We start from the raw sequence: 55,001 nt of genomic DNA on the forward strand, positions 1-55,001 counted from the left end.
CATGGACATGGTCGGCGACCTCTTCGGCCGCCTTCCGGTCCGCGAAACAGGCCAGCGCCGCGAACTCGTCCGCGCCGACGCGGCACAGGATCGACCCCTTGGGCAGGATCTCGCCGAACCGGCCGACGATCGCCTTCAGGACGCCGTCGCCGATATGGTAGCCCAGGCCCTCGTTGATCTCCCGGAACTGGTCCACGTCGAAGCTGAAAATCACGTGGGTCAGGCCGGCCTGGGAGAGCCGCCCGGCCATCTGGCGGTCGCATTCCTCCAGGAAGGCCCGACGCGACAGCAGGCCGGTCAGCGGGTCGTGGTTGGTCAGGAAACGCGCCCGCTCCTCGGCAGCGTGGCGATCGGAGACGTCCCGGGCGATGCCGATGAAGGTGACCTCGTCGTTGAAGCGCATCTCGCCGACGCTGAGATGGACCGGGAAGACGGAGCCGTCCTTGCGCTTGGCCAGGACCTCGCGGCCGGTCCCGATGATCTTGGCGCGGCCCGACGCGAGATAGCTGTCGATGTACCCGGCATGGCGGTGCTCGTGCGGGGTCGGCATCAGCAGGGCGACGGGCGCGCCGACCAGCTCGGCCTCGTCGTAGCCGAACATGCGGCAGCAGGCATGGTTGACCGACTGGATGATCCCGCGGGCGTCGATCGTCATGATGCCGTCGACGGCCGCGTCGAGCAGCGACGTCGCGAACTGCTCCCGGCGGAGCAGGTTCTCGAGGGTGCGCTGCCGCTCGGTCACATTCTCCAGCAGCGCCAGGAAGCCCACGACGGTCCCGGCCCGGTCGCGGTGCGGGACGAGGCAGCCGCGCAGGTCGATGCGCCGGTCCGGCGCGGCGACCGCGACGAAGCCGAACAGCACCGTCTCGCCGGCCGACGCGCGGCGCGCCAGGTCGTCGGGGACGAATTCCGCGCCGTCCCGGGCAGCGGCCTCCAGGATGTCGGAGAACCGGGCGGAGGCCAGGACCTTTGCGTCGATGCCGAGCGTCGCGCGAAACAGGGCATTGACGAAGCGGCAGCATCCGTCCGCATCGAAGTAGCCGACGCACAACGGGACATCGTCCAGGACGCTGGATGCCAGGGAGGCCAGGAAGCCGTCTCCCGCTGCGGCGACGAAGGTTCCGAAGAGATCCACTGATTGACCTTCGGCCATCACTCCACTCCGCAGGCGGCTTCGATCCGGGATTTTCGTTTACCGCGCTGCATGCGAAAATCCCGGGACATTTGGCATAGAATATTTAAGCATTTGTTACTAATGGGATAACGGCATCTGCGGTGCGTCCTATGACGCGAAGCGGATGCCTCGGCCCGTGGCGAGGCCATCGTTCCAAAGTACAACCGATGGCGCGTACCGCCGCGCGGGGAATGCCGCTATCCTCCGACAGCCGCCCCGCCAGGCGGCTCACGGCCGAACCCGGAAAATCGGCCGGCATCGAAAAAATCGGGAGGAACCGGTCCATGCGACACCTCGTCACCAGCCTCGTCGCGGTGGTGTGCCTGCTTTTCGGCGCCCAGTTCCAGGGACCGGGCCAAGCCGCGGCAGCCGAGACCCCGCCGGTCCGCGTGGGCGTGCTGAAATTCGGCACGGTGAGTTGGGAACTCGACACCATCAAGCATCACGGACTGGACGCGGCCGAAGGCATCGATCTCCAGGTCGTCGAACTGGCCAGCAACCAGGCGACGCAGGTGGCGCTCCAGGGCGGCGCGGTCGACGTGATCGTGTCGGACTGGCTGTGGGTTTCCCGGCAGCGGGCAGAAGGCGCCGACTTCACCTTCGCCCCCTACTCCACGGCGGCCGGTTCGGTCATGGTCCCGGCCGACTCGCCGATCCGGTCGCTGGCCGACCTGAAGGGCCGGCGGGTCGGGGTGGCCGGCGGGCCGCTGGACAAGGGATGGCTGATGCTGCGCGCGTTGACCCTGCAGCAGCACGGCTTCGATCCGGACAAGGACAGCGAGAAGGTGTTCGGAGCGCCGCCGCTGCTCAACGAGCAGGTCCGCGGCGGCGGGGTCGAGGCCGTCCTCAACTATTGGAACTTCACGGCCCGGCTGAAGGCCGCGGGCCTGCGCCGGGTCGTCACGGTCGAGGAGATCGCCCGCGACCTGGGGATCCGGACCGACGTGCCGATCATCGGCTACGTCTTCCACGACGCCTGGGCCGAGGCCGATCCCGAAGCGGTCCGGGGCTTCCTCCGCGCCTCCCTGAAGGCCAAGGCGATCATGCGCGAGAGCGATGCGGAGTGGCGCCGCCTGGCCCCCCTGACCAGGGCGGAGGACGACGCGACGCTGCTGGCGCTCCGCGACGGCTACCGCGACGGCATCCCGACCGCCTGGAGCGATGCCGAGCGGGAGGACGCGGCCCGCGTCTACGAGATCCTCGCGAAGCTCGGCGGCCGCGAACTGGTCGGCGATTCCCCGCGCCTCGCCCCCGGCACGTTCTGGACCGGATTCGATTTCTGATGACCTTGTCGAAGGTGGGCCGCCTGCCGGCCCACATCCTGTCGCTCCTGGTCCTGGTGGCGCTGTGGCAGGCGGCATCGATCGCGGCGGCCAGCCGCTTGCTGCCCGGGCCGGCCGCCGTCGCCGCGCGCCTGGTGGACGAGGTCCTGCGGGGCGGGCTGCTTTTCGACCTCGCCGTGACGCTCGGGCGGGTCTGCGCGAGCTTCGTCATCGCGATGGCGATCGGGACGGCGTTGGGGATCGCAATGGGCCGGCTCCGCCTGCTCGACCGGTTGCTGGACGGCTGGCTGGTGCTTTTCCTGAATATCCCGGCGCTGGTGACGATCATCCTGGCCTATGTCTGGTTCGGCCTGACCGAGGCGGCGGCGATCTCGGCGGTCGCCGTCAACAAGATCCCCAACGTGGTCGTGACCCTGCGCGAGGGCGCCCGCGCCTTGGACCGCGACTACCTGGAAATGGCCGAGGCCTATCGGCTCGGTCCGGCCAAGACCCTGCGTCACATCGTCCTGCCGCAGCTCTATCCGTTCCTGCTGGCGGCGGCGCGTTCGGGCCTCGCCCTGATCTGGAAGATCGTCCTGGTCGTGGAGCTGCTGGGCCGCAGCAACGGCATGGGCTTCCAGCTGCAGGTGCTTTTCCAGCTGTTCGACGTCACCGGCATCCTCGCCTATACCGCGGCGTTCATCATCGTCGTGCAGTTCATCGAGTTCGCCGTGCTACAGCCCCTGGAAATCAGGGCGTCGCGCTGGCGGCGCTGACGCATTTATGTTGCCGACTCCCGCGGTTTTCTGGTTAAACGAATTTAACCACAAAATATTTTTTGGAACCAGAACGCGGGGTCAGACGTTACATGCCTTATGTCCTCCTGGTCGTCGCCTGTCTGACGGGCAATCCGGCGGAGTGCCGCCGACAAGAGCTTCCCCTGCCCCAGATCACCAACGCTACCGCCTGCCATCTGGGCGGCGCCGTCCGGCTGCGCGACTGGATCGCCGAGAACAGCGGATGGAGGCTGACCGATGTCCGGTGCCTGCCCCCACCCCATACCAATGCGCGGATCGCTTCGGCAGGAAATTAACAGTTTGGTTACAGAGGATAGTTAACGTCAGGCCTTGAACAGTATTACTCCCCAGAGGGTCAGCCCCATGGTGCAGCAAGACGACGTGATCGAACGGACTTCGATCGTGACCTATGCCCTGCTCGAGGAATTGCACACGGTTCTCGCCGATTCCGCCAAGCCTGACGAAACCAGCCTTGGCGTCATCATGGGACTGGCGATGTTCCTGGACGAGAAGATCGGCCCGATGCGGTCCCAGAAGCTGATGTCGCAGGCGCCCGGCATCATCCTGAAGACCGACGCCCACGTGACGGACGAGTTGATGCAGCGCTTCGCTCCCGTCCTGCGCGCCTTCGGCACCCATCTGGCGGACTTCGCCACCGCGGCGGCACCGGCCCGGCCGCTCACGAAGGTCATCTGACGGCGGATCGCCGACCACCGCGGGCCGGCCCGCGGTGGTCGGCCGAAAGCGTCGCGGGACCTTCGCGGCCCACGACGCGCCGGACCGAAGCTGATATACTCCCGCGCGAAGCGCAACCGGGCGGGAGGCAGCTCATGGACTGGCTCGTCACTCTCGGCATCGCCGTCGCCGCGGCGGGGACGGTCTTCGTCCTCGTGATCGGTATCGCCGTGCACGATCTGCGCGGCCACCTGAGACGCGGCATCTCGGACGCATCGACCCGCCAGGCCAAGTCCCTACGCAAGGTGACCGAGAACATGGCCACCGTCCAGAAGGAACTGCGGGAAGCCCAGGCGCAAATCCAGTCACTGGTCCGCGCGAACCGCAGGCTGAGCAACCGGCTCGCCGAACTGTCGGCCCGCGTCGACGCCGAGGACGACGGCGTGATGATGGACGACGACGACCGGGTGCTGCATTGAGCCGTTCCCAAGCGTTACCCTGCCGACCGTCTTCCCCCTCCCAACCGTCGGTATGAACGTGACCACACAGCACCAAGTCCTGCCGGACGCAGCCCTTGAACGCGCGCGCTGGACCGCCAGCGGACCGGCCTGGGACCGCTGGTCGGACCCGATGGCGGACATGGCCGACCGGTTGAACCTGCCGCTCCTCGACGCGTGCGGCGTGATGCCGGGCGAGGCCGTGCTCGACCTCGCGTCCGGCGCCGGGGAGCCGGCCCTGAGTGCCGCCAAGCGCGTGGGTCCCGGCGGGAGCGTGCACGGCGTGGACCTGGTCGAGGCGATGCTGGCCGGCGCCGTCCGGCGCGCGTCGGCCTTCGACGGGCCGCCGCCGCGGTTCACCGTCGGCGACATGACGGCCCTGCCGTTCGCGGACGGGCAGTTCGACCGGGTGACCTGCCGGTTCGGCATCATGTTCGTACCCGACACCCGGGCGTGCCTGGCCGAGACGGTGCGGGTCCTTCGCCCCCACGGCAAGGCGGCCTTCATGGTCTGGGGACCGCTGGCGGACAACACCCTGTTCCGCGAACTGGATCAGGCGGTGACGGAGATCCTGGGCCCGGACCCGACCAACGCCCTGGCTCCCCTGTTCCGCTTCGACCAGCCGGGAACCCTTGCCCGGCTGATGGAGGAGAGCGGACTGCGCAACGTTTCGGAGCAGTCGCTCCGCCCGACCGCCCGGGTGCCGCTGGAAAAGCCGTTCTGGCGCGCCTCGCTGGACATGGCCTTCGCGCCCCGGATCTCGGCGGCACCGGCGGACATCCGGGAACGTCTGGACGCGGCGGTCACCGCGCATTTCGCCGCCCTGTCGGTCGAAGGCATCTGCGCGCTCCACCTGCACGCGATGATCGTTTCCGGGGAGAGGGGCTGACGACCCGGCCCGGCCGGCCGCCCCAGCCACTTCAGCACTCCCGGCCGTGGGGGTCGAGCACCATCAGGATGCCGAGGATCATGGCCGTGGAGCCATCCGGCCCGGCCAAGGGCAGCAGAAGCTCCTCGAAATTCAGGTAGTCCCGGCCGCACCAGCCCAGGTCGCCCGAGCGGTACCGTGGCTCCTGGGTCAGCACGACCTCCCTCGCCCGGGCGACGGCGGAAAGCCGCTGGGCCTCGGGAAGGCCGGCCCCCAAGGGCTGCCCGGTCATGGGGCGGCGCAGCAGCCAGGACAGCTTCGCGCCGGCCACGCGGTGGGTGAACCAGGGCTCACCGTCATGCACGTTGAGCAGAAGGATGTTCTGCAGCGGCGCCGGAAAGTCGGCGGGATCGATGTCGCGCCGCCGGGGCAGCGCCATGCCGGGCGGGCATCGGGACAGCCAATACCCGTGGAGACGCTTCAGGCTGACGTTGGCCTGCCGGGGAAATCGCCACCCGGAAAGGAAGACACCGTCCTGGCGGCTCTGCTCGATGGCTGTAAAAGGGCTCATGGACACCACCCTATCGGCCACTGCATTTAATGTCCAGATAATCGTTAATTGTATCTAAATCCAAACGTTCCCTATGGCGGGCGTGCCACAAAAATTCGATTTCGAAGTACTGCGATCGCCGATCAGCGAAGGAAAAGGAACGACAAAGCGGTTGGGGAGTTTAACGAACACCGCTCACCGTTCCGGCCAAAAACAAGACCAGAGTCCAGCCATGTCAGTTACGAGACCGATTCTTGTTCCAGGCCGAACCTGTTGGCGCACCGAAAAGGCCAACCGTCTCGCCCTGATCATCGATGCCTGCGATTATTTCGCGGCGGCGAAATCGGCGATCGCCCGCGCCCGTCACTCGATCTACATGATCGGCTGGGATTTCGACCTGCGGCTCAAGCTCGACCAGGGCAACCCCGACGTGGAGGAACCGGACGAGCTCGGCGCCTTCCTGAAGCACACGGTGAACAGCCGGCCGGGGCTGCAGGCCTATATCCTGAAATGGGACATGGCGCTGCTGTTCACGCTCAGCCGCCAGATCCTGCCGATCCTGGCGCTCGACCTGATGACGCAGCGGCGCATCCATTTCCGGCTGGACGCCCAGCATCCGGCCGGGGCCGCCCACCACCAGAAGATCATCGTGATCGACGACGCGCTGGCCTTCTGCGGCGGCATCGACATGACCGACTCGCGCTGGGACACCCGCGACCACGCGCCGGACGACGAGCACCGCCGGCTGCCCGACGGGTCGCCCTACGGCCCGTTCCACGACGTCACCACCGCGGTGGACGGGGACGCGGCCCGCGCCCTCGGCGAACTGGCCCGGGAACGCTGGTTCCGCGCCACCGGAGCCCGGCTTCCACCGCCCCCGCCCGGCGAGCTCGACCCCTGGCCGGACCGGCTGAAGGTGACCCTGCGGGATATCCCCATCTCGATCGCGCGTACCTCGCCGCGCCACGGCAAGTTCGAAGAAGTCCGCGAGATCGAGCGGCTCTACCTCGCAGCCCTGATGGCCGCGAAGCATACGGTCTACATGGAAAGCCAGTACATGGCGTCGCACGCGATCCGCGATGCCATCATCAAGCGGCTGCGCGAGCCGGACGGCCCGGAGATCGTCATCGTCAACCCGATGACGGCCGACGGCTGGCTGGAGCAGTCCGCCATGGACACCGCACGGTCCATGATGGTGCGGCAGATCCGCGACGAGGATCGCCATGGCCGGTTCCGCATCTACTACCCCGTCAACGCGGCCGGGACGGACATCTATGTACACGCCAAGGTGGTCGCGGTCGACGACTGGTTCCTGCGGGTCGGTTCGTCCAACCTCAACAACCGGTCCATGGGCTTCGACACCGAATGCGACCTCGCGATCGAGGCGATCGAGGGCGACGATGCCGCCGACCGGATCCGGGAAGCCGTGACCAACTTCCGCAACGACCTGATCGCGGAACACCTGGGCGTGTCCATCGCGACGGTGGAGGAGCGGTTCGCCGCCGGCCAGTCCCTGGTCGAGGTCATCGACGGGTTGCGGTCCGAGGAGGGGCGGACGCTTGTCCCGTTGAAGATCGAGGAACTGAACGAGGTCCAGGAGCAGGTGGTCGAGGCCCGGCTCCTCGACCCCGAGCGCCCGAAGCAGATCGAACGCACCCTGACCCACGTGGTCAAGAGATATGCCACCCGGCCGAACCTTGCGGCGCTGGGCGCCGTGGCCGGACTGGGCATCGCTGCCATTGCCGGCAGCCGCCTCTATGCCAGGCGTTTCACGGCCCGGCGCGGCAAGGATCGCTGAACGGCGGTCCCGCGGCACGCCCGGCATCGAACGGAATGATTGGGAAGGATCGAAGGATATGCAAGGCAGACGGTATCAGGACAGCTATGGGACCTGGGGCGGATCGGCCGCCCCCGTCGCCGGAACGGAAATAATCGAGTATCGCCGCATCGCCTGGTCGGCGGTTTTCGCCGGCGTGGTGGTGGCGCTGGCGCTCAATCTCGTGCTGGCCATCCTTGGCATCGGCATCGGGCTGACCACCATCGATCCTGCCCAAGCGGATTCGCCGCAGGCCTCCACCCTGGGTATCGCGGCGACCCTGTGGTGGATCGTCAGCGCCCTGATCTCCATTGCGGCGGGCGGTTGGGTGGCGGGCCGGATGGCCGGCATGCCGACGCGGGTCGACGGCGCGCTGCACGGCCTGATCACCTGGGGCATCGCCACGCTGCTGCTGTTCTGGCTGCTGACCAGCGCGGTCGGAAGCCTGATCGGGGGCACCTTCTCGGTCGTCGGCAACGCGCTCTCGACCGCCACGCAGGAAGCGACCCAGGCGGCGGGACAGACCGATCCGGGCACGGCCCAGGGCATCCAGGAACAGGCCCGCGCCCTGCTCGCCCCCGAGGGCGGATCGCTGCCGCAGGGTGCGCTCGACACCCTGAGCCGGATCGCCCGCGGCGACGTCTCCCAGGAGGAGTTGCAGTCCGCCGCGACCCGCCTTGCCGAACAGGCCGGAATTCCCCAGGAACAGGCCCGGCAGACCATCGACAACCTGCGCCAGCAATATGCCCAGACGGCCGAGCAGGCCACCCAGGCGGCGCAAGCCACCGCCGACACGGTGTCGTCGGCGGCCCTGTGGTCGTTCCTGGCATTGGTGCTCGGCGCCCTCGCCGGGTCGCTCGGCGGCATGGCGGGCGCCCCGGCCGGCTGGGACCGCTACTGACGAGCCGGGAGCGGCGTTTACCCCGCCTTCATCGGTTTCTGGCAGCCATGTCGTCACACTTCAGCGGCGGCATGGCTCCAGACGACGATGTTTTCCCGGTTGCGCTTCCTGGCGGTCGCCGCCCTCCTGGTTCCGTGCGGTAGCCTGCCCGGAGCCGTGGCGCAGGACGGGCCGCCGCCGGCCATCGTCCTGGCCGAGCCGCCCGGCCCGGTGGCCGGCCTGACGATCGCGGGACACATCGACCGAATCGCGATCGGCCCGGAGATCGTGATCGAGGGCTGGGGCCTGCTGTCGCCGGCTCCCGCCGGGCCGCCGGAAACCTGGCTTCCCGGGTCCGTCCGGATCCACAGCGACCTGGACGTCCGCGGGGTCGCGGCCCGCCGGGTGGAACGGCCGGACGTGGTTTCCGTCGTGGGCGATCCGGACTTGCGCTTCTCCGGCTTCGTCATCACGCTCGTGCCGGGACGAGGCTTGAAGCCCGGCGGCTTCACGTTGTGCGTGACGACGGACGACCCGGTCTATGGCCGGTTCCGCATGCACGACAATCCGCGGGTGCCCTGCCCCGTCGCGCCGTAGCCGGTTTCAGGAAGGGGAGACCGTCATGCAGGCCGAGCCCTGGCTGGTCAGCCGCGCGCAGGCCCGGTCGGCGCTCGCCGAGGTGACGCCGAGGAGCCGGGCGCGGTAGAGGCGTCCGGCCGGCGTATTGACTTCCATGACATAGACCCGCGCCGGGGTCAGGAGGTCGGGAACGGCGCGGCGCGCATCCTCCACCGCCTTGTTGCTCTCCGTCGGCGAGCGGAAGGCGCCAACCTGGATGCCCCAATCCCCGGCCGGGCCGCCGGCCGGAACCATGGCGACCTGCTGGATGGGTGCCGCCGGGATCGGGGCGATCGGAACCGGGGCGGCGCTGGCGGTAACGACCGGGCGCGCGCGCGGCGGCGGAGCGGCCACCGCGACCACGGTCCTGGACGGGATGGTCCGGGGCTGGATGGCCGGAGGAGTCGCCGCGGCATACATCGTGTCGGTGACGCGCCGCGAGGGGTGGATGCCGTCGATCTGCGGCGAGATCATCGCGACGTAGTTCCGGGTCTCCGACGGCAGCCCGCGGTCGCCGGTCAGATATTCCCCGTACCGGCCGGGGCCGGCATTGTAGGCGGCGAGGAAGCCGGGCGAGCCGAACTTCTCGTACATCTCCCGCAGGTAGGCGGTGCCGGCCAGTATGTTGTCGCGCGGCTCGAACGGGTCGGAGCCCAGCCCGTGCTTGATGCGCAGCTCCTCGTAGGTGGAAGGCATGACCTGCATCAGCCCCATGGCGCCGGCCCGGCTGACGATCGGGCGCCCGTTCATGTGGGTCCGGCCGCCGCTCTCGACCTTCATCACCGCCCTGATCCAGGGTTCCGGCACGTCGAACCGCTGCGACGCCTCCGCGATGTGTGAGGCCCAGGGATCGCCCGCGAGGCCGCCGGCGTAGCCGCCCTGCGCCGCCGGACCCGTGCGGTCCGAAGGCGAGCTGGAGCAGCCGCTCAGCAGCGCCGCGGCGATACCGATGGCGATCCCGACGACCATGCCGCGAGGAACTGGGCCGCGAAGAAGTCGGGCCGGATCTTCAGGGGGCGGCGTCGGTATCGGCATGGTTCAACGGGCTTATAAAGACGAGGATATAAGTTCATAATATCGTTTGGGGTTTCCGGTCAATAAAATCCTCCCGCATGGCCCCTGCCCCACCCCCGCCGGAATCGGGGGATAAACCAATGCGCGAGTCCCCCGGCGGCCGCGTGGGGCGGCCGCCGGGCGCCGTCCGGGACGGGCGGTCAGTACCCGTAGGAATGCTGCTGGGGCTGATGCTCCCCGCCACCCTCGTGGTGGTGATGGCCGTCGTGATGGTGGCCCTCGTGGTGATGGCCGTGATGCTCCCCGTCCTGCTGGCCGCCTTCGGTCACGGAGAGGGCGAGGTCGGGGAAGCTGCGCTCGACGATGCCGATCAGGACCTCGATGCGGTCGGCGGCATGGTCGGCCTTGGCCTGGAGCTCGTCGTACCGGCGGCGCAGCTCGTCCAGTTCGGTCCGCGCGGCGTCGCGCTCCTCCACCACGGTGCGGTGCTCGTAACGCTGTTCGTCCAGCTTCTTCGACACGCTGTCGATCACCTGATCGATGCGCGCGAGGGCACTGTCCAGCTTCGATGCCTGGCTGTCGGAAGAATGCTGAAAGTCGCTCATGCTGATCTGCTTTGCCTGTCTGAAGGTGCCCCTTGGCGCGGCCATTGATCGCGCGCGCCCGATACCGGGTCAACCTTATAATCGTCGCGGGTTTCGCTGGCCTGAACAAAGTTCCGACCAGACGGCGCAGGCGTTCTGGGGAGCGGCGCCCAGCGCGGTGTTGTCGAACACGCACCAGGCGGGCGCCGATGCGGAATCCCTTCGCAGGGCCGCTTCCACGGCGCCCAGCCGCTCCGGCCCGTAGTCGGTGTGATAAATCTCGGGCGAGCCGTGGAGCCGGCGGTAGATCAGGCCGCCCCAGCCGCCCGGCGCCTCGCCGCCGGGAACCGCGACCGGATCGGCGGCCACGCGGGCCACGCGGAACCGCTCCAGCAGGGCCTCCGGACCGTCGTTGAACCAGCTCGGGTGCCGCGGCTCGCAGGCGATGCCGCCGTCGAAACGATCGCGCAGGAGAGCGAAGAAACCCTCGGCCGCGTCGCGCCGGAAGGCGAGGCTCGGCGGCAGCTGGACCAGCAGCGGCCCGAGGCGGTCGCCCAGCTCCCGGACCTCTCCCAGGAACCGGTCGAGCGGCTCGGCGGGATCGGCCAGCCGGCGCTCGTGGGTGATCTGCTTGGGCACCTTGACCGCGAATCGGAACCCGTCCGGGACCGAGGCCGCCCAGCGGGCATAGGTCTCGGGCTTGTGCGGCCGGTAGAAGGAGCTGTTGATCTCCACCGCCGGCAGGCTGCGCGCGTAACGTTCCAGATGGCTTCCCTCCGCCGGGAAGAGGCTGGCGTGCCGGCTGGGGATCGACCAGCCGGCACACCCGACATAGACCGGATGCTGACCCATGCCGCCTCAACGGCGGTTCAGTACAGCAGGTTCCGGAACACCAGCGAGACGTCGGGCACGAAGGTGACGATCATCAGGCAGCCCAGGATCACCAGCACGAAGGGGAGCAGCGGCCTGACGATCCGGTCGAGCGGGATGTTCGCGACCTGGCAGGCGGCGAACAGGTTGACCCCGAACGGCGGCGTGATCATGCCCATGGCGAGGTTGACCACCATCACGAGCCCGAAATGGATCGGGTCGATCCCGAAATGGGCCGCGACGGGAGCCAGGATCGGGGCCAGCACGATGATCGCGGCCGAGGTCTCCACGAACATGCCGAGCACGAACAGGAAGGCGTTGACCGCCAGCAGGAACATCACGGCGCCGTCGATCGACTGCACCAGCCACTCGCCCACCGCGACCGGGATGCCGGCCCGGTTGATCAGGAAGCTGAACAGGCCGGCCGTCGCGATGATGAACATGATGATCGCCGAGGAGATGACGCTTTTCCGAAGGATCGGCCCCAGATCGGAAACCCTGATCTCGCGGTAGATCACCAGCCCCACCACCAGGGCATAGAAGACCGCGACCACCGACGCCTCGGTCGGGGTGAAGACGCCGCCATAGATGCCGCCGATGATGACGACCGGCATCAGCAGCGCCAAGCCGGAGCGCCGGACGGCGGCGGTGAAGCTCAGGCGGCCGTCCTGGTCGTCGCGGCCGTAGCCCTTGATGCGGCACCAGACATAGACGAAGGCGGTCAGCGCCCCGGCGATCAGGATGCCCGGACCGATGCCGGCGATGAACAGCTCGCCGATCGAGACTTCCGCCGAGACCGCGTAGAGGATCATCGGTATCGACGGCGGAATGATCACGCCCAGTTCGGCCGAGGTCGCCTGGAGGGCCGCCGCGAAGGGGGCGGGATAGCCGTGCTTCACCATGGCGGGAATCAGGATCGCGCCGATCGCGAAGGTGGTGGCGACGCTCGATCCGGACACCGCGGCGAAGATCATGCAGGTCAGCACGCAGGTGCAGGCGAGCCCGCCCTGGACGCCGCCGACGATCGACTTGGCGAAATCGACCAGCCGGGTCGAGATGCCGCCGACCTCCATCAGGTTGCCGGCCAGGATGAAGAAGGGGATCGCCGCCAGGGGATAGCGGTCGAGCGACACGAAAAGCTGCTGGGCGACCAGCAGCAGCGGCAGGTTGGTGAACCCCGCGATGCCGACGACGCTGGCGATGCCGATCGAGATGGCGATCGGGACGCTGAGCGCGAACAGCACCAGCATGGTGACGAGGATGGTCGTGCTCATCCGGCGGCCCCTTCCAATACGACGTCGCGCCGGTCGAGGTAATGGGCGACCACCGCCAGCAGCGAGAAGAAGGCGCCGACCGGCAGCGCGGCGTAGGCCCAGGCGATGGAGATCTCCAGCCCGGCCAGGGTCTGGAAGCGGACCCGCCACGCCATCTGGACGCCGAACCACAGGATGACGCCCAGCAGGACGAGGCTGTTGAGCGTGATGAAGCCGCGGAGCGCCGTCCGCCAGGGTCCGGAGGCCGCCCTGTAGGCGAGGTCGACCGCCACCAGCGCGCCGTGCCGGAAGGCGATCGTGATGCCCAGGAAGACCATCCAGATCAGGCAGGTACGGGTAAGAGCCTCCGACCAGGTCGAAGGCTGCTCGAAGACGAAGCGGGTGACGACCTGGTAGAAGGCGGACACCGCCGCCACCACCAGGCAGGCGGCGGCGGCGTGCCCGATCACCCGGTTCAGCGCCCCCTCGATCGCCAGGAAGATCCGGATCATGGAGCCCGACGATCAGGGCGCATAGTTGCGGATGCGGTCGATGGTCTCCTTGCCGAACCGCTTCGAATATTCCGCGTACGCCGGCTCCAGCGCCTGCTGGAACTTGGCGCGGTCGACGTCGGTGATGACCTCCATCCCAGCCTTGCGCAGCTCCTCCACGCCGGTGGCCTCGACCGCGGCGACCTTCTCCCGCATCGCCTTGGCGGCGACGGCGGCCGAGTCGAGGAACATCTGCTGCTCCTCGGCGGTCAGCCCGTCGAAGGTCGAGCGCGCCATCAGGATCATGGCCGGCGAATAGACGTGGCCGGTCAGCGTCAGGTACTTCTGGACCTGGGCGAACTTGGACGCGGTGATGACCGGGATCGGGTTCTCCTGCCCGTCCACGGTGCCCTGCTGGAGGGCGGTGAACACCTCCGTGAAGGCCATCGGGGTGGGCAGCACGCCGAGCTGGCGGAAGGCGGTCATGTGCACCTGGTTCTCCATGGTGCGGACCTTCAGCCCCTTGGCGTCGGCCGGGTCGTTGATCGGGCGCTTGCTGTTGGTGATGTGGCGGAAGCCGTTCTCGCCCCAGGCCAGCGCCACGATCCCCTTGTCCGGGAACAGCTTCAGCATGTCCTGGCCGATCGGCCCGTCGAGCACGGCGCGGGCGTGGGTGTAGTCCTTGAACAGGAACGGGATGTCCACCACGGCCACTTCCGGCACGAAGTTGCCGACCGGGCCGGTCGAGGTGACCACCAGGTCGAGCGTGCCGATCTGCGCGCTCTCGATCATCTCGCGCTCGGCGCCGTTGGGGGTCGAGACGACCTTGAACTTGCCGTTGCTGCGCCGGGCCAGCTCGTCGGCCAGGGTGGACGCCGCCACGCCGTAGTGCGAGGTCGCGGCCGTGGGGTGGCCGAGCTGGAGCGTCGTCTCCGCCCGGGCGGCCCCCGTCAGGGCCGACCCCGCCGTGAGCGCGAGGGCCAGGGCACCGGCCATCCAATATGTTACCTTCATGAGCGTGGAACCTCCCAGTCCATTTCCTTGACCGCAACCTTGATCGTCGCGCGGCGGTCCGAATCTTGCGGACAAGGTTTAGCAGCCGGGCGGAAAACTTCAATTCCCATCGCTCGGGCGACGGGCAAGTATTTGCATTTGCGACGAGTTGAATAGACCATTTTGTCCAGCTTTTCTGGTACGATCCGCGAAAGACCGAGTTCCCAGAGCATGCATCCCGTGGACAAGCACCCAATTCCCGCAGCCGACGACGACAAGCTGCGCGCCCTGATCGACACCGCCCCCGACGGCATCGTGATCATCGACCGGTTCGGCAGCATCCAGACCTGCAATTCGGCGTGCCTGCGACTGTTCGGCTATGCGCCGGAGGAGGTGCTGGGCCGGAACGTCAAGATGCTGATGCCCGATCCCTACCGGGAGGAGCACGACGGCTACCTGCGGAATTACCGGGAGACGGGCCACCGCAAGATCATCGGCATCGGCCGCGAGGTCCACGGCCGGCGCAAGGACGGCTCCGTCTTCCCGATGGAACTGTCGGTCGGCGAGGCCGGGGCGGACGAGGACCGCATCTTCATCGGCATCATCCGCGACATCACCGAGCGCAAGCAGCAGGAGGCCGTCCTGCTCGAACGGAAGGCCCGCCTCACCTCCATCCTGGAGACGGTGCCCGACGCGATCATCGTGATCGACCAGCACGGCATCATCGAATCGTTCAGTCCGGCCGCGGAACGGCTGTTCGGCTACGCCGCCGACGACGCCGTGGGGCGCAATGTCAGCATGCTGATGCCGGCCCCCTACCGCGCCGCCCACGACGGCTACATGGACCATTACCTGACGACCGGGGAGAAGCGGATCATCGGGATCGGCCGGGTGGTCGTCGGCCAGCGGGCGGACGGGACCACCTTCCCGATGGACTTGGCGGTGGGCGAGGTCACCCTGGCGGGGCGCCGGCTGTTCACCGGGTTCGTCCGCGACCTGACGGAGCACCAGCATGCGGAGAAGCGGCTGCAGGACCTTCAGTCGGAGCTGCTGCACGTCTCCCGCTTCAGCGCCATGGGCCAGATGTCCTCGACCCTGGCGCACGAGCTGAACCAGCCGCTGACCGCCATCACCAACTATGTCAAGGCGTGCCGCCGCATGATGGACGCGGCGGAGCACAAGCCGGGCGTGAAGGTGCTGGAGACCATGGACAAGGCGGTCGCCCAGGCGACCCGCGCCGGGCAGATCATCCGCCGCATGCGGGACTTCATCGAGAAGGGCCAGACCGACCGCACCGCCGAACCGATCAACAAGGTGATCGAGGAGGCGAGCGCCCTTGCGCTGGTCGGCGCCAAGCAGGACAATATCCGGGTCCATTTCGACCTGACGCCGGACGCCCCGGCGGTGTGGATCGACAAGATCCAGATCCAGCAGGTGGTCCTGAACCTGGTGCGGAACGCCATGGAGTCGCTTGCCCTGAGCCCCGTCCGGAACCTCGTCATCGCCACCGCGGTCACGCACGACGACCTGGTCGAGGTCAGCGTGAGCGATACCGGGCCGGGTCTGGCCCCGGTGGTGGCGGCCAACCTGTTCCAGCCCTTCGTGACCACCAAGGAGAAGGGGATGGGCCTGGGCCTGTCGATCTGCCGCTCGATCATAGATGCCCATGGCGGGCGCCTGTGGGTCACGCCCAACCCCGGAGGGGGCGTGACGTTCCATTTCACGGTGGAGGTTGCCCGCCCGGAGGACACGGATGATGCCTGAACACGGTCGGCCGGGAACCGTCGTCGTGGTCGACGACGACGACGCGGTCCGCGACTCCCTTCAGATCCTGCTCGAATCCGCCGGATTCACGGTGGAAGCCTTCGCCTCCCCGGTGGAGTTCCTGGCCTCGCCGGCCCCGGCCGAGGCCGGCTGCCTGCTGGTCGATGTCCGGATGCCGGAGATGGACGGCATCCAGGTGCAGGAGACGCTGAACGCCGGCAACAGCCAGCTTCCCGTCATCGTCATGACCGGTCATGCCGACGTTCCCCTGGCGGTCCGGGCGATGAAGGCCGGGGCGGTCGATTTCGTCGAGAAGCCGTTCGACGACGAGGCGATCATCGAGACCGTGCGCCGCGCCCTCCAGCTCCGCCCCGCCGCGAACCCGGAGGTCGCCCAGCGGATCGCGCAGCTTACCCCGCGCGAGCGCGAGGTGCTGGAAGGGCTGGTGGCCGGCCATGCCAACAAGGTGATCGCGTACGAGCTGGACATCAGCCCGCGCACGGTGGAGATCCACCGCGCGCGGGTGATGGAGAAGATGCAGGCCCGGAGCCTGTCCCAGCTTGTCCGGATGGCGCTGGAAGCCGGCATCGCGCCGCCGGGGGCGTGAGGGGGCGGCGGCGCGGTGCGTTAAGCGTCGAACCGGCCGGCGGTCAGCAGGTCCAGGATGGCGCGCTCGACTCCGTGCTTGAGAAAGGCGATCTCGTTGACCTGTTGGCGCAGGTGGTCGATGCCCAGGCGCCGGCCCCATGTCCGCTGGCGGTGCCGCTTGGCGATCCAGGCATTGACGCGGGCGCGGTGGCGCTCCTCCAGGGCGGCGAAGTCGGCGGGAGCCTCCCGCAGGCTTTGCCGGTGGAACTCCTCCAGGTCGCCCAGGGACATCCGCAGCGGCATGGTCCCGGGCAGGCCGTGGGCGGCCAGCTCCGACCGGTGCCATTCGGGCCAGCGGCACGGCTCGCCCGAGGGACGGACACCGGGGCGGGCCCAGGCCGGCATTCGGGCGAGACCGGCGACGATCTCCGCCGCCAGCGCCTGGAGGCGGAGGTCGGCGTCGCGGTGGCGCGCCAGGAGCGCCGCCAGTTCTCCGGTCGGGGCCGGGGCGGTGGCGGTGGCGGCGGCTGGGGCGGTGGTTGCGGCGGTGGGCAGGGCCGCGAGGGGGAGGCTTGCCGCCGACGTCAACATGAACCGGCGCGAAACGGCCGTGGGTGTGCTATTGGCTCGATCAGCCATGAGTCGACTCCCTTAAGTCGATGAGTGGTCAGGCCGGGTCGGGGAGGTACCAGCTTCCCTGCTCGGCCGCCTCGCAGGCGCGAGGAAGCGCGACACTGGACCGGTTTCGCGGGTGTGTCAACCGTGGGGACCGGGTTCCGGGACGTGCGCGCGGGCGGGATGCGCGTCGGGAGGGTGATGATGACGCCCCCTCCCCCGGTTATGTCATCATGTGTCATCATTTTCCGGGGCGGTTGCCCGTCGGGTCGGGGGTTGAGCGACGGCTTCTCGATCGCTGCTCCCCCGTCCTGATGTCAGCAGATGTCATCATTCGCCCTGTCTCAGTCTAGGGGTTCACTCCAACGCCAACTCCAGCCGTCCGGAACGGTGATTGCCGTGGGGCGGAAGATGCCCGGGACGGGCCGAAGCTCTCCCCCTTCATCATGACCGGACTTGATCCGGTCATCCACGCGCGAGCTCTATTGCGTTGGTTTGCGTGTGGATACGCGGGCCATGCCCGCGCGTGAAGAAAATCCGCGCCACATATCGCCCGTGGGTCGGGTAGAGCGAAGCGGCACCCGACGTAAGCCGGCGCGCTGGTGTCGGGTGCCGCTTCGCTCTACTCGACCTACATTTTCCGGCGAACCAGCAGTTGCCGTTCACGCGGTCACGGGCGACCAAGGGCGGTAATGGACTGCGCGCCTCCCGGGGTGATGTAAACAAATGTCATGATCCGTGGGTACCGGCGCAGGCCATCCGCGAGGGAACGGAACCGCCCCGGCCTGTTTCTTATTCATGCTTCAAAGATCCCGGTCGCGACGGCAATCGCGGCACCGACGCAGTGTATAGGAATTTATGCTGAATTGCCAGCGAACAGCCGGGCAGAGCTGTTTCGGATCGGGCGGGCGCGGACCATCCCGGAGCGGTGCTGCCGACCCGCCCGGGTCTCATCCGCCACTTCCGCGGATCTTCTCCTGAAGCTGCCGAATCTCCGCCACCCGGTCCTGCCAACGGAGTTTTTCGGCGGCTGCAACAGCCTCATCAAGCACAGTCAGCGCGGCTTCGCGGTTGCCGGAAGCGGAAAGGAACTGCCCGAAATGGAATCCAATTTCAGCCAGGAAGTCAGCCTGCCCAAGATGGCGGGAAATGGCAAAGCTTTCCGCAAACTCGTCGGCAATGATCTTCCAATCCTCTTGATCGGATACTCCGCGCTCAATCCGAAGAATGGCGCACTGGTGCAGAATGTATGCAACGCTGTGGATGTCTCCCATCTGCCGAAAAATCGGCAAAACTTCCTCGCGGCGGATGCGCAGCGCCTCGTCGAGCTCGCCCCGAGCCTGGAGGATGTCGGCGATCTTCCCCATGGTCACGGCGCGCGAGCGCACGGCGCCCAGGCGGCCATAGACCGGCAGTTCCTCCTCGCGGCGGATGCGCAGCACCTCGTCGAGCTCGCCCCGAGCCTGGAGGATGTCGGCGATCTTCCCCATGGTCACGGCGCGCGAGCGCACGTCGCCCAGGCGGTCATAGACCGGCAGTTGCTCCTCGCGGCGGATGCGCAGCGCCTCGTCGAGCTCGCCCCGAGCCTGGAGGATGTCGGCGATCTTCCCCATGGTCACGGCGCGCTCACGCACGGCGCCCAGGCGGTCATAGACCGGCAGTTGCTCCTCGCGGCGGATGCGCAGCGCCTCGTCGAGCTCGCCCCGAGCCTGGAGGATGTCGGCGATCCCGCCCATGGTCACGGCGCGCGAGCGCACGTCGCCCAGGCGGTCATAGACCGGCAGTGCCTCCTCGCGCCGGATGCGCAGCGCCTCCTCGTGCTCGCCCCGAGCCTGGAGGATGTCGGCGATCTTGCCCATGGTCACGGCGCGCTCGCGCACGTCGCCCAGGCGGTCATAGACCGGCAGTGCCTCCTCGCGCCGGATGCGCAGCGCCTCCTCGTGCTCGCCGCGACCCTGGAGGATGTCGGCGATCCGGCCCATCGTCACCGCGCGCGAGCGCACGTCGCCCAGCCGCTCATAGACCGGCAACTGCTCCTCGCGCCGGATGCGCAGCGCCTCCTCGTGCTCGCCGCGCCCCTGGAGGATGTCGGCGATCTTGCCCATCGTCACCGCGCGCGAGTAAACGTCGCCCAGCCGCTCATAGACCGGCAACTCCTCCTCGCGCCGGATGCGCAGCGCCTCCTCGTGCTCGCCGCGCCCCTGGAGGATGTCGGCGATCTGGCCCATCGTCACCGCGCGCGAGCGCACGTCGCCCAGCCGCTCATAGACCGGCAACTCCTCCTCGCGCCGGATGCGCAGCGCCTCCTCGTGCTCGCCGCGCCCCTGGAGGATGTCGGCGATCCGGCCCATCGTCACCGCGCGCGAGCGCACGTCGCCCAGCCGCTCATAGACCGGCAACTGCTCCTCGCGCCGGATGCGCAGCGCCTCCTCGTGCTCGCCGCGACCCTGGAGGATGTCGGCGATCCGGCCCATCGTCACCGCGCGCGAGTAAACGTCGCCCAGCCGCTCATAGACCGGCAACTCCTCCTCGCGCCGGATGCGCAGCGCCTCCTCGTGCTCACCGCACGCCTGGAAGATGTCGGCGATCTTGCCCATGGTCACGGCACGCGAGCGCACGTCGCCCAGTTTCTCGAAATGCGCCTTTGCCTCGCCGAGGAGGCGTTCGGCCTCGGCCGGGTTTCCGGCTTGGCGGCGGCGCTCGGCAGCCTGCGCCAGCAGCATGGCGTGGGTGGACAAATCGTCCGTGGGCGTGGCCAGGGCGCGGTCCAGCAGCGCGTCCAGCAGCGTCGCTTCGCCGAGCCGGTCCGCGCATTGGGTGCCGAGCAGGAGCAGGTGGAGGCTGGGGGCGGCTTTCCGGTCGTCCGACGCGGCCAGGGCGGATCGGACCAGACCGAGCGCCGATCGGGCATCGTGGGCGGCGTGGAACAGGAAACGCCCGCCGGCGTGGGCCGCCCTGGTGAGGATGTCGCTCGGTGCCTTCCCCAAAAGGGCAAGGCGGGCGGTTTCCAGGCCGCGGTAGTCCCAAGGCAGGTCGCCGTCCTTGCGTGTCCAGGCGGCGGCCAGCGGCCCGATCGCGGCGGCGGCCAGGGTGGCGGCGTCCGCTTCCGTCAGCGCCGGGACCAGCGGGCGGACCAGGGGGTTGCAGGCGGCTTCGGCGGCAGCCCCCGGCGCCTCGACGCGGTCGAGCAGGCCCAGGCCCTGGAGGCGGGCCAGGGCGGCGGCGGGATCGGCGATGCCGGCGGCGGTACCGGCGGCTTCCAGGACCGGCAGGGGAACAGGAAGGGTGAACAGAGTCGCGGCGCGGAGCTGGGTGGTCTCGGCCCCGGTCAGCATGGCGCGGAACTCTTCGGGGCGGACACGCCGGAAGAATTCGGCGGCGGTGGCGGTGTCGGCGGGGATTTCGCCGGTCCGGAGATAGCGTTCGACGGTGGCGACCTCCCGCTCGGCGGCGGCGAGGTCGCCGGCGAGGAGCGGGGCGGCGAGGTCGCGCTGGAGGCCGGGGTTGCCGCCGGCGGCCTGGAGGATGCGGCTTTCCAGCTCGTCGCCGGAGGCCGGGGGCGCGTCGCGGCCGACGAGGCGGGCGGCGGCGCGCATCTGCTTGCGGCGCTGGACCTCGTCCAGGGGCGGCACCGGGACCGTGGCGAGGCAGGCGGCCAAGTCCCGGCCGCGCCGGTCGGTCAGGGCGAAGGTGTAGCGGCTGGTGACCAGCAGGCGCGAGGCGGTGGTGCGGGCGTCGCGGAAGGCGGCGATGATGGCGCCGAACACCGTCTTGTCCAGGGCCGTCCGGAAGGGGGTCGCGGCCTCGCCGGGTTCGGGATGCTTCAGGCGCTGCTCCAGGTCGTCGATCACCAGCAGGATCTTCTGTGTCCCGGGACGGCCGCTGAAGGGTCCCTTCAGCAGGCTTTCCAGGGCGTCCTTCAGCAGGTCGGGGTCCTGCGCGACCCGGGCGGCCCAGCCGGCGCGGAACTGCGCGCGCTGGTCGGGGGCAAGCGCCTGTTCAAGCTCGTACAGGACGGCGTCGGGGTCGTATCTATCGACCAGGACGACGGTCCGGTGGTCGCGCATCCGGTTGGCGACGCGGGCGGCAAGGCTTGACTTGCCGGCGCCGCCCAGGCCGTGGACCAGCACGCCGGCCGGCGCCGCATGGGTGCGGGCGGAGCCGAGGGCGCGCAGGGTCCGCTGGATCTGCCGGCGGCGGCCGACGAACTGGGCCGCCGTGGCGACGGGGACGCGTTCGCCCTTGCGGTCGAGGAATTCGGCGATGCCGGCGTCGTTGTCGAACTCCCTCCGGTCGGCTTGCGGGTCGCACAGGGGGGCGCCGCCGTCCGGGCCGAGATATACGCGCGCCAGATGCCAGTGGCTGCCGGTGTTCGGGTCGGCGGCGTGGGCCTGGAGCAGGGAGCGGCGGGCCAGGGCGGCGGCCCCGGCGACGGTGTGGCCGGCCGACAGTTCGCCGTAGAAGGCGGCGGCGAAGCGGGTGGCGTCGGTGTCGTAAACCGATCCGTCCCAGCCGAGCGCGTTGGGAATGCCGCCGACGACCATGCGCCGGATGAGGGAACCGGCGGCGCCGGCGTCCTCCGCCGTGCGGCAGGCGGACAGGACAAGAAGCCGGGGGCAGCGTTCCTCCGCCCCGAGTGCGGCGCGCAGCTTGCCGACGCCGACCGGGTCGAGGGTGCCGTCGGGGGCTTCCAGCGCCAGGAAGGGCTCGCCGTCGCGGATGTCGCCGTGGGCGGTGATGTGGAGCGCCTCCACCGCGCCGGCCTGCGCCAGGCGGTCATGGAGGCCGGCGACGCCGCCGCTCTCCTCCACCAGCAGGTTCAAGCGGTCGAGGCCGGCGGTCGCGTCGAGGATCGCGGCTTCCTCCCGCTCGTAGTCGAGGGAGTCTTGGCCTTCGACCTCGGCGGCCATGAACAGGAGGGTCAGGTCGCCGGGGGCGGCGGGCGCTGGCCGGGGGGTGTCGGGGGGCGGAGGGCCGATGCGGCGGGCGACTCGGAACAGGCGGGCGTCGTCGAGCGCCAGGAAATCGAGCAGGAGCGCGGGGCCGGTCCTGCCGGGGGATGTCAGCAGCTCCCACGGCACGTCGAGCAGGGCGGCGGCCAGGGCTTGCTCGTCCGGGTCGGCTGGGTCGGCGGGGACGCGGATTTCCAGCGCGATGTCGCCGGTGCTCTCGCGGAGGCAGGATTCCAGCCAGCCGTCGCCGTCGTCCAGCAGGGCCGCGATGTCGCGCCCGATGGCGGGGAGGCTGGCCGGCTGGTCGGCGCGGACGGCGCGGTCATAGTCGGCGGCCCAGCGGCGCAAGCGCTCCAGCCGGTCGGGCGGCAGGGGCTTGAGCGACGATTTGGCGCCGGGGCGGTCGAGGTCGGAGCATCTGAGGGCGGTGCCGGCAAGTTCTATGCGGGCATTCAGCATGGCGGGCGGCACCGGGATCGGGGTGGCAGGCTATGCCGAAGGTAAGGGTTTGGAGGCTGGGACTCAACTATCCCGTTTTGTGCGGCGTTTATTGGGTACTTTCGGGAGTGATCAGGACAGCAGCCCCGTCACAGGGGTAGCCGGCATCCTGCACCGACGCTCCGGGCAGGTCGCCGGCGTCGGCCTTCGACCGAGGACAACCTTTGGTTGAACGTCGACTCAGGTGCGGAGGTCGGGAAAGACGTCGACCGGGGTGCGGGCATCGATCAGGCGGTCCATGAGGGCGTCGAGCTGTTCGGCCGTCGAGCTGTCGATCAGGCGCTCCGCGCCGGCCGGCAAGGCACCGAACCGGCGGGTGAACTGGCGCCGGAGCATCGCCGCCCGGCCGGCCGCCATTCCCTCGGCTTTTCCCTGTATGATGCCTTTGGCTACTCCCTCCGTGATACCTTCGGCCTTGCCCTCTGCCTTGCCTTCGGCCCTGCCCTCCGCGACGCCCTTGGCGAGCAGTTCCTGTTCCCACTTCTTGATGCGGTCCGCCAGCATGCCCTGAACCTCCTCGATATCCATCGACACCGTCGCGGCCTCCGGGCCGCCGACCAGTCCCCTGACCGCGTTCTCCACCACCTCGCCGAACGCCAGCCGCAGCGTCGCGTGGCCCGGATGCCCGGCGAACCACGCCACCGCTTGGCTGACCAGTCCGGGCAGGTCGTCCGGCCGGTCGCAGGTCTCGATCCGGAACAGCAGCGCCACCAGGCTGTCGTGCCGGGCCAGGTCCTCGGCGCGCAGCCGGTTCTCGTCGATCAGATGGTAGCGAACCTGCGGCTGCCAAGGCCAGAGCGGCGAGTCCTCCGGCAGGGCGATCAGCTCGGTCGTGTCGGCAGGGCCGGTCCAGCGGGCCTCGCCGCAGTACAGCACGATCGGCAGTAGCGGCGGCAGCCGGCCGCCTTGGGCCAGCGCGCCCTCGGCGACGAGATGCTGCCACAGCAGGCCGGCATAGACCTGCACCCGCACCGGCATGAACCGCTCCGGGGTCCCCTGGAACTCCAGCATCAGGTAGATGTGGACCATTTCTCCGGAAAGCGTCGGCACCCGCCAGACCATGTCGCCCTCGCGCCGGTCGCCGCGGGCGGCGTGGAACTTGGCGTTGACCCGTTCCAGCCGGGTGAAGTCCAGCATGTCCGCGATCCCGATGGGCAGGAAGCCGCGCACCAGCTGCTCGATCATCACCGGGTCGGAGAACAGGCGGTGGTACAGGGAGTCGGGAGCTGGCATCGTCGCGGGCACCGGAAAGGGAAAGCTCGCGCGACAGGCAGCACACTCCCGCAACCACTCGCAAGCCCCGGCAGGCCGCAGCGACCTTCTGACCCGGGCCGGTGCCCTGGAAACCCGGCGGCCCGCCGGAAAGCCATCACCCTTGGATCAGGCGTAGATCGGCTCCAGCTTTTCGAACAGCGTCCAGAAGGACGGCGGGATGCGGCCGGAGAGTTTGTCGGCGAGGATCGCCAGGTGGCTGTGCCAGCCGGCGCCGACATTGGTCAGGGACGGGGCGTCGGGGAGGCGGCGGTGGGTCAGGACGAGACGTACCCCCTCCCCTTGCTCGGCCAGTTCGAAGGTCACTTCGGACGGTTCCTCGGTCCCGCCGCCCCAGGTGATCGCCAGCAGGCGGGGCGGTTCGAAGCGGGTTATCTGGTGGGCGGTGGTTATTCCGGCATCGTAACGGCGGAACCTCTCGGGCGTGGGAATGCGTTGCGGCGACAGGCCGCTGTTATCGAAATGGAGGGAGAAGGTGCTGCCGGCACGGGGTTCCATCTCGCCGGAGGCCAGCCATTGGCCGCGCTTGTCGGACTCGGTCAGGTAGGCCCAGACCCGCTCGATCGGGCCGGGCAGCAGGCGCTCGAACCGGATCGTTCCGGGCTCGATGATGGTCCCCATGCTGTCGGGAATCGTTTCGGGGGCGGTTTGTTCTGCGGCGGTCATTCGCTTCCTCCTCGGTCGGTGGTCTCTTCGGTGGGTTCGGCCTTGAGCAGCGCTTCCAGGGCATCGAGACGGCCAGTCCAGAATTGCTCGTAGAAGCGGATCCAGTCCTGGGCGGCGGCCAGCGGCGCCGGTTCGATGCGGCAGACATGCGCCCGGCCCCGCACTTGGCGGCGGACCAGCCCGGCGCGTTCCAGCACGCGGACATGCTTGGATGCCGCCTCCAGCGACATGGAGAAGGGCGCGGCCAGCTCGCCGATCCGGCGTTCGCCCGACGCCAGATCGCGCAGCATCGCCCGCCGCGTGGGGTCGGCCAGGGCCTGGAACACGAGATCAAGGTTTGTCGTCTGTTGTTCAACCATGTGGTTGAGTTAAGACCGTCGGCGCCGGAATGTCAACCGATTCGTTGACTATGGCGGGGCACTAGGGGTTATTGCGTATTTATCGCTGGTGTGGTCGGGCTTATCTTGCCCCTACGAAGCGCGACGGCAGCCGACGAAGTCGCGGTTCATCGTCCGACCGCGGGAGGCTGGGGTGAGTGCGCAGTATAATCGGACGGTCTTCCTGGTCGATGACGACGAACCCGTGCGGGACTCGCTGAAGACCCTGCTGGAATCCTACTGCATGCCGGTCGAAGACTATCCTTCCTGCCCCGAATTCCTTGAGAACTTCAAGGGTGAGGATGGCGGATGCCTGGTGCTGGACCTGCATCTGCCGGTGATGAGCGGCCTGGAATTCGTGGAGACCTACGGCACCCGGCTCAATGACATGCCGGTGATCCTGATCACGGGACGCGGAGACCCCGCCACCAAGGCACGGGCGCTGGAAGCGGGGGTGCTGGCCTTCATCGAGAAGCCGTTCGAGGACGAGATCCTCGTCGACATGATCCGGACCGCGCTCACCCGGCCGACCCGTCACTGAGGCCGGCCGGAAAGGTGCTTCCGGTCAGAAGCGCAGCTTCAGCTTGCCCATGATCCGCTCGTAATCGTCGCCGAAGCCGTAGGACACGCCGAGCTCGACCCGGTCGAACCGGAAGCGGCCGGCCGTCGCCGCCTTGGCGAGGCTGACGGTGACCTCGTCGAACGCCTCGACGAACAGGTCGTCGCCGAGATACCGGCTGTCCACGAAGGACGCCGTCACGCTCAGCGGGGCCACGCTGTCGGTCAGGTCACGCGACACGGAGATCCCGTTGCGCAGGATGACGTTGGTCAGGTCGTAATCGATGTCGTAATCGCCGACCGACACGCCGGTCGCCCGGTAGACGCCCGCCATGTTGCCCAGCCCGAAGCGCCAGCCGCCCCAATCCCAGCGAAAGTCGCTGGTCAGCGATCCGGAATAGACCACCGCCGCGGCGCCCATGTCGATCGATCCGGCGACGCCGGCCCGGACCGCCGGGGTCAGCGACCAGGAGTCGGTCAGCGGCACCCGGACGCCGATGCCGAGCGATCCGGACAGCGAGTCGGAATCGCCGGCCCGGATCCAGTTGACCGGCAGGTCGAACAGGACGGCGGTATCGGACCCTTCGAAGTTCATGCGGTAGGATAGCGTGCCGGTCACCCGGTCCTGATCATAGCCGCCCGGGGCCGTGCCCCGCCCGCCCTCGACCGCGAAGCCGAACAGGTCGGTGCCGCCCTGCCCGCCAACGCTCCCGAGCGCGTCGGTACCCTGGGCGAAGTCGGCGGCGCCCATCAGCGACATCAGGCTGTCCGGGTTGCCGGCCACCGGATCGATGGCGGTCTCCCGGACGGCGGCCTGGAGGATGCTGGTGACGTCGCTGGCCCCCTGCCCCTTGAAATAGTCGGACAGGGCGTCCTCCGCCTCATCGCGGGTGGCGCCGGTGAAGGTCCGCTCGATCCCCGCGGCGGGCACCTTCAGCACCAGGTCGGCCCCGGCGCCTGGATATTCGATCGTGGCGCCCAGGCCCCGCAGGTTGAAGACGGCGGTGGCGGGGGCGTTGTCGGTGTAGCTCGGCAGAAGGCTCCTCAGGCTGGTGCCCGAGACGCTGTCGATGGCATCCTCGATGCTATCGTAGCTGTAGGTCCTGCTCTCGCCGTTGGCGCTCAGCGTGGCGACGAAAGCGTCGGCCGCCCCGGCGCTCGAGGCCGGCACCAGAACCAGCGGCAGCAGCGCCAGCGGCAGCAGCGCCGTCGAGACGGCCGTCGAGGCCGCCAGATAACCTGACCTGTTCACCCAAATCCTCACGATCCACAATGGGCGGGTCGCCTGCCGCCCGCCGTGGCGAGGGAATAGGGTAAAGTGGTTAATTAGCCCTTAAGGTTAATAAGCCGTAGGTCGGCCTCGGCCGAAGGCCGACGCCGACAGCGTGGCCGGAGAGTCGAAGCGGGGTGTCGGCGTTCGCCCGGGCGGGCGAAGGCCGACCGACGGTAGAGCGACGCGGCGGGTCGATGGAGAGCACCGTGCGGGAATTCTACTCGCTCTTCGACTGGGGGTTTTCCGAGAGCTCCATGATCAGGCTGGTGGTCAGGTAGAGCCGCGGGGCGATGCTGGACAGTTCGACATATTCCTCGGGCGAATGCAGGCCGGCGCCGACGACGCCCATGGTCTCCAGCACTGCGGGCTTGGGACTGTCGGGGAAGTAGGCGTAGCCGGCGTCGGTGCCGAAGCGCATGGCGACCGGCTCGACGGTCTGCCCGATCCGGCCGTAAAGCTGTTTCGCGAGGGCGGCCAGCTGTTCGGAGCCCGGGTTCCTCGCCAGCGGCGGGCGTCCCTTCTCGATGCGGAACGACACCTCCGTGTCGGGGATCAGCTTGTCCGCGATGATCCGTTGGCCGTCGGCCAGGACGCGGTCATACTCAGTCAGGTCGGAATAGCGCATGTCGGCTTCGGCCGAGGCGGCCGGGGGGATGATGTTCCGCTTCTCCCCACCTTTGACGATGGTCCAGTTGACCGTGGTGCCCTTGGCCGGGTCGCCGAGATCCTTGAGCTGGACGATCTGATGGGCCAGCTCGGTAACGGCGTTGCGGCCCTCCTCGGGAGCGGAGCCGGCGTGCGACGCCCTGCCCTTCACGTCCAGATAGACCGTGTTGATGCCGTTGGTCGCGGTCGTGACGGCATCCTTGTCCGGCGGCTCGTAGGAGAAGACGTAGTCCTGCCCGCGCGCCAGGTCGGCGATCATCTTCTTCGATCCGCCCGAGCCCATCTCCTCGTCCGGGTTGAACAGGACGGTGATCGAGCCGTAACGGTCGAAGCCTTGGTCGCGCAGCAGCTTCAACGAATGAAGGATCATGGCGAGGCCGCCCTTGGCGTCGGCGACGCCCGGCCCGAGGACCCGCTCGCCGTCGACCCGGAAGGGACGTTCCGCGGCCGTGCCGGGTCCGAACACCGTGTCGTAATGGACCATCAGCAGGAACTTCGCCTCTCCCGACCCCTTCAGGGTGCCGACGATGTTGTTGCCGGCGGACGGCTGCGCGGGCGTGACCTCGACCTCGGCGCCGAGGGCCTTCAGGCGCTCCACCAGGATGCCTTCGACCTTGGACAGGCCCTCCGCATTGCCGGTGCCGGAATCGATGGCGACGAGCTCTTCCAGGGTCGTCAGGAACTCCGGCCGTTCGGACTCCGCGCGCTTCAGCAGGTCTTCGGCCGGCTTTTCCGCCGCCTGGCCGGCACCGGGGACTCCGAAGGACGAAACTCCGATGGACGACAGGGCGATCGCCGCCGCGAAGGTTGCAGGCCGCATGAGCATGGAGGGCGTTCCTCGACTGGATTGACCGGGTTCTCGTCCCCCTTCAACACCCGGCGGCGGTCAAGATCGCGTGGACAAAAGGGAGCCATCCTCCAGCCGCCGGACGATGTCGGCGCCGGTGGCCAGGGTCTCCCGGTGGGTGATCAGCAGGACGGTGCGGCCGGCGAGGCGCGGGCGGAGCTCGCCCATCAGGGCCGCCTCGGTCGCGGCGTCCAGCCCCTCGGTCGGCTCGTCCAGGATCATCACCGGCGCATCCTTCAGCAGCGCCCGCGCCAGCGCCAGCCGCCGGGCCTGGCCGCCGGACAGGAGCACGCCGTTCTCGCCGACCCAGGTCAGGATGCCGTCGGGGAGGGATTCGACGAAGTCGGCGAGCTGGACGACCTCCAGCGCCTCCCACAGCTCGGCGTTGGTGGCGCCGGGGCGGCCGATCAGCAGGTTGTCCCGGATGTCGGCGGCGAACAGGTGGGTGCCCTGGCTGACATAGGCCATGTGCCGGTGCAGGTCCTCCTGCCGCAGGTCGCGCAGATCGACGCCGCCCAGGGTGACGCGGCCGGCATCCGGATCCATCAGGCGGAGCGCCAGCTGGGCCAGGGTCGACTTGCCGGCCCCGCTCGGCCCCAGCAGCACCGTCACGCGGCCGGCGGGCAGCTCCAGGGAAAGGTCCCCGATCACCGCCTTGGTGCCGTGGGAGAGGCCGACCTGCTCGAACCGCAGGGCGAAGTCGCCGGGAGGCGGCGCCGGCTGGTCCGGGTCGCGCACGCCGGGCGGCATCTCCGCGATCTCCAGCAGGCGGCGGGCGGCGGCGCGGGTCCGGCCGAGATACTGGTAGGCCAGCGGCAGCGGGGCCGTCGCCTCGAACACCGCCATCACGACGAACACGGCCAGGGCGGCGGTCGGGCCGTCCAGCCGGTCGCCCTCCACCTCCCCGACGACCAGCAGCAGGGCGGTCCAGACGGCGAGGCCCGCGGCCAGCATGGTCAGCCCGGCGGACAGGCCGGTGATCGAGCTCATCCGCCGCTGCCGGGCGATCAGCAGGTCGGTGTCGCGCGACAGGGCTTCCAGATGCCGTCCGTCGGCGGCGAAGGCCCGCAGGTCGGCCAGCCCCTGGATGCCGTCCACCGCGCGGGTCCGGAGCCGCGCGCCGATCTCCACCAGGTCGCGCCCGGCGCCGGCGCCCAGCCGTCCGGCCAGTGCTGGCACGCCGACGCCGGCGACCAGCATCAGCCCCGCGGTCGCCAGGGCCACGCCGGGATCGACCCAGCCCAGCGGCGTCAGCACCGCGATCGCGGTCAGCAGCGCCACGGCGCTGGGCGCGACCACCCGCAGGTACAGGTTGTCGAGCGCATCAATGTCGGCGGTCAGCCGGGTCAGCAGGTCGCCGCCGGTCAGGCGGGCCACCTGCCCGGCGTCCAGCGGCAGGGCGCGCTCGAACAGCCAGCGGCGCAGGTCGGCCAGCAGGCGGAAGGTCGCCTCGTGGTTGACCAGCCGCTCGGCATAGCGGCCGGCGGTCCGGACCAGGGCGGCGGCGCGGATGCCGGCGCTGGGCGTGAAGATGTTGAAGCCCGCGACGCCCAGCCCCAGGCCGGCCAGCGCGCTGCCGGTGATGAACCAGCCGGACAGGCCGAGCAGGCCGATCCCGGCCAGCAGCGTCACCAGCATCAGCAGCGCCCCCAGCGCCATGCGCCCGGCGTGCCGGCGGAACAGCTTCAGGAAGGGCCAGAGGTCACGCATCGGCCACCGCCACGCTGCCGCCGATCTCGACCCGCCGGTCCGCCCAGCCGATGCCGGACAGGCTGTGGGTCGCGATCAGGACGGTCCGGCCCTGCGCCAGGGTGCCGAGGGCCTCCAGCACCAGCGCCTCGTTGGCGGGGTCGAGGCCGGCGGTCGGCTCGTCCAGAAGCAGGACGGGCGCGTCCTTCAGGTAGGCCCGGGCCAGCGCGACCCGGCGCGCCTCCCCGCCGGAGATGCCGTGACCGCGCTGGCCGATCAGGGTGTCCAGGCCGTCCGGCAGGCGAGCCGCGAAGTCGCTGACCCGCGCCGCGTCGGCGGCGGCCTCCACCGCCTCGTCGGAGGCGTCGGGCCGGGCCAGCCGGATATTGTCGCGGATGGTGCCGTGGAACAGGTGCGGGTTCTGCCCGACCCAGGCGGTCACGTCGGCCGGGTCGATCCGCCCGACCTCCAGCCCGCCGATCCGGACGGAGCCGGCCTGGGGACGCAGGAAACCCAGGAACAGGCCGATCACGCTCGATTTGCCGGTGCCGCTGGGGCCGACCAGGGCCACCCGCTCGCCGGCGGCGACGCTCAGGGAGAAGCCGGCCAGCACCGGGCGCGCGCCCTCCCCTCCGCCGTGGGCGAATTCGACGCCGGTCATCTCCAGCGCCATGGGGCCGGCGCCGGCCGGCGGGCGGATGCCGGCGGGGGGATGCGCGGGCGTGTCGAGCACCGCCAGGATCTGCCCGGCCGCCCCGACCGCGGCGGCCCGGTCATGGTAGTGGGCGGCGAGCTGGCGGAGCGGCAGGAAGAACTCGGGCGCCAGCAGGAGGACGAACATCCCGGTCGCCAGCGTGACCTCGCCGCTCGGGCCGAACCGGACATAGCCCAGCAGGCTGAAGCCGACATAGACCGCGACCACGGCGACCGCCATGGCGCTGAACAGCTCCAGCACGGCGGAGGACAGGAAGGCGATGCGCAGGACCCCCATGGTGCGCCGTCGGTACTCGTCCGAGACCTGGCCGATCAGCTCCAGCTCCCGCCGCGCCTGGCCGAACAGCTTCAGCGTGGTCAGCCCCTGGAGGCGGTCCAGGAAATACCCGCCCATGCGGGCCAGGGCCTCGAACTGGCGGCGGCTGGCGGCCGCCGCTCCCATGCCGATCAGCGACATGAACAGGGGCACGAAGGGGGCCGCCGCCAGCAGCATGGCGCCGACCACCCAGTTCATCGGGAAGATCGCCGCCAGCAGGGTCAGCGGCACCAGCACCGAAAGCGCCATCTGCGGCAGGAAGCGGGCGAAATAGCCGTCCAGCGCATCGACCTGCTCGATCAGGACGGTGGACAGGTCGCCGCTGTGCCGGCCGCCGGCATAGGCCGGGCCGAGCCGCGCGATATGGCCGTACAGCTCCCGCCGAAGCGCCGACCGCACCCGGGCCGCCGCGGCGAACCCGGCCACCTCCGCCCCCCAGGCGCAAACGGCCCGGGCGCCGTAGACGGCGAGCAGCCCCCACAGGGCCGGCATCAGGTCGGCGCGCGGGACGCCGTCGACGATGGCGGCGTGGAGCACATGGGCGATCAGGCCGGCCTGGGCCAGCAGCAGGACCCCGCTGGCGAAGCCCGCGCCGACCGCGAGCCCGATCCCCAGGCGGGCCTGCCGCGCCAGTCCGCCCAGCCACTTCGCCGCCTGCCGATCCGTCACCGGTCCCTCTCGTCCATGCCGACCTTCACTCCTGAGATAGCCCCCGGCGGCATACGTAGAACCCCTTACGTACAAACCCTTACGTAAAATACCGAACTTAGCCGCGGGGCCGGCTGGCTCTATACCTCGGTCACGGACGACGGAAAGTCCAAAGAATCCGATCAAGCGGAGCGGAGAGGATAGAGATCATGGCCCCAGCCCTTGCGATCGCCGACACGGCACCGGCAGCATCTTCCGCAACCCTCGGAGGCATGGTCCAGGCCCGCCGGCAGACCACCAACATCTCCGCCCCGGCGGCGTCCTGGGCGTCGGGCAACGCTTCCCGCTGGGCCATGCACACCTCCGATCCGCTCGACGCCATCGCCACGGTCGCGACCGTGGACCGCGACTGCCCGCTGTTCCGCGAGGGCGACCACGCCGACAACGTGTTCGAGGTGATGAGCGGCACCATCCGGGTGTTCAAGCTGCTGCCCGACGGCCGCCGCCAGATCATCGGCTTCCTGGAAGCCGGGGACTTCCTGGGCCTGTCGTTCAACGACACCTATCTCTACACCGCGGAAGCGGTGACCACGGCCGCCGTCCGCCGGTTCCCGCGCCGCCGGCTGGAGGCCCTGATCGACGAGAACCCCGTCGTGCGCCGCCGCCTGCTCGCGGTCACCGCCAACGAGCTGCTGACCGCGCAGGAGCAGATGGTCCTGCTGGGCCGGAAGTCCGCCAAGGAAAAGCTCTGCACCTTCCTGATGACGCTGTCGCGGAAGGCGGCCAAGCGCGGCCTGAGCGACACGCGGCTGTCCATGCCGATGGGCAGGTCGGACATCGCCGACTATCTGGGCCTGACGATCGAGACCGTGTCGCGCACCATCACCTGCCTGAAGACGGCCGGCCTGATCCGGCTTCTGGAAGGCCATAAGATCGAGCTGACCGATCCGGACGCGATCGCCGACCTGTCCGACGCCGCGTGACGCCCGCCGCTCAGTGCGGCAGGGATTTCGAGAAGACGTTGACGACGACCACGCCGGCCAGGATCAGGCTCAGCCCCACGACCGCCGGAGCGTCGAGTGCCTGCTTGAACCAGAAAAACCCCACCAGGCTGATCAGCACGATGCCGAGGCCGCTCCAGATCGCGTAGGCGATGCCGACCGGCAGGGTCCGGAGCGCCAGCGACAGCAGGAAGAACGACGCCCCGTAGCAGGCCAGCGTGACCGCGACCGGCAACGGCTTGGTGAACTGCTCGGACGCCTTCAGGGCGGAGGTCCCGATGACCTCCAGCACGACGGCGGCGAACAGGATCGCATAGACCATTACCGAAGCTCCTCCGCGCTCGAATCCTCAGGAACGGGTCAGCGCGACCAGCCGGTCGGCGACCCGCCGCCGCGTTTCCGCGTCGATGTCGTACAGCCCGCAGACGTCGGCGAACCACAGGCCGTCGGCCGCCAGCCGGGCGACCAGCGCGTCCACCGGGTCCGCGCATTCCGACCGGTCGGCGTCCCGGAACCCCTTCAGCCGGCCGCGCCAGCCATCCAGCAGCGACGGGTCGGACATGAAGGCGGCGCTGAGGGCCGCCCAGCGCCTGACCTCCGCCTCCGGCTCGCTGACCGCGGTCCGGACATAGGCCCGGGCGCTGCGCCCGCGCGGGTCCGCATCCGCCGCCGCGACCGTGTCGGCGGCCCGCGCGAAACGCTCGACCATCGTCCCGACCATGGCCGCCAGGAGCGCCTGCTTGCTGGGGAAATGATGCAGCAGCCCGCCCTTGCTGACCCCCGCCCGCTTCGCGACCGCCTCTAGCGTCAGGGCCGCGACCCCCGTCTCCCCCACGAGTTCCCCCGCCACCTCCAGCAGGCGCTGCTGGGTGACTTCGGGCTGGCGTCGGCGGGTGCGGGTCTCGGTCATGGGCCTTACATACCGTCCGGACGGTATGTAAGGCAAGCGTGAAGATGGCCTGATCTTTATCGATCGCCGTCCATCTGCGGCAAAAACCTTTCAAACCGCCCCGTGAAAGGAGAGATGCCGCGAAGCAGAGGTGGACATACCAGTTTACCCGCGCGAAACTGTCCCGGCCCGGGCAATCCGGGGGGAGAACAAAGCAGGCCGCGAGAGAAAGCGGCTCGCAGGGGGAGACTGAAGTATGCGTTTGTCCGGCAAGACCGCGTTGGTAACCGCGGCGGCCCAGGGGATCGGCCGCGCCACGGCGCTGGCCTTCGCGCGAGAGGGCGCCGAAGTCGTCGCGACGGATCTCAACATCGACAAGCTGAAGGAACTGGAAGGCACCGAGCGGCTGACCGTGCGCCGGCTCGACGTGCTCGACCCGGAGGCGATTCGGCATCTCGCGGCCGATCTCGGCGCTCTCGACGTTCTGGTCAACTGCGCGGGGTTCGTCCACAACGGCACCATCCTCGACTGCGAGGAGAAGGACTGGGACTTCTCGTTCGACCTCAACGTCCGCAGCATGTACCGGGTCATCAGGGCGTTCCTGCCGGCCATGCTGGAGCGCGGCCAGGGCGGGTCGATCGTCAACATCGCCTCGGTCGCCTCGTCCGTGAAGGGCATTCCCAACCGGTTCGTCTATGGCGCCAGCAAGGCCGCCGTGATCGGGCTGACCAAGTCGGTCGCCGCCGATTTCGTGACCAAGGGGATCCGCTGCAACGCGATCTGCCCCGGAACGATCCAGAGCCCCTCGCTGGACGAGCGGATCGCGGCCACGGGCGACGCCGAGGCGGCCCGCAAGGCGTTCATCGCCCGCCAGCCGCTCGGCCGGCTCGGCACGCCGGAGGAGATCGCCGCCATGGCGGTCTATCTCGCCGGCGACGAGTCCGCCTTCACCACCGGCCAGGCCCACATCGTGGACGGCGGCATCAGCATCTGAGCCCCCCGCAAGGAACATGAGGACCAAGACATGGCAGACGTGACCGTCGCCGACATCGAAGCCGCCCGCAAAGCCGCCCGCTACCCCAGCCTGGACGGCAGGGCCGTCCTGATCACCGGCGGAGCGTCGGGCATCGGCGCCTCCACCGTGGCGCACTACTCCGTGCAGGGCGCCAAGGTCGCGTTCATCGACCGGGACGAGGCCGCGGCCGAGGGCCTGCTCGCCACCCTGCGCGAGGCCGGGGTCGCCGCCCCGCTCTTCGTCGCCTGCGACCTGACCGACATCGCCGCCGCCAAGGCCGCCGCCAAGCGGATCGAGGACGAGCTCGGCCCGATCCGCGTGCTGGTCAACAACGCGGCGCGCGACGACCGGCATACCATCGCCGAGGTCACCCCGGAATACTGGGACGACCGCTTCAACGTGAACCTGCGGCACCAGTTCTTCATGGCCCAGGCGGTGGCGCCGGGCATGGCGAAGGCGGGCGGCGGCTCGATCGTCAATCTCGGCTCGACCTCCTGGTACGTCTGCACCGACGACTTGGCGGTCTACCAGGCCGCCAAGGCCGGAGCATTGGGGCTGACGCGGGCGCTCGCCCGGGACCTGGGGCCGTCGGGCATCCGGGTCAACCACGTGGCGCCGGGCTGGATCATGACCGAACGGCAGAAGTCCCTGTGGGTGACGCCGGAGAAGCTGGAGGGCAACCTCGCCCGGCAGTGCCTGAAGGAGGAGCTCAAGCCGCACGACGTGGCGCGGATGGTCCTGTTCCTGGGCGCCGACGACAGCCGCATGTGCTCGGCCCAGACCTTCATCGTGGACGCGGGCACCGTCTGACCATGGCGGGCCACGATCATGACCATGACCATGACCATGACCATGACCATGACCATGGGGAGGGTGGCCATGTCCACGCGGCCCCGCCCTCCCCGCTGGCCCAGCGGGTCAAGGCGCTGGAGGCGCTGCTGGTCGCCAAGAAGCTGGTCGATCCGGCCTCGCTCGACGCGCTGATCGATACCTACGAGCACAAGGTCGGCCCGCGCAACGGCGCGCGGGTCGTGGCCCGGGCCTGGGCCGATCCGGCCTACAAGGCGCGGCTGCTGGAAGACGCGACCTCGGCCATCGCCGAGTTCGGCTTCACCGGGCGCCAGGGCGAGGACATGGTCGTGGTCGAGAACACGCCGGAGGTCCACAACCTGGTCGTCTGCACCCTGTGCTCCTGCTATCCCTGGCCGGTCCTCGGGCTGCCGCCGGTCTGGTACAAGTCGGCGCCCTACCGGTCCCGGGCGGTGCTCGACCCGCGCGGCGTGCTGGCCGAGTTCGGCACCGAGGTCGCGGACGACATCGAGGTGCGGGTCTGGGACAGCACGGCCGAGTTGCGCTACCTCGTGCTGCCCGAACGCCCGCCCGGGACCGAAGGCATGGGCGAGGAGGAACTGGCGGACCTGGTCACCCGCGATTCGATGATCGGCGTGACCCGCGCCAGGTCCCCGGCCGGGAAGCAGCCGGCATGAACGGCGCCCACGACATGGGCGGCATGCACGGCATGGGGCCGATCGACACCGACCCCGACGACCCGCTGTTCCATGCCGAGTGGGAGCGCCGGGCCTTCGCGGTCACGCTGGCCCTGGGCTTCCACGGGCGGTGGAACATCGACACCTCCCGCCACGCGCGGGAGAACCGTCCCCCGCTGGAGTATCTGGGCAGCAGCTATTACGAGCTGTGGTTCAAGGCGGCGGAGAAGCTGGCGCTGGACACCGGCCTGATCACCGCGGACGAACTGGCGACCGGCGTTCCGCAGTCGGTTTCCGACACCCCGCCGCCCGATCCGGAACGGGTCGCCGCGATCCTCCGGAAGGGCTCCAGCGCGCGGCTGCCCGACACGGTGCCGCCCCGCTTCAAGGCGGGGGATCGCGTGCTGGTCCGGGACCTCACGACGCCCCGCCACACCCGCGTTCCGCGCTATTGCCGGGGAAGGATCGGCACGATCGACCGCGACCACGGCGTCTACATCTTTCCCGACACCCACGCCCACGGCGAAGGGACGAAGCCGCAGCACTGCTATAGCGTGCGCTTCACCGGCCGGACCTTGTGGGGCGGCGCGGCGCGGGAGAACGACACCGTCCTGGTCGACCTGTGGGACGACTACCTGGAGCCGGCGCCATGATCGGCCCCGGGGACGAGCAGCCTTTCCGGGAGCCGTGGGAGGCCCACGCCTTCGCCATGACGGTGAAGCTCCACGAGGCCGGCCATTTCACCTGGTCCGAATGGGCCGCGACCCTGTCGGAGGAGATCGCGGCCGCGCAGGGCCGGGGCGATCCCGACCAGGGGAACACATACTACCATCACTGGCTGCGCGCCCTGGAGCGCATGGTCGTGAGCAAGGGCCTGATACCGCCCGATGAGATGCCTTGAGGATCCCCGGAGGGAACGCGGGATCGTCGAGGAGAGGATAACAACAAAAAACTGGGGGAAAGACGATGATCAGAAGAACCTTCATCCGCACCTGCACCGCGGCCTTCGGCGCCCTGGTGACCGCCGGGATCGCGCTGGGGACCGCGCCGGCCTTCGCGGCCTATCCCGAGCGCCCGATCACCATGATCGTGCCCTGGGGTGCCGGCGGCGGCACGGACGCCACCGCGCGGATCATCAGCAGCCTGCTGGAGAAGTCGCTGGGCCAGCCGATCAACGTGGTCAATCGGACCGGCGGCAGCGGCGTGGTCGGCCACCAGGCGATCGCCAGCGCCTCGCCCGACGGCTACACGCTGGGCATCGCCACGGTCGAGATCGGCATGATGCACTGGCAGGGCCTGACCCAGCTCACCTATGCCGACTATACCCCGCTCGCGCTGATGAACGAGGATCCGGCCGGCCTCCAGGTCGCCCAGGACAGCGAGTACACGTCGGCCCGCGACCTGCTCGAAGCGATCCGCGCCAACCCGGGCGACATGAAGGCGTCGGGCACCGGCCAGGGCGGCATCTGGCACCTGGCGATCGCCGGCATGCTCGACGAGGCCGGCATCGACCCGCAGGCGGTTCCGTGGGTCCCGAGCCAGGGCGCCGCGCCGGGGCTCCAGGACCTCGTCGCCGGCGGGGTCGAGATCGTCCCCTGCTCCCTGCCGGAGGCTCGTTCCCTGATCGACGCCGGGCGGGTCAAGAGCCTCGCCATCATGGCGAAGGAGCGCAATCCCCTGTTCCCAAACATTCCGACCCTCAAGGAGCAGACCGGCATCGACTGGACCATGGCCGCCTGGCGCGGCATCGTCGGGCCGAAGGGCCTGCCGGAGGACGTCTCGGAGAAGCTCAAGACGGCGCTGAAGCAGGTGTATGACAGCTCCGAGTTCAAGGACTTCATGAACCAGCGCGGCTTCGGCATGATCTATGCCTCGGGCGAGCAGTTCGGGAACTTCATGGCCGAGAGCAACGACAGCCTCGGCAAGGTGATGAAGGCGGTCGGCATCGCGAAGCAGTAAGACAAGCTTTCGGCGATGCGGATCAACGACGCCATCCTGGGCGCCGTGCTGCTGGCCTTCGCGATCGCGATCGGCCTGTACGCACGCACCCTGCCGGCGATCCCGGGCCAGGAATACGGCGCAGCCGTGTTCCCGACCTGGATCGCCTTCGCCATCGGCGCCTGCTCGCTGGTCCTGATCGCCGGAGGACTCCGGCACTGGACCGAGACGGGCGCCGTCTCCCTCGCTTCCTGGGCTCGCTCGGGACACCATCTGCGCGCGCTGGCGATCACCGTGGCGCTGGTGGTCTTCTATATCCTGGTGTCCACTCCGCTGGGCTTCATCCCCACGGCCTTCATCACGCTGACGGCGCTGTTCGCCGTTCTCGGCGTGAGGCTGGTGCCGGCCCTCGCGGTGGCCGCCGTCCTGACCATGGTGGTCCATTACGGCTTCTACAGCCTGCTGCGCGTGCCGCTGCCGTGGGGCGTCCTGACCCCCTGGGCGTGGTGACGCCGCATGGACGCGATCCTTCTTGCCTCCGAGATGGTGTTCCAGCCGCAGGTGCTGCTCACCATCGTCATGGCGGCGCTGTTCGGCCTGTTCGTCGGCGCGGTCCCCGGACTGACCGCGACCATGGCGACGGCGCTGCTGGTCCCGATCACCTTCTTCATGGAGCCGGTCCCCGCGATCGGCGCCATCGTGACCTGCTCGGCCATGGCGATCTTCGCCGGCGACATCCCGGGGACGCTGCTGCGCATCCCCGGGACCCCGGCCTCGGCCGCCTATACCGACGAGGCCTACGCCATGACCCGCAAGGGCCAGGGCGAGCTGGCCCTGGGCGCCAACCTGCTGTTCTCGGCGCTGGGCGGCCTGTTCGGCACCGCGATCCTGATCGTCGCCGCCCCGTCGCTGGCGGAAGTGGCGCTCCGCTTCAGCTCGTTCGAGTATTTCTGGCTGGCCTGCCTGGGCCTGACCTGCGCCACGGTGGTCGGCACCGGCTCGACGGTGAAGGGGCTGGTCAGCCTGCTGATCGGGCTGTTCGTCGCTACCATCGGCCTGAACAACCCGGCGGGCGTGCCGCGCTTCACCTTCGGCAACGTGGACCTGCTGGGCGGGATCGACTTCATCCCGGCCATGATCGGGTTGTTCGCGGTGTCGGAGATCTTCCGCTACGTGCTGGGCATGGCGCCCGACCTGGACGGCGCGCAGACCAAGGTCGGCAACCTGTTCACCGGCTGGGGACGGCTGATGAAGCAGTACTGGCGCCAGTCGATCCGCGGCAACGTGATCGGCATCTCGATCGGCGCGCTGCCCGGGGCCGGGGCCGACATCGCGTCGTGGGTCAGCTATGCCGTCAGCAAGCGGTTCTCGCGCACGCCGGAGAAGTTCGGCACCGGCCATGTCGAAGGCATCATTGAGAGCACCTCGTCCAACAACGCGGCGCTGGGCGGGGCCTGGGTGCCGGCCCTGGTGTTCGGCATCCCCGGCGACAGCATCACCGCGATCGTGATCGGCGTGCTGTACCTGAAGGGCATGAACCCCGGCCCGACCATCTTCATCAACAACCCCCAGGACATCTACGCGGTCTTCCTGATCTTCATCCTGGCCAACATCTTCATGATCCCGGCCGGCTGGGCCGCGATCAAGTCGGCCCGGGTGCTGATGCGGGTGCCGCGGAACGTCCTGATGCCGACGATCCTGATGTTCTGCGTCGTGGGATCTTTCGCCATCAACAACTCGGTGTTCGGCATCACGGTGATGCTGGTCTTCGGGCTGCTGGGCTTCGTGATGGAGGAGAACGGGTTCCCGATCGCGCCGACCATCCTGGGGATCGTTCTCGGCCCCATGCTGGAGGAGAACTTCGTCACCTCGATGATCAAGTCCGGCGGCAGCTTCGCGGGATTCTTCGAGCGGCCGATCTCGGGAACCCTGGGCGTGATCACCCTGGCGATCTGGATCGTCCCGCTGGTCCTGTTCGTCTGGCGGAAGGCGCGGAGCTGAGCCACAGCATTTTTCTTCTTCATGCGCGGGCTCGACCCGCGCATGACGATGAGGGGATGTAAGCGCCGGCCGCGACGCTGACCCGGCCGCGCATGTGGGTTTACTGTCCATTAAGCTTAATGGACGATAACCAATGGCATCACAGGCTCGAACCGTGCGGAGCTTTGCCGATGTCATTGAATTTCCTGGTTCGGGGCAAGGTGGACAACCTGCCCCAACCGCAGAAGGATGGTGAGACGCGGGCGCTGCCCGCGATCTCGCCGCCCAAGCCCCAGCGCGAACGCCTGGCTGCCCCCGCCCCTTCCTCCGCCGAACCGAAGATGACCGACGACCTGCACGCGATCGCGACGCTGATCGGGCAGCTCAGCGACGAGCCGCCCGGGCGCGGCGCCCCGCGGCCGAAGTTCGAGGAGGCTGCGGACCAGGACGACGACCAGGAAGAGGACGGCGTCCTCGACCTTTCCGCAGACACCAGCGCGCACGAGGATCCCTTGTTCGACGAATGCCAAGCCACGCTCGCCCGCCTGGACGCCGCCAAGAACAGCGGCGAGTCGCTGCTGTCCCAGATCGAGGCTTTCTCGGGCACGCTGGAGCGCCAAGCCGCCGAGCTGTCGATGGCCCGGGCCTCCATGGCGAAGCTGGCGTCGGACAACAGCCGACTGGTCAACGAGAACGACCGGTTGCGCGTGATGCTGCGCTCCCTGCTGGACGCCATCGATGCCGACGCCCGGCGCAACAACGAGAGCATCGCCGCCGCCGAGCGCCGGCTGCGCGACCTGCACCGTCCCGCCGGCGACCGCCAGGGCAGCGAGCGGTCCAAGCAACCGCCCGCCCGCGGGCTCGTCGCCGAGGGCTAGTGGTCCGGTCGGAACGGAGGATTCCCCCGCTTCATGTTTTGCGATGCGTTGGGCCACGGCCCAATGCATCGGTCCGGCTGCCTGGGGCGGGTCGACCTGATCGGGCACCGCTCCAGCGGGGGCGACGCAAGCGTAAATCAGGTTCTTGCCACAGATTACGGCGATGGACAAAGATACGGACCGAATCATCTGAGGCTATCGCCGTAATCTGTGGCCGATTTCCTTCATTCCATGCCGGCTTCGAACAAGGCAGGCCGGATGCGGACCGACCTGATGATGGAGCTTCCGACCGGGTTGACCTGCGCCATTCATGCAGCCTGCCGTTCCACTCGCCGCGATGCGTTGGGCCACGGCCCAACCTACGGTTTGATGCAGGGCGGAGGTGATGCGGGCCGTCGATCGTAGGTTGGGTCGCGGCCCAACGCATCGGTCCGGCTGCCCCGGCCGGATCGACCTGATCGGGTACCGCTCTAGGCCCCGGCGGCGCGGTCGAGTTGGAGCAGCTCCGTCAAGCGTTCCCTGGGCTCGACGAGCTGGGCCAGCGTGTATTGGTCCAGCACGTCAAGGAACGCCTGGAGCGCCCGGCCCAGCGCCCCTTTCAGGACGCAGGCGGAGACGATCCGGCATCCGGCGGCACCGTCCGCGTCGAAGCACTGCACCAGGGCCATGTCCTGTTCCATCTTGCGCACCACGTCGCCGATCACGATCTGCGCCGCCGGCCGGGCGAGCCGCAGGCCGCCGTTCCGGCCGCGGACGGTTTCGACGAAGCCCATCAGGCCGAGTTGGTGGACCACCTTCAGCAGGTGGTTGTTGGATATGCCGTAGTGGTCGGATATCTGCTTGATCGTGACCAGCTCACCCTTCCGAACCCCCAGGTAGATCAGGACCCTGAGGGAATAGTCGGTATAGGTGGTCAGGCGCATGGCGAACTCCGAGCCGGCCGGATTAATGATGCACCCGATATATAAGTTTTCCCGGGCGGCGGAGTAGCCCCCTTAAGGAGCCCCCCTCGACGGAGACGGCTCCGCGCCCGGAAAGGTTCAGGCCTCGCTGAGGAGCAGTTCCCCCAGCTTCTGGTAATGGGCCTTGCCGCTTGTCAGCGGATCCTCCTGCCGGCCGACGCTGCTTTCCAGCTCCGCCCAGTCTTCCGCGGTCAGGATACGCGCGGCGGCGGGCAGCACGTCGCCCACCTCGCGCATCATGTGGGACCGCTGGAAGTCCACATAGTCCATGGCGGCCTTGACGAAGATGTCGCGCGGCATGGTCGCGTCCTCGATCAGCTGCTCGACCAGCGTGGCGAACTTGGCCGAGACCTGGGGCATCCGGGCGTGGTCTTCGAGCAGGGCGTCCACCGCATCGGCAAGGGCCGGCTCGCGCTCCTTCAGCTTCTGGAAGACCGCGTTCTCCTTGGGATGGTGGTAGAGATCGGGGTACGCCTGGGTATAATCCATGATCAGGTGGAGCAGATCCAGGTCCGGCGTCTCGGAGTCGTTGAACAGCGTCACCTGCCGGTCGATCAGGTGAAGCAGTTTCGCTATCGTCCGATGCTCGTCATTGATCGCCGTGATGATTGCAGGCGTCATTGCAGCTCTCCTTCCTGTCCGTGACAGGACGATCTGGCAGTGTCCGGACCCTGCGCGGGTCGTCCGTTGTTCTTGTGCCGATCAGGAGTCTATGCCCGCGGGCCGTCTGCTGCGATGCGACAAACCGCGCCGATGCCATCGCATGCCCGTGCTATCGCATGCCCGTGCTATCGCATGCCCGTGCTATCGCATGCCCGTGCTATCGCATGAAAGTGAACAGGATGACCAGCAGCACCAGCGCGCCGCCGATGATCAGGTAGAGCGGATCGATGCCGGAGCGCCGCTTCTTCGCGTTCTTCATTGTCTCCTCCTCAGGGACCGGCGGTCGGCCGGTGACGGCCTCGGGTCCGATCATCCTCCCGGACGGGGACCGAATCCAGCGTGAATCGACTCCCGTGGTAGTCGTCGGAAAGGGCGCGACCATCCCCCCGCCGCCCTGTTTTCACCAGTGCCGCCTTCCGTCGGCTTCACCCTTCTTGATCAGGAGACCACTATGGACCTCGACCGCGTCAGACAGCGTGCCTACGAGATATGGCAGCAGGAGGGACAGCCCGAAGGCAAGCAGCAGGAACACTGGGAACAGGCCATGCGCGAGGTCGGCGGCGACCAAGGCGTGCCCGGAGGGGACATGCAGTCCGGCGCAGGGCTGCAATCGGGTGCCGACGACGACAAGGCCATGGGTAGCATCTCGGATGCCGCGGGCGCCATGCGCGAAGCGTCCGGCAGCCCGGAGGTCGGCGCGGCCGAAGGGACGGACGCCGACCAGTTCGGCAAGCAGGCGGTCGAACCCGGCGTCCAGAACGAGACGGGCGGCGGCGCCTGACGCGGGGCGCCCCAAGGCGCAGGCCGGCCGCCGGGCGAGGCCGGCCTGCGACTGTCAGCTCAACAGCAGCGAACTGGCCGAGACGGTGTGTTCCTTCAGGACCGCCTCGGTCGTCGCGTCCACCTCCACCAGCATCACCTCGTAGCCCCAGAGGTTGGCGATGTGGCGAAGCACCGCCCGGGCATCGCTCTCGTCGAGCAGCACCCGGTTGATCACCCGATGCTGGAGGATCAGCTTGCGGTCCCCTGCCAAGTCCACGTCGAGGATCTGGATGTCGGGTTCCAGGTAGCCGATGTCGTACTGGCGGGCCAGCGCCTTGCGGACCTTGCGGTAGCCGCGCTCGTTGTGGATCGCCTCGACCAGCATCTCGGGCTCGGACGCGTCGTTCCGGACCTCGAACATGCGCATCTTGCGCATCAGCGCCGGGCTCAGGTACTGGAGCACGAAGCTTTCGTCACGGAAATTGGCCCAGGCCTCGCGCAGCGTTCCCATGGCGTCGCCGTTGCCGGCATAGTCGGGGAACCATTCCCGGTCCTCGTCGGTCGGGTTGGTCGCGATGCGCTCGATGTCCTGCATCATCGCGAAGCCGATGGCGTAGGGATTGATGCCGCTGAACCGCGGATCGTCGAAGTTGGGCTGGAACACCACGCTGGTGTGGGAGTGCAGGAACTCCAGCAGCGCCCCGTCGGACATCAGGCCCTTCTGGTGCAGCCGATTCATGATGTAGTAGTGGGTGTAGGTGGCACACCCCTCGTTCATCAGTTTGGTCTGCTTCTGCGGGTAGAAATACTGGGCGACCCGGCGGACGATGCGCAGGATCTCGCGCTGCCACTGGTGCAGGCGCGGCGCCTTCTTTTCCAGGAAGTAGAGGATGTTCTCCTCCGGCAGCGCCAGCAGCGCCTTGCGGCTCTCGACCGCCGACACCGATTCCTTCACCCCCGGCTTGGTCGGGACCGTCCGCCAGAGGTCGTTGTACATCTTTCGGTTATATTCCTGCCGCTCGTCCTCGCGGCGCTGCTCTTCCCGCAGGTCGAGCGGCTGCTTGCGCGGATAGCGGTGGACGCCGTGGCTCATCAGCGCGTGGGCGGCGTCGAGCGTCCGCTCGACGGCCTGGTGGCCGTAGCGCTCCTCGCATTTGAGGATGAAGGTCTTGGCGAATTCCAGATAGTCCAGGATGCCCTTGGCATCGGTCCACTGGCGAAACAGGTTGTTGTTCTTGAAGAAGTGGTTGTGGCCGAACGCCGCGTGCGCGATCACCAGAGTCTGCATCGTCATGGAGTTCTCCTCCATGATGTAACTGATGCAGGGGCTGGAGTTGATCACGATCTCGTAGGCCAGGCCGCGCAGGCCCTTGCGGTACAGGGTCTCGTCCTGCGCGAAGTGCTTGCCGAACGACCAGTGCTTGTACATCAGCGGCATGCCGATGGACGAGTAGGCGTCCAGCATCTGCTCGGCCGTGATCACCTCGATCTGGTTCGGATAGATGTCCAGCCCCATCTCGTCGAACGCGATCCGCTCGATCGCGTCATAGGCGCGCTTGATCTTGTCGTAATCCCAGTCCGCGCCTTCGAAGATCAACTGGTTGCCGTCGTCGAGCATCTGCATGGACATCTGTCGTTCCTTCGGCCCGCTGCCCGGGCCCGCTGACTAGGTGTGTCCGCTTCGGCCTGTCCGCTTCTCAGGCCGTCGCGTTCTCCCGCGAGAACAGGTCGCGGAAGACCGGGAAGATTTCCCGGCGGGTACGGACCTTGCGCATGGCGATCGGCGCTCCCGGTTTCGCCACCAGCTTGTAGGTCCGCCAGAGATCGGTCTCGCGTCCCAGCGAGGAGCCGAGCGCCCCGCCCAGGCCGCCCTCGTAGTCCTGGCTGACCTCGATGTAGGCGAAGTACTGGCACATCGGCAGGATCACGTTTTCCAGCAGCGCCGCGGACTTGGCGTTGTCGTTCGACATGTTGTCGCCGTCCGACGCCTGGGCCGCGTAGATGTTCCACTCGGCTTCGGGATAGCGGTCCGCGATGATCCGGCGCATCTCCTCCAGCGCGGTGGAGACGACGGTACCTCCCGTCTCGGCGCTGTAGAAGAAGGTCTCCTCGTCGACCTCCTTGGCCTCGTGGGTGTGCCGGATGAAGACGATGTCGACGTGCCGGTAGCGCCGCTTCAGGAACAGGTAGAGCAGGATGAAGAACCGCTTGGCGAGGTCCTTCATGTGCTCCGTCATAGATCCCGAAACGTCCATCAGGCAGAACATCACCGCCTGGGCCACCGGACGGGGCACCCGCTCGAACCGGTTGTAGCGGACGTCCACCGGGTCGAGGTAGGGGATCACCTTGCTGCGGCGAAGCTGGCGCTCCAGCTCGCCGCGCAGCTCCGCCAGCCGCGCGTCGTCGGTGCCGCCGGCCTCCAGCTCTGCGATCTCCTGCTCCAGGCGTTCGATCTCCTCCGGCTTGGGCCGGCGCAGCGCTATGCGCCTGGACAGGCTGTTGCGCATGGTGCGCACCAGGTTGAGGTTGGACGGCGACCCGCTGGAGCTGTAGCCGGCGCGGTGCAGCGAGTAGTTCTCCGTCTGCTTGATCTTCTGCTTGACCAGATCGGGAAGTTCCAGGTCCTCCATGAAGATGTCCAGGAACTCCTCCCGGCTGAGCACGAAGCGGAAATCGTCCTCGCCTTCGCCGTCGGGGCTGCCCTCCGAGCCGCCCCGCCCGCCGCCGCCTTCCGGCCGCGGGATGGTGTCACCTTCCACGAACTCCTTGTTGCCCGGCACCACGTGCTCGCGCAGCCCGCCGCTCGCCGAGCGGTGGAACGTCGGCTCGCGAACGCCGCCCGTGGAGATCGAGATCTTGTCGCCGTTCTCGATGTCCTGGATGCTGCGCTTGCCCGAGCTGTCGCGCACCGCCTTGACGATCTGCTCCTTGGCGCGGCGCAGGAAGCGCTGGCGGTTTGCCAGGCTTTTGCCCTTGGGATTGAGGCGCCGGTCAATGATGTTCATATCAGTGAACTTCCCTTCCCTCAGCCGGCCTGCTTCACTCGCATGTACCACTCGACCAGCCGGCGGACCTGCCGTTCAGTGTAGCCCCGCTCCATCATACGCTCGACGAAGTCGGAATGCTTCTTCTCGGTCTCGCTGTCCTTCTTGCTGCCGAAGCTGATCACGGGCAGCAGATCCTCCACCTGGCTGAACATGCGCCGCTCGATGACCTCCCGGATCTTCTCGTAGGAGGTCCATGACGGGTTGCGGCCGGCATTGTTGGCCCGGGCCCGCAGGGCGAACTTGACGACCTCGTTGCGGAAGTCCTTGGGGTTGGCGATGCCCGCCGGCTTCTCGATCTTGGTCAGCTCCTGGTTCAGCAGGTCGCGGTTCATCAACTGGCCGGTGTCGGGATCCTTGAAGTCCTGGTCCTCGATCCAGGCATCGGCATAATCGACATAGCGGTCGAACAGGTTCTGACCATAGTCGTGGTAGGATTCCAGGTAGGCTTTCTGGATCTCGTTGCCGATGAACTCCGCGTAGCGCGGCGCCAGCTCGCCCTTGATGAACTCCAGGTAGCGCTTCTCGGTGTCCTCCGGGAATTGCTCGCGCTTGATCGACTGCTCGAGCACATACATCAGGTGGACCGGATCGGCCGAGATCTCGGTGTTGTCGTAGTTGAAGGTCGCCGCCAGCACCTTGAAGGCGAACCGGGTCGAGATGCCTTCCATGCCCTCGTCCACGCCGGCCGCGTCGCGGTATTCCTGCATCGACCGGGCCTTGGGGTCGGTCTCCTTCAGGGTCTCGCCGTCATAGATCCGCATCTTGGAATAGATGCTGGAGTTCTCGTGCTCACGCAGGCGCGACAGGACCGAGAAGCGGGCCATCATCTGAAGCGTCGCCGGCGCGCAGGGGGCGGCCGCCAGGTCGCTACCCTGGATCAGCTTGTGATAGATGCTCTGCTCCTCGGTCACCCGCAGGCAGTAAGGCACCTTGATCACGCAGATGCGGTCGATGAAGGCTTCGTTGTTCTTGTTGTTCTTGAAGCTCTGCCACTCCGCCTCGTTGGAGTGGGCCAGGATGATGCCCTGGAACGGCATGGCGCCGATATTCTCGGTGCCGACATAGTTGCCTTCCTGGGTCGCCGTCAGCAGCGGGTGCAGCATCTTGATCGGTGCCTTGAACATCTCGACGAATTCCAGGATGCCCTGGGTCGCCCGGTTCAGGCCGCCGGAGAAACTGTAGGCGTCGGGGTCGTTCTGGCTGAACATCTCCAGCTTGCGGATGTCGACCTTGCCGACCAGGCTGGATATGTCCTGGTTGTTCTCGTCGCCCGGCTCGGTCTTGGACACGCCGACCTGGCGGAGCTTGGACGGCATCAGCCGGACGACGCGGAACTTGGAGATGTCGCCGCCGAACTCGTCAAGCCGCTTGACCGCCCAGGGGCTCATCAGGCCGGTCAGGCGCCGGCGGGGAATGCCGAACTTGTCCTCCAGCACGGGACCCATCTGCTCGGGATCGAACAGGCCCAGCGGGCTCTCGAACAGCGGGCTGATCTCCTTGCCGGCCTTCAGCGCGTAGATCGGCTGGTGCTCCATCAACGACTTCAGCCGCTCCGCGAGGGAGGACTTGCCGCCGCCCACCGGGCCCAGCAGGTAGAGGATCTGCTTGCGCTCTTCCAGTCCCTGCGCGGCATGCCGGAAGAAGCCGACGATGCGCTCGATCGTCTCCTCCATGCCGTAGAAGTCGCTGAAGGCGGGATAGACCTTGATCGTGCGGTTCATGAAGATACGGCCGAGGCGCGGGTCCTTGGCTGTATCCACGACCTCCGCCTCCCCGATCGCCGCCAGGATGCGTTCCGCGGCGGTGGAGTAGATCAGCGGGTCGCCCTTGCACGCCTCAAGGTACTCGACGAGGGTCATCTCGACTTCTTTGCGACCCTCGTAGTTCTGTGCGTAGCGAGAAAACAGGTCGTCGGCCGGGAACATCGGTCACTCCTCTGTGAAAGGGTCTCCATTGGTCCTGCAGCGCTCGACTGGCTTCATACGTCCACTTCTCCGCCAGGGCTGCCGCAGGCAACGAAAGTCGTCACTCCTCCCCGCCGAACTCTGAGGCTGTCCTTTTCTGGATCGTTACTTCTCCGGTCAAGACAGTTCCCGGCACCATAACGAATTAGCCTAGACCACCGACGGTTCGCATTCATCGAATCTATATAGCTAGTCTCAAAGAGATTTCTAACGCGATGCCTTAATTGCACGCGCCGGCTTGCCGTGTAGTTTCGAGAGCCGGTTTTTCCAAAGAATGATTCGTCAGCCACTCTGCCCCAATCAACTCCGCATGGTTGCCTTGGAATTGGACTATTCGATGGCAAAAGGGAGTATACCGCACTGCGGCGGCCTGAAGCAGACTTATCGGCCGCCCGGTCCGGGGCGCTCCATCGGAAGGTGTACGTGTCGGGCGAAACTGGCCGTGGCCGGAACGGCGAACCCTCGGCGCGGCAGTCGGACGAAATCGCCCGGCTGAGGCTATGACGGTCTGCGGTTCGTTGCTTCAAGCCGTTCCCCTTTCAGACACCCTGATGGTTAATCGTTACGTTAAGCGGCGCTTCGTTAACAAGGAGTTTCAAACACAAGCGGGCATCGGGGCAAGAGCGGATTGCGCGCACCGTTCCCGCCCTGCGGAATGTGGGCCGGCCCATGGACGCGTCCGGCTGCCCGAATGCATCCGTACTCCAGCCTCCCCCCGTCGCTTTCAGCCGATCAGCGCCGGAGCGGCACCACTTGGCGGGCGCCTTCATCCAGTATCTCCGCATGCGCTGTGATTAATCAAACACACCCAAGGCGTACTCGTTCCGCCTTGCGCGGCACCCGAAACCGCCGTTAAAGACGAATCTTGCAGTTCGGTGACACCGACTCGATAGACCGGTCGGGCGGCTCCTTTCGGGGACCATGCAACCCGGCCGCCACGCCACCTGTTGCAGGAATAAAACAGGAGGATGGAAATGGCCGATCCGAAACGAGATCCCGGACAGGAACATGGGGATACGCCCCGCACCGGCCGGAACGAACCGCCGGACGAACAGGAACAGACCGGGATCATCCCGGGCAAGGTTCCGGGCTCCCCCGCCGACCCGACGGACCCCCGGTTCCCCGGCAGCCAGCCGGACCTCGCCTGAGCGACGGGTCCGGCTTCGCCTTCACGGTACGGCCGGGACGACGATGACGCCCTCGTCGGGACGCAACTCCACGGTGGTGCCGCGCAGGGCCTCGGAACGGTCCAGGTGCGTGGAAAGCCGGATACGCCCGCCGGCGAAGCGGTCCGGCAGGTCGACCCGGGCCGCCGCCGGCCCGAGGTTCAGGGCGACAGCGAAGCGGTCGCTTCCCGAGACGCGCTGGAAGACCAGGAGATCGCCGTCCGCCGAGACCGGCTCGTAGGCCCCTACCGACAGGGCCGCCTCGCTCCGGCGCAGCGCGGTCAGCGCCCGGTACAGGGAGAGCATCGACCGACCGTCGCCGGACTGGGCTTCCACGTTGACCTCCCGGAAGCTGTCGGGGATCGGGAGCCAGGGCCGGCCGGTGGTGAAACCGGCGTTGGGCGCGGCGCTCCACTGCATCGGCGTACGCTGCGGGTCGCGTCCCAATCCCTTGCCGGGCACGTTCTTCTCGAACGGGTCCTGGACCTGGTCGGGCCGGATGGGACCGTTCTCCATCCCGAGTTCGTCGCCGTAATAAAGCGTCGGGGTGCCGCGCAGCGTCAGCAGCAGCATCGCGGCGACACGGGCCTGGGCGGGGCCGACGCGGCTGGCGATCCGCGGCTTGTCGTGGTTGCCCAGGACCCAGTTGGGCCAGCCGCCGGGCGGCAGGGCCGCCTCGTAGTCGCCGATCAGCCGCTCCAGCGTCCGGGCGTGCCACGGCGCGTCGATCAGCTGGAAATTGAACGGCATGTGGGTGCCGGCAAGGTCGACGCCGTAATAGGCCATCAGCCGTTCCAGGGGCAGGTAGATCTCGCCGATCAGCACCCTGTCCTCGTACTCGTCGATCACGGAGCGCATCTCGCGCACGACGTCCTGCACCTCGGGCCGGTCGGCGGTGTAGACGGGCACGAGCCGGTGGAACGGGTCCATGCCCGGCGACCAGCCGGGAGAGACGGGATTGTCGCGGAACTGATCGTCCTTTATCAGATGCCAGATCACATCGACCCGGAAGCCGTCGACGCCCCGCGCCATCCAGGAGCGCAGCGCGTCATACATGGCCTCGCGCACGGCGGGGTTGCGCCAGTTGAGGTCCGGCTGCTCCTTTAGGAAAGCATGGTAATAATACTGACCCGTCCCGGCGTCGAACTCCCAGGCGCTGCCGCCGAAGTTGCTCAGCCAGTTGTTGGGCGGGCCGCCATCGGGCGCCGGGTCGCGCCAGATGTACCAGTCGCGCCTTGCCGACTCCCGGGATCGCCGCGCCTCCTCGAACCAGGGGTGCCGGTCCGACGTGTGGTTCGGCACGAAGTCCAGGATCAGCTTCAGCCCCCGCCGGTGAACCTGGGCGACCAGCGCGTCGAACTGCTCCTGCGTGCCGAAGATCGGATCGACGCCGGTGAAGTCGGCGACGTCGTAGCCGAAATCCGCCATCGGCGAAGGATAGATCGGGGACAGCCAGACGGCGTCGACACCCAACTGCACCAGATGGTCCAGACGGTCCATGATGCCCGGCAGATCGCCGATACCGTCGCCGTCGCTGTCCTGGAACGATCTTGGATAGATCTGATAGACGATGCCGTGCTGCCACCAAGCCGTGCCGGTCTTGTGCATGGCGGAATACCCTTTCCGATACCTGCGGTTCCCTGGGGAAACGCGCCTATCCGCCAATCGGCTCCAACCATTCCGCCCCTAGTGGATCATGACCCCGTCCGGAACCGTCGAGCCCGACGGCATGTCCCGGTAGGGCAGCATCAGGCCCCGCGCGGCGAACGCCTCGGCGAACCGCATCGCCCCGATCAGCAGGCCGTCGGGATGCGCGATGCCGGACAGGGTCTGCGCCGCGGTCTGGGCGAGCAGCCCGTCGCCGCGCTGGCAGGCGCCGAGGAGGACCAGCAGCAGGGCCTCGTCGTCGCCGACGCAGCGGCAGCAGGGCTGGTGGTGGGTGATGGTCCGCCGCGCCGTCCGGCGCAGCGCCTCGACCATCTCGGCCAATGCCGCCGCAGCCTCGCGCGCGACCGGCTCGCCGCAGCGGCGCTGAAAGCCGCGCCAGACCGTCTCCCACTGTTCCGGCGCCTGGTGGCGCACGCCCAGGACCCAGCGGCGGAACGCCCACACGATCAGGGATTCGGCATCCTCCTGCTCCGGGACGAAATCGAGGTCCGGCATGCTGGCGGTCGATCGGTCGAGCATCTGGTACGACATGGGAACCCCCTGAAAGTGATAATCACTCGCATTCTCTTCCCATGGATACTCCTGTTGAGAGTCGTTCGCAACACATCCGGAGGGCATAGGCGCGACAGAGTGGCGCAGCATCCATCCCGAACCGCCGCAGTGTCCCGCTGATTAACCTTGAATTCGCGAAGATGAGAAAGACTCGCGGGAACAAGGCAGACTCAAAACATGGCCGAGGGTGCAACGATGTTCTCCGGAATGAGCATAAGGCGAAAGATCCTCCTGATCGTCGGCGCCGGCCTGGTGGGACTGCTGACCGTCACCGCCGCGGCCCTGGGCACCCTGAGGAGCCAGATGTTCGCGGACCGGCAGGTCCAGACGCGCCAGCTGGTGGAGGTCGCCGTCGCCCAGGTCGATCATTACGCCAAGCTCGCCGCGGCAGGATCCATGACGCAGGAGGCCGCGAAGGCGGCGGCCCTGGCCGGCATCACGGCCCTGCGATATGCGGACGGCGAGTATTTCTTCGTCCTCGACCCGTCCGGCACGGTCCTCGCCCACGGCACGAATCCCCAGCTGGTCGGGAGGAACCTACGGGACACCAAGGACGCCAACGGTTTCGCCTTCGTCGGGGAGATGACCCGGCGCGCGATCGCCGACGGTTCGGCCGTCGTCCGCTATGTCTGGCCGAAGGCGGGATCGACGAAGCCGCAGCCGAAGATCGGCTATGCCGGCCATTACAAGCCCTGGGACTGGGTGGTCGGCTCGGGCCTCTACGTGGACGATGCGGAGGCCGCCTTCCTGCTGAGCGGCCTGGAACTGGGAGCGGTCTGCCTGGTCATCCTGATCGTCCAGGGGCTGATCGCGGCGGCCCTGGCGCGCGCCATCGTCCGCCCGATCCCCGTCATGCAGAACTCCATATCGGCGGCCAGGACGGGCGACCTGTCGCGGACGGTCGGCATCGACAGCGGCGACGAGATCGGCGCCATGGCGCAAGACTTCAACCATCTGCTGGAGAGCCTGAGGGACAGCCTGGGGCAGGTCAGCGAGGCCAGCGGCTCGGTCTCCACCGCGTCGGTCGAACTCTCCGCCTCCGCGGAGGAGATGAGCCGGAACGCGGAAACCATGAACGGCCACGCCGACCAGATCAACAGCGCCGTCGTCGGCGTGGTCGGCGCCGTCGGCGACCTGACCGCCATCGCCGAGGAGCTGGCGAGCAGCGCCGACGGCGTCGCCGCCGCGTCGGAGGAGATGATCGCGTCGATCCGCGAGGTGGCGCGCCATGCCGCGGCCAGTTCCGACGTCGCGCACAAGGCCTCCTCCGCCGCCGACCAGGCGCGCGACACCTTGCAGGGCGCCGAGCAGGCGATCCGGTCGGCGGTCGACAACATCCGCCAGCTGTCCCAGAACAGCACGGAGATCGGCGAGGTGATCCAGGTGATCTCCGACATCGCCGAGCAGACCAACCTGCTGGCGCTGAACGCCACGATCGAGGCGGCGCGGGCCGGCGAGGCGGGGAAGGGTTTCGCCGTCGTCGCGACCGAGGTCAAGAACCTGGCGACCCAGAGCGCCCGGGCCGCCGAGCAGATCGCCCACCGGATCACCGCGACCCAGGAACAGACCGAGCGGTCCGTCACGTCGATCGACCAGGTCGCCGACGCCATGTCCAGGGTCTCCGGATCGATCGGCGCGATCCACGAGGTGATCTCGCAGATCGACCGGATCGCCGGATCGATCGCGGCCGAGGTGGACCAGCAGAGCGCCACCACCAGCGAGATCGGCCGCAATGTCGGGCAGGTCGCGACCTCGGCCAAGGCGGTGGCGTCGGACACCAGCCAGACGGCGGAGGAGGCGAAGCTGGTCAGCGAGGCGGTCCGCACCATGGTCGCCATCGCGCAGAGCACAGCGGCCGGCGCCACCGAGACGTCGAGCGCCGCGGCGGAGCTCAGCCGGCTGGCGAACCAGCTCGACGGGCTCGTCGGGCGCTACAAGCTGAGCGCCTGATCCACCCCTTGCCCCGGCGCCCCTGGCCCGCGGCGGATTGTCCCGCTATGGTCCTCCCTTCCGACACAACGACACAGGAAGGAAGAAAACCATGGCGGGAACCATCGCGGCGCGCCTGACGGAACTGGGCATCGACCTGCCGAAAGTGGCGGCTCCGGCCGGGGCCTACGTGCCCTATACCCTGTCCGGCAAGATCCTGTTCGTCTCCGGCCAGATCCCCATGCGGGACGGCTCGCTGACCCACAAGGGCAAGGTCGGGACCGACGTTTCCGTCGAGGACGGCCATGCCTGCGCCCGGGTCTGCGCGCTCAACATCCTGGCCCAGGTGGCTGCCGCTTGCGGCGGCGACCTGGACAAGGTCGCGCGGTGCCTCAAGCTGGGCGGCTTCGTCAATTGCGGTCCCGATTTCAACGACCATCCCAAGGTCATCAACGGCGCGTCGGAACTGATGCTGGAAGTCTTCGGCGAGGCCGGCAAGCACGCGCGGTTCGCGGTCGGCGCCCCGTCGCTGCCGCTGGGATGCTCGGTCGAGGTCGAGGCGGTCTTCGAACTGAAGTGAGCGTCTTGCGCCGCAGCGCGAAACGCTTAATTCTCTGGTCATGCCAGATGGAAACGACAGCATCACGGTCAAGGTGATACCGGGTATCGGCGCGGTCGACGCCGCCGCCTGGGATGCCTGTGCCGGCGCGGAGAACCCGTTCCTCAGCCACGCCTTCCTCGGGGCGCTCGAAGACAGCGGGTCCTGCCGCGCCGTGACCGGCTGGCAGCCCCAGCATCTGGTGCTCGAAAGCCCGGAAGGCGGGGTCTGGGGAGCGGTCCCGCTCTACCTGAAGAGCCATTCCTACGGCGAATACGTGTTCGACCACGCCTGGGCGAACGCGTACGAGCGGGCGGGCGGCAGCTACTATCCCAAGCTCCAGGCCGCCGTCCCCTTCACGCCGGTGACCGGCCCGCGCCTGCTGGTCCATCCCGAGGCCCCCGCCGGGGTCGCCCCGGCACTGATCTCGGCGATGGAGCAGCTCGGGCTGCGCCACGCCGTCTCCTCGATCCACGTCACCTTTCCGACCGAATCGGATTGGAACCGCTTCGGCGAGGCCGGCTGGCTCCAGCGGATCGGGCAGCAGTACCACTGGGAGAACCGGGGTTACGGCAGCTTCGACGATTTCCTGGGCGAGTTGAACTCCCGCAAGCGCAAGTCGATCCGGAAGGAACGGCGCGAAGTGGCGGAGACCGGCGTGAAGATCCACACCCTGACCGGTCCCGACCTGCGGCAGGAGCACTGGGACGTCTTCTA

54 protein-coding genes (2 of these 54 only partly in view) are annotated in these 55,001 nt (G+C 68.3%); 27 read left to right on the plus strand and 27 right to left on the minus strand.

The window, feature by feature from the left end; translation table 11 throughout:
* Positions 1–1,135, minus strand: the 5' portion of a protein-coding gene (locus tag JL101_RS18170; RefSeq protein ID WP_203097085.1) for a putative bifunctional diguanylate cyclase/phosphodiesterase. 1,019 nt of this gene lie to the left of the window's left edge; only the first 1,135 of its 2,154 coding nucleotides appear in the window; it begins with the start codon at positions 1,133–1,135; its stop codon lies beyond the left edge, outside the window.
* Positions 1,136–1,458: 323 nt separating this feature from the next.
* Here JL101_RS18170 and JL101_RS18175 point away from each other — a divergent pair, with 323 nt between their 5' ends.
* The 6 genes from JL101_RS18175 to JL101_RS18200 all read left to right on the plus strand — a co-directional run bounded on the left by JL101_RS18175 (position 1,459) and on the right by JL101_RS18200 (position 5,294).
* Complete coding sequence (locus tag JL101_RS18175; RefSeq protein ID WP_203097084.1) at positions 1,459–2,457, plus strand: ABC transporter substrate-binding protein; 999 nt, start codon at positions 1,459–1,461, stop codon at positions 2,455–2,457.
* Complete coding sequence (locus JL101_RS18180; protein ID WP_203097083.1) at positions 2,457–3,212, plus strand: ABC transporter permease; 756 nt, start codon at positions 2,457–2,459, stop codon at positions 3,210–3,212. The genes JL101_RS18175 and JL101_RS18180 overlap by 1 nt, the downstream gene beginning before the upstream one ends.
* Positions 3,213–3,304: 92 nt before the next feature.
* Entirely contained in the window at positions 3,305–3,529 is a 225-nt protein-coding gene (locus JL101_RS18185; RefSeq protein WP_203097082.1) for a hypothetical protein, read from the plus strand.
* Between the two features lie 67 nt (positions 3,530–3,596).
* On the plus strand, positions 3,597–3,929 hold the full coding sequence (locus tag JL101_RS18190; protein ID WP_203097081.1) for a hypothetical protein: 333 nt from the start codon (positions 3,597–3,599) through the stop codon (positions 3,927–3,929).
* A gap of 134 nt (positions 3,930–4,063) precedes the next feature.
* Positions 4,064–4,387 (plus strand): hypothetical protein, encoded by a 324-nt coding sequence (locus JL101_RS18195; protein WP_203097079.1) that lies wholly within the window; start codon positions 4,064–4,066, stop codon positions 4,385–4,387.
* 58 nt (positions 4,388–4,445) lie between these two features.
* Positions 4,446–5,294, plus strand: coding sequence for a class I SAM-dependent methyltransferase (locus JL101_RS18200; protein ID WP_228434938.1), 849 nt, complete (start codon positions 4,446–4,448; stop codon positions 5,292–5,294).
* A 31-nt stretch (positions 5,295–5,325) separates the two neighbouring features.
* Here the strand turns inward: JL101_RS18200 and JL101_RS18205 are convergent, their stop codons facing one another.
* Positions 5,326–5,844: a PAS domain-containing protein gene (locus JL101_RS18205; RefSeq protein ID WP_203097077.1), complete on the minus strand. Its 519-nt coding sequence runs from the start codon at positions 5,842–5,844 to the stop codon at positions 5,326–5,328.
* Between the two features lie 211 nt (positions 5,845–6,055).
* Here JL101_RS18205 and JL101_RS18210 point away from each other — a divergent pair, with 211 nt between their 5' ends.
* The 3 genes from JL101_RS18210 to JL101_RS18220 all read left to right on the plus strand — a co-directional run bounded on the left by JL101_RS18210 (position 6,056) and on the right by JL101_RS18220 (position 9,116).
* Positions 6,056–7,621, plus strand: coding sequence for a phospholipase D-like domain-containing protein (locus JL101_RS18210; RefSeq protein WP_203097076.1), 1,566 nt, complete (start codon positions 6,056–6,058; stop codon positions 7,619–7,621).
* Positions 7,622–7,679: 58 nt separating this feature from the next.
* Positions 7,680–8,540: a hypothetical protein gene (locus JL101_RS18215; RefSeq protein WP_203097074.1), complete on the plus strand. Its 861-nt coding sequence runs from the start codon at positions 7,680–7,682 to the stop codon at positions 8,538–8,540.
* Between the two features lie 87 nt (positions 8,541–8,627).
* A complete protein-coding gene (locus JL101_RS18220; RefSeq protein ID WP_203097072.1) occupies positions 8,628–9,116 on the plus strand; it encodes a hypothetical protein in 489 nt (162 codons plus the stop codon).
* A gap of 6 nt (positions 9,117–9,122) precedes the next feature.
* On the opposite strand, the gene JL101_RS18225 is transcribed toward JL101_RS18220, so the two are convergent.
* The 7 genes from JL101_RS18225 to JL101_RS18255 form a co-directional block, all read right to left on the minus strand.
* Entirely contained in the window at positions 9,123–10,106 is a 984-nt protein-coding gene (locus tag JL101_RS18225; protein WP_203097070.1) for a lytic transglycosylase domain-containing protein, read from the minus strand.
* Positions 10,107–10,351: 245 nt separating this feature from the next.
* Positions 10,352–10,756, minus strand: a complete 405-nt coding sequence (locus JL101_RS18230) for a hypothetical protein (RefSeq protein WP_203097068.1) — start codon at positions 10,754–10,756, stop codon at positions 10,352–10,354.
* 75 nt (positions 10,757–10,831) lie between these two features.
* Positions 10,832–11,587: a DUF72 domain-containing protein gene (locus JL101_RS18235; RefSeq protein WP_203097066.1), complete on the minus strand. Its 756-nt coding sequence runs from the start codon at positions 11,585–11,587 to the stop codon at positions 10,832–10,834.
* Between the two features lie 17 nt (positions 11,588–11,604).
* Positions 11,605–12,879 carry a TRAP transporter large permease gene (locus tag JL101_RS18240; protein ID WP_203097064.1) on the minus strand — a complete coding sequence of 425 codons (1,275 nt, stop codon included), beginning with the start codon at positions 12,877–12,879 and terminating at the stop codon, positions 11,605–11,607.
* Positions 12,876–13,370 carry a TRAP transporter small permease gene (locus JL101_RS18245; protein WP_203097062.1) on the minus strand — a complete coding sequence of 165 codons (495 nt, stop codon included), beginning with the start codon at positions 13,368–13,370 and terminating at the stop codon, positions 12,876–12,878. Before JL101_RS18245 ends, JL101_RS18240 begins: the two co-directional genes overlap by 4 nt.
* Before the next feature lie 12 nt (positions 13,371–13,382).
* Positions 13,383–14,363 (minus strand): TRAP transporter substrate-binding protein, encoded by a 981-nt coding sequence (locus JL101_RS18250; RefSeq protein WP_228434940.1) that lies wholly within the window; start codon positions 14,361–14,363, stop codon positions 13,383–13,385.
* The gene (locus JL101_RS18255) at positions 14,360–14,575 is read right to left on the minus strand and encodes a hypothetical protein (protein ID WP_203097060.1); all 216 of its coding nucleotides are present in this window, start codon (positions 14,573–14,575) and stop codon (positions 14,360–14,362) included. The genes JL101_RS18250 and JL101_RS18255 overlap by 4 nt, the downstream gene beginning before the upstream one ends.
* A 7-nt stretch (positions 14,576–14,582) precedes the next feature.
* Here JL101_RS18255 and JL101_RS18260 point away from each other — a divergent pair, with 7 nt between their 5' ends.
* Entirely contained in the window at positions 14,583–16,106 is a 1,524-nt protein-coding gene (locus JL101_RS18260; protein ID WP_228434941.1) for a PAS domain-containing sensor histidine kinase, read from the plus strand.
* The gene (gene fixJ / locus JL101_RS18265) at positions 16,096–16,713 is read left to right on the plus strand and encodes a response regulator FixJ (protein ID WP_201078754.1); all 618 of its coding nucleotides are present in this window, start codon (positions 16,096–16,098) and stop codon (positions 16,711–16,713) included. Before JL101_RS18260 ends, fixJ begins: the two co-directional genes overlap by 11 nt.
* A gap of 20 nt (positions 16,714–16,733) precedes the next feature.
* Here fixJ and JL101_RS18270 read toward each other — a convergent pair whose 3' ends face one another.
* From JL101_RS18270 to JL101_RS18290, 5 genes are all read right to left on the minus strand, one after another.
* A complete protein-coding gene (locus tag JL101_RS18270; RefSeq protein WP_203097056.1) occupies positions 16,734–17,333 on the minus strand; it encodes a hypothetical protein in 600 nt (199 codons plus the stop codon).
* A 926-nt stretch (positions 17,334–18,259) separates the two neighbouring features.
* On the minus strand, positions 18,260–22,720 hold the full coding sequence (locus tag JL101_RS18275) for a CHAT domain-containing protein (RefSeq protein ID WP_203097054.1): 4,461 nt from the start codon (positions 22,718–22,720) through the stop codon (positions 18,260–18,262).
* Positions 22,721–22,939: 219 nt separating this feature from the next.
* Positions 22,940–23,992 carry an Rpn family recombination-promoting nuclease/putative transposase gene (locus tag JL101_RS18280; RefSeq protein ID WP_203097052.1) on the minus strand — a complete coding sequence of 351 codons (1,053 nt, stop codon included), beginning with the start codon at positions 23,990–23,992 and terminating at the stop codon, positions 22,940–22,942.
* Between the two features lie 147 nt (positions 23,993–24,139).
* A complete protein-coding gene (locus JL101_RS18285; protein WP_203097050.1) occupies positions 24,140–24,697 on the minus strand; it encodes an SRPBCC family protein in 558 nt (185 codons plus the stop codon).
* Entirely contained in the window at positions 24,694–25,056 is a 363-nt protein-coding gene (locus tag JL101_RS18290) for an ArsR/SmtB family transcription factor (protein ID WP_203097048.1), read from the minus strand. The genes JL101_RS18285 and JL101_RS18290 overlap by 4 nt, the downstream gene beginning before the upstream one ends.
* Positions 25,057–25,228: 172 nt before the next feature.
* Here JL101_RS18290 and JL101_RS18295 point away from each other — a divergent pair, with 172 nt between their 5' ends.
* Entirely contained in the window at positions 25,229–25,615 is a 387-nt protein-coding gene (locus JL101_RS18295; protein WP_203097047.1) for a response regulator transcription factor, read from the plus strand.
* A 24-nt stretch (positions 25,616–25,639) separates the two neighbouring features.
* On the opposite strand, the gene JL101_RS18300 is transcribed toward JL101_RS18295, so the two are convergent.
* From JL101_RS18300 to cydD, 4 genes are all read right to left on the minus strand, one after another.
* Entirely contained in the window at positions 25,640–26,884 is a 1,245-nt protein-coding gene (locus JL101_RS18300) for a hypothetical protein (protein WP_203097045.1), read from the minus strand.
* A gap of 238 nt (positions 26,885–27,122) precedes the next feature.
* The gene (locus JL101_RS18305) at positions 27,123–28,397 is read right to left on the minus strand and encodes a M20/M25/M40 family metallo-hydrolase (RefSeq protein WP_203097043.1); all 1,275 of its coding nucleotides are present in this window, start codon (positions 28,395–28,397) and stop codon (positions 27,123–27,125) included.
* A gap of 60 nt (positions 28,398–28,457) precedes the next feature.
* Positions 28,458–30,128, minus strand: a complete 1,671-nt coding sequence (gene cydC / locus JL101_RS18310) for a thiol reductant ABC exporter subunit CydC (RefSeq protein ID WP_203097041.1) — start codon at positions 30,126–30,128, stop codon at positions 28,458–28,460.
* Entirely contained in the window at positions 30,121–31,806 is a 1,686-nt protein-coding gene (cydD, locus tag JL101_RS18315; RefSeq protein ID WP_203097040.1) for a thiol reductant ABC exporter subunit CydD, read from the minus strand. The genes cydC and cydD overlap by 8 nt, the downstream gene beginning before the upstream one ends.
* Before the next feature lie 188 nt (positions 31,807–31,994).
* Here cydD and JL101_RS18320 point away from each other — a divergent pair, with 188 nt between their 5' ends.
* Entirely contained in the window at positions 31,995–32,768 is a 774-nt protein-coding gene (locus JL101_RS18320) for a cyclic nucleotide-binding domain-containing protein (RefSeq protein ID WP_203097039.1), read from the plus strand.
* Positions 32,769–32,778: 10 nt separating this feature from the next.
* On the opposite strand, the gene JL101_RS18325 is transcribed toward JL101_RS18320, so the two are convergent.
* Positions 32,779–33,108, minus strand: a complete 330-nt coding sequence (locus tag JL101_RS18325; RefSeq protein ID WP_203097038.1) for a DMT family transporter — start codon at positions 33,106–33,108, stop codon at positions 32,779–32,781.
* 27 nt (positions 33,109–33,135) lie between these two features.
* Positions 33,136–33,696 (minus strand): TetR/AcrR family transcriptional regulator, encoded by a 561-nt coding sequence (locus tag JL101_RS18330; protein ID WP_203097037.1) that lies wholly within the window; start codon positions 33,694–33,696, stop codon positions 33,136–33,138.
* Positions 33,697–33,931: 235 nt separating this feature from the next.
* Here JL101_RS18330 and JL101_RS18335 point away from each other — a divergent pair, with 235 nt between their 5' ends.
* From JL101_RS18335 to JL101_RS18375, 9 genes are all read left to right on the plus strand, one after another.
* The gene (locus JL101_RS18335) at positions 33,932–34,669 is read left to right on the plus strand and encodes an SDR family oxidoreductase (protein WP_203097036.1); all 738 of its coding nucleotides are present in this window, start codon (positions 33,932–33,934) and stop codon (positions 34,667–34,669) included.
* 30 nt (positions 34,670–34,699) lie between these two features.
* Positions 34,700–35,500, plus strand: a complete 801-nt coding sequence (locus tag JL101_RS18340; protein ID WP_203097035.1) for an SDR family NAD(P)-dependent oxidoreductase — start codon at positions 34,700–34,702, stop codon at positions 35,498–35,500.
* 2 nt (positions 35,501–35,502) lie between these two features.
* A complete protein-coding gene (gene nthA, locus JL101_RS18345; RefSeq protein ID WP_203097034.1) occupies positions 35,503–36,177 on the plus strand; it encodes a nitrile hydratase subunit alpha in 675 nt (224 codons plus the stop codon).
* A complete protein-coding gene (gene nthB / locus JL101_RS18350; protein ID WP_203097033.1) occupies positions 36,174–36,830 on the plus strand; it encodes a nitrile hydratase subunit beta in 657 nt (218 codons plus the stop codon). Before nthA ends, nthB begins: the two co-directional genes overlap by 4 nt.
* Positions 36,827–37,078 (plus strand): nitrile hydratase accessory protein, encoded by a 252-nt coding sequence (locus tag JL101_RS18355; protein WP_203097032.1) that lies wholly within the window; start codon positions 36,827–36,829, stop codon positions 37,076–37,078. Before nthB ends, JL101_RS18355 begins: the two co-directional genes overlap by 4 nt.
* Before the next feature lie 65 nt (positions 37,079–37,143).
* Positions 37,144–38,136, plus strand: a complete 993-nt coding sequence (locus JL101_RS18360) for a tripartite tricarboxylate transporter substrate binding protein (protein ID WP_203097031.1) — start codon at positions 37,144–37,146, stop codon at positions 38,134–38,136.
* A gap of 15 nt (positions 38,137–38,151) precedes the next feature.
* On the plus strand, positions 38,152–38,625 hold the full coding sequence (locus JL101_RS18365; protein WP_203097030.1) for a tripartite tricarboxylate transporter TctB family protein: 474 nt from the start codon (positions 38,152–38,154) through the stop codon (positions 38,623–38,625).
* 6 nt (positions 38,626–38,631) lie between these two features.
* The gene (locus JL101_RS18370; RefSeq protein WP_203097029.1) at positions 38,632–40,116 is read left to right on the plus strand and encodes a tripartite tricarboxylate transporter permease; all 1,485 of its coding nucleotides are present in this window, start codon (positions 38,632–38,634) and stop codon (positions 40,114–40,116) included.
* Between the two features lie 170 nt (positions 40,117–40,286).
* The gene (locus JL101_RS18375) at positions 40,287–40,973 is read left to right on the plus strand and encodes a hypothetical protein (protein ID WP_203097028.1); all 687 of its coding nucleotides are present in this window, start codon (positions 40,287–40,289) and stop codon (positions 40,971–40,973) included.
* A 470-nt stretch (positions 40,974–41,443) separates the two neighbouring features.
* On the opposite strand, the gene JL101_RS18380 is transcribed toward JL101_RS18375, so the two are convergent.
* Together JL101_RS18380 and JL101_RS18385 are read right to left on the minus strand one after the other, a co-directional pair.
* Positions 41,444–41,896: an Rrf2 family transcriptional regulator gene (locus JL101_RS18380; protein WP_203097027.1), complete on the minus strand. Its 453-nt coding sequence runs from the start codon at positions 41,894–41,896 to the stop codon at positions 41,444–41,446.
* Positions 41,897–42,013: 117 nt separating this feature from the next.
* Positions 42,014–42,556 (minus strand): hemerythrin domain-containing protein, encoded by a 543-nt coding sequence (locus JL101_RS18385; protein WP_203097026.1) that lies wholly within the window; start codon positions 42,554–42,556, stop codon positions 42,014–42,016.
* A 493-nt stretch (positions 42,557–43,049) separates the two neighbouring features.
* On the opposite strand from JL101_RS18385, the gene JL101_RS18390 reads away from it, so the two are divergent.
* On the plus strand, positions 43,050–43,379 hold the full coding sequence (locus tag JL101_RS18390; protein WP_203097025.1) for a DUF2934 domain-containing protein: 330 nt from the start codon (positions 43,050–43,052) through the stop codon (positions 43,377–43,379).
* Between the two features lie 54 nt (positions 43,380–43,433).
* Here the strand turns inward: JL101_RS18390 and JL101_RS18395 are convergent, their stop codons facing one another.
* The 3 genes from JL101_RS18395 to JL101_RS18405 form a co-directional block, all read right to left on the minus strand.
* Entirely contained in the window at positions 43,434–44,990 is a 1,557-nt protein-coding gene (locus JL101_RS18395) for a SpoVR family protein (protein ID WP_407696873.1), read from the minus strand.
* Positions 44,991–45,057: 67 nt separating this feature from the next.
* Positions 45,058–46,365, minus strand: a complete 1,308-nt coding sequence (locus tag JL101_RS18400; RefSeq protein WP_203097024.1) for a YeaH/YhbH family protein — start codon at positions 46,363–46,365, stop codon at positions 45,058–45,060.
* Between the two features lie 20 nt (positions 46,366–46,385).
* Positions 46,386–48,332, minus strand: coding sequence for a PrkA family serine protein kinase (locus tag JL101_RS18405; RefSeq protein WP_203097023.1), 1,947 nt, complete (start codon positions 48,330–48,332; stop codon positions 46,386–46,388).
* Positions 48,333–49,345: 1,013 nt separating this feature from the next.
* Here JL101_RS18405 and JL101_RS18410 point away from each other — a divergent pair.
* Positions 49,346–49,519, plus strand: a complete 174-nt coding sequence (locus JL101_RS18410; RefSeq protein WP_203097263.1) for a hypothetical protein — start codon at positions 49,346–49,348, stop codon at positions 49,517–49,519.
* A gap of 21 nt (positions 49,520–49,540) precedes the next feature.
* On the opposite strand, the gene JL101_RS18415 is transcribed toward JL101_RS18410, so the two are convergent.
* On the minus strand, positions 49,541–51,145 hold the full coding sequence (locus tag JL101_RS18415; protein WP_203097022.1) for an alpha-amylase family glycosyl hydrolase: 1,605 nt from the start codon (positions 51,143–51,145) through the stop codon (positions 49,541–49,543).
* 78 nt (positions 51,146–51,223) lie between these two features.
* Complete coding sequence (locus JL101_RS18420; protein WP_203097021.1) at positions 51,224–51,736, minus strand: hypothetical protein; 513 nt, start codon at positions 51,734–51,736, stop codon at positions 51,224–51,226.
* A gap of 228 nt (positions 51,737–51,964) precedes the next feature.
* On the opposite strand from JL101_RS18420, the gene JL101_RS18425 reads away from it, so the two are divergent.
* From JL101_RS18425 to JL101_RS18435, 3 genes are all read left to right on the plus strand, one after another.
* Complete coding sequence (locus JL101_RS18425) at positions 51,965–53,707, plus strand: methyl-accepting chemotaxis protein (protein ID WP_203097020.1); 1,743 nt, start codon at positions 51,965–51,967, stop codon at positions 53,705–53,707.
* Positions 53,708–53,798: 91 nt separating this feature from the next.
* Entirely contained in the window at positions 53,799–54,266 is a 468-nt protein-coding gene (locus tag JL101_RS18430) for a RidA family protein (protein ID WP_203097019.1), read from the plus strand.
* Positions 54,267–54,306: 40 nt separating this feature from the next.
* Positions 54,307–55,001, plus strand: partial view of a GNAT family N-acetyltransferase gene (locus JL101_RS18435; RefSeq protein ID WP_203097018.1) — the 5' portion only. 472 nt of this gene lie beyond the right edge of the window; only the first 695 of its 1,167 coding nucleotides appear in the window; the start codon lies at positions 54,307–54,309; the stop codon falls past the right edge of the window.

This window comes from Skermanella rosea, from assembly GCF_016806835.2.
Taxonomy (GTDB): Bacteria; Pseudomonadota; Alphaproteobacteria; order Azospirillales; family Azospirillaceae; genus Skermanella; species Skermanella rosea.

What these genes read in the sequence shown, in the direction of transcription:
- JL101_RS18175 (WP_203097084.1), top strand. Translation starts at nt 1,459, where the DNA reads ATGCGACACCTCGTCACCAGCCTCGTCGCGGTGGTGTGCCTGCTTTTC.
- JL101_RS18180 (WP_203097083.1), top strand. Translation starts at nt 2,457, where the DNA reads ATGACCTTGTCGAAGGTGGGCCGCCTGCCGGCCCACATCCTGTCGCTC.
- JL101_RS18185 (WP_203097082.1), top strand. Translation starts at nt 3,305, where the DNA reads ATGCCTTATGTCCTCCTGGTCGTCGCCTGTCTGACGGGCAATCCGGCG.
- JL101_RS18190 (WP_203097081.1), top strand. Translation starts at nt 3,597, where the DNA reads ATGGTGCAGCAAGACGACGTGATCGAACGGACTTCGATCGTGACCTAT.
- JL101_RS18195 (WP_203097079.1), top strand. Translation starts at nt 4,064, where the DNA reads ATGGACTGGCTCGTCACTCTCGGCATCGCCGTCGCCGCGGCGGGGACG.
- JL101_RS18205 (WP_203097077.1), bottom strand. Translation starts at nt 5,844, where the DNA reads ATGAGCCCTTTTACAGCCATCGAGCAGAGCCGCCAGGACGGTGTCTTC.
- JL101_RS18210 (WP_203097076.1), top strand. Translation starts at nt 6,056, where the DNA reads ATGTCAGTTACGAGACCGATTCTTGTTCCAGGCCGAACCTGTTGGCGC.
- JL101_RS18215 (WP_203097074.1), top strand. Translation starts at nt 7,680, where the DNA reads ATGCAAGGCAGACGGTATCAGGACAGCTATGGGACCTGGGGCGGATCG.
- JL101_RS18220 (WP_203097072.1), top strand. Translation starts at nt 8,628, where the DNA reads ATGTTTTCCCGGTTGCGCTTCCTGGCGGTCGCCGCCCTCCTGGTTCCG.
- JL101_RS18225 (WP_203097070.1), bottom strand. Translation starts at nt 10,106, where the DNA reads ATGGTCGTCGGGATCGCCATCGGTATCGCCGCGGCGCTGCTGAGCGGC.
- JL101_RS18230 (WP_203097068.1), bottom strand. Translation starts at nt 10,756, where the DNA reads ATGAGCGACTTTCAGCATTCTTCCGACAGCCAGGCATCGAAGCTGGAC.
- JL101_RS18235 (WP_203097066.1), bottom strand. Translation starts at nt 11,587, where the DNA reads ATGGGTCAGCATCCGGTCTATGTCGGGTGTGCCGGCTGGTCGATCCCC.
- JL101_RS18240 (WP_203097064.1), bottom strand. Translation starts at nt 12,879, where the DNA reads ATGAGCACGACCATCCTCGTCACCATGCTGGTGCTGTTCGCGCTCAGC.
- JL101_RS18245 (WP_203097062.1), bottom strand. Translation starts at nt 13,370, where the DNA reads ATGATCCGGATCTTCCTGGCGATCGAGGGGGCGCTGAACCGGGTGATC.
- JL101_RS18250 (WP_228434940.1), bottom strand. Translation starts at nt 14,363, where the DNA reads ATGAAGGTAACATATTGGATGGCCGGTGCCCTGGCCCTCGCGCTCACG.
- JL101_RS18255 (WP_203097060.1), bottom strand. Translation starts at nt 14,575, where the DNA reads ATGCTCTGGGAACTCGGTCTTTCGCGGATCGTACCAGAAAAGCTGGAC.
- fixJ (WP_201078754.1), top strand. Translation starts at nt 16,096, where the DNA reads ATGATGCCTGAACACGGTCGGCCGGGAACCGTCGTCGTGGTCGACGAC.
- JL101_RS18270 (WP_203097056.1), bottom strand. Translation starts at nt 17,333, where the DNA reads ATGGCTGATCGAGCCAATAGCACACCCACGGCCGTTTCGCGCCGGTTC.
- JL101_RS18275 (WP_203097054.1), bottom strand. Translation starts at nt 22,720, where the DNA reads ATGCTGAATGCCCGCATAGAACTTGCCGGCACCGCCCTCAGATGCTCC.
- JL101_RS18280 (WP_203097052.1), bottom strand. Translation starts at nt 23,992, where the DNA reads ATGCCAGCTCCCGACTCCCTGTACCACCGCCTGTTCTCCGACCCGGTG.
- JL101_RS18285 (WP_203097050.1), bottom strand. Translation starts at nt 24,697, where the DNA reads ATGACCGCCGCAGAACAAACCGCCCCCGAAACGATTCCCGACAGCATG.
- JL101_RS18290 (WP_203097048.1), bottom strand. Translation starts at nt 25,056, where the DNA reads ATGGTTGAACAACAGACGACAAACCTTGATCTCGTGTTCCAGGCCCTG.
- JL101_RS18305 (WP_203097043.1), bottom strand. Translation starts at nt 28,397, where the DNA reads ATGCTCATGCGGCCTGCAACCTTCGCGGCGGCGATCGCCCTGTCGTCC.
- cydC (WP_203097041.1), bottom strand. Translation starts at nt 30,128, where the DNA reads ATGCGTGACCTCTGGCCCTTCCTGAAGCTGTTCCGCCGGCACGCCGGG.
- JL101_RS18320 (WP_203097039.1), top strand. Translation starts at nt 31,995, where the DNA reads ATGGCCCCAGCCCTTGCGATCGCCGACACGGCACCGGCAGCATCTTCC.
- JL101_RS18325 (WP_203097038.1), bottom strand. Translation starts at nt 33,108, where the DNA reads ATGGTCTATGCGATCCTGTTCGCCGCCGTCGTGCTGGAGGTCATCGGG.
- JL101_RS18330 (WP_203097037.1), bottom strand. Translation starts at nt 33,696, where the DNA reads ATGACCGAGACCCGCACCCGCCGACGCCAGCCCGAAGTCACCCAGCAG.
- JL101_RS18335 (WP_203097036.1), top strand. Translation starts at nt 33,932, where the DNA reads ATGCGTTTGTCCGGCAAGACCGCGTTGGTAACCGCGGCGGCCCAGGGG.
- JL101_RS18340 (WP_203097035.1), top strand. Translation starts at nt 34,700, where the DNA reads ATGGCAGACGTGACCGTCGCCGACATCGAAGCCGCCCGCAAAGCCGCC.
- nthA (WP_203097034.1), top strand. Translation starts at nt 35,503, where the DNA reads ATGGCGGGCCACGATCATGACCATGACCATGACCATGACCATGACCAT.
- nthB (WP_203097033.1), top strand. Translation starts at nt 36,174, where the DNA reads ATGAACGGCGCCCACGACATGGGCGGCATGCACGGCATGGGGCCGATC.
- JL101_RS18355 (WP_203097032.1), top strand. Translation starts at nt 36,827, where the DNA reads ATGATCGGCCCCGGGGACGAGCAGCCTTTCCGGGAGCCGTGGGAGGCC.
- JL101_RS18360 (WP_203097031.1), top strand. Translation starts at nt 37,144, where the DNA reads ATGATCAGAAGAACCTTCATCCGCACCTGCACCGCGGCCTTCGGCGCC.
- JL101_RS18365 (WP_203097030.1), top strand. Translation starts at nt 38,152, where the DNA reads ATGCGGATCAACGACGCCATCCTGGGCGCCGTGCTGCTGGCCTTCGCG.
- JL101_RS18370 (WP_203097029.1), top strand. Translation starts at nt 38,632, where the DNA reads ATGGACGCGATCCTTCTTGCCTCCGAGATGGTGTTCCAGCCGCAGGTG.
- JL101_RS18375 (WP_203097028.1), top strand. Translation starts at nt 40,287, where the DNA reads ATGTCATTGAATTTCCTGGTTCGGGGCAAGGTGGACAACCTGCCCCAA.
- JL101_RS18380 (WP_203097027.1), bottom strand. Translation starts at nt 41,896, where the DNA reads ATGCGCCTGACCACCTATACCGACTATTCCCTCAGGGTCCTGATCTAC.
- JL101_RS18385 (WP_203097026.1), bottom strand. Translation starts at nt 42,556, where the DNA reads ATGACGCCTGCAATCATCACGGCGATCAATGACGAGCATCGGACGATA.
- JL101_RS18390 (WP_203097025.1), top strand. Translation starts at nt 43,050, where the DNA reads ATGGACCTCGACCGCGTCAGACAGCGTGCCTACGAGATATGGCAGCAG.
- JL101_RS18395 (WP_407696873.1), bottom strand. Translation starts at nt 44,990, where the DNA reads ATGTCCATGCAGATGCTCGACGACGGCAACCAGTTGATCTTCGAAGGC.
- JL101_RS18400 (WP_203097024.1), bottom strand. Translation starts at nt 46,365, where the DNA reads ATGAACATCATTGACCGGCGCCTCAATCCCAAGGGCAAAAGCCTGGCA.
- JL101_RS18405 (WP_203097023.1), bottom strand. Translation starts at nt 48,332, where the DNA reads ATGTTCCCGGCCGACGACCTGTTTTCTCGCTACGCACAGAACTACGAG.
- JL101_RS18410 (WP_203097263.1), top strand. Translation starts at nt 49,346, where the DNA reads ATGGCCGATCCGAAACGAGATCCCGGACAGGAACATGGGGATACGCCC.
- JL101_RS18415 (WP_203097022.1), bottom strand. Translation starts at nt 51,145, where the DNA reads ATGCACAAGACCGGCACGGCTTGGTGGCAGCACGGCATCGTCTATCAG.
- JL101_RS18420 (WP_203097021.1), bottom strand. Translation starts at nt 51,736, where the DNA reads ATGTCGTACCAGATGCTCGACCGATCGACCGCCAGCATGCCGGACCTC.
- JL101_RS18425 (WP_203097020.1), top strand. Translation starts at nt 51,965, where the DNA reads ATGAGCATAAGGCGAAAGATCCTCCTGATCGTCGGCGCCGGCCTGGTG.
- JL101_RS18430 (WP_203097019.1), top strand. Translation starts at nt 53,799, where the DNA reads ATGGCGGGAACCATCGCGGCGCGCCTGACGGAACTGGGCATCGACCTG.